42 protein-coding genes (1 of these 42 cut by a window edge) are annotated in these 50,364 nt (G+C 57.0%); 17 read left to right on the forward strand and 25 right to left on the reverse strand.

Going from position 1 to position 50,364, the window contains the following annotated elements:
- The 8 genes from rfbH to B5D32_RS09410 form a co-directional block, all read left to right on the forward strand.
- Nucleotides 1-876: the 3' portion of a lipopolysaccharide biosynthesis protein RfbH gene (gene rfbH, locus B5D32_RS09375; protein WP_078784799.1), read on the forward strand. Its footprint begins 462 nt before the window's first position; only the last 876 of its 1,338 coding nucleotides appear in the window; its start codon lies off the left edge, out of view; the stop codon is at nucleotides 874-876.
- Nucleotides 877-983: 107 nt separating this feature from the next.
- Complete coding sequence (locus B5D32_RS09380) at nucleotides 984-1,424, forward strand: GtrA family protein (RefSeq protein ID WP_078784800.1); 441 nt, start codon at nucleotides 984-986, stop codon at nucleotides 1,422-1,424.
- A 4-nt stretch (nucleotides 1,425-1,428) separates the two neighbouring features.
- The gene (locus B5D32_RS09385) at nucleotides 1,429-2,685 is read left to right on the forward strand and encodes a glycosyltransferase 87 family protein (protein WP_078784801.1); all 1,257 of its coding nucleotides are present in this window, start codon (nucleotides 1,429-1,431) and stop codon (nucleotides 2,683-2,685) included.
- 168 nt (nucleotides 2,686-2,853) lie between these two features.
- Nucleotides 2,854-5,517: a hypothetical protein gene (locus B5D32_RS09390; RefSeq protein WP_078784802.1), complete on the forward strand. Its 2,664-nt coding sequence runs from the start codon at nucleotides 2,854-2,856 to the stop codon at nucleotides 5,515-5,517.
- Between the two features lie 14 nt (nucleotides 5,518-5,531).
- Nucleotides 5,532-7,364, forward strand: a complete 1,833-nt coding sequence (locus B5D32_RS09395) for a thiamine pyrophosphate-binding protein (RefSeq protein WP_078784803.1) — start codon at nucleotides 5,532-5,534, stop codon at nucleotides 7,362-7,364.
- 19 nt (nucleotides 7,365-7,383) lie between these two features.
- Nucleotides 7,384-8,325, forward strand: coding sequence for an NAD-dependent epimerase/dehydratase family protein (locus tag B5D32_RS09400; RefSeq protein ID WP_078784804.1), 942 nt, complete (start codon nucleotides 7,384-7,386; stop codon nucleotides 8,323-8,325).
- Nucleotides 8,322-9,278, forward strand: coding sequence for a glycosyltransferase family 2 protein (locus B5D32_RS09405; RefSeq protein ID WP_078784805.1), 957 nt, complete (start codon nucleotides 8,322-8,324; stop codon nucleotides 9,276-9,278). The genes B5D32_RS09400 and B5D32_RS09405 overlap by 4 nt, the downstream gene beginning before the upstream one ends.
- 5 nt (nucleotides 9,279-9,283) lie before the next feature.
- Nucleotides 9,284-10,918 carry a glucosyltransferase domain-containing protein gene (locus tag B5D32_RS09410; RefSeq protein WP_143402727.1) on the forward strand — a complete coding sequence of 545 codons (1,635 nt, stop codon included), beginning with the start codon at nucleotides 9,284-9,286 and terminating at the stop codon, nucleotides 10,916-10,918.
- A 135-nt stretch (nucleotides 10,919-11,053) separates the two neighbouring features.
- Here B5D32_RS09410 and B5D32_RS09415 read toward each other — a convergent pair whose 3' ends face one another.
- Nucleotides 11,054-11,974, reverse strand: coding sequence for an alpha/beta hydrolase (locus B5D32_RS09415; protein ID WP_078784807.1), 921 nt, complete (start codon nucleotides 11,972-11,974; stop codon nucleotides 11,054-11,056).
- A 193-nt stretch (nucleotides 11,975-12,167) separates the two neighbouring features.
- Here B5D32_RS09415 and B5D32_RS09420 point away from each other — a divergent pair, with 193 nt between their 5' ends.
- The 6 genes from B5D32_RS09420 (at nucleotide 12,168) to B5D32_RS09445 (ending at nucleotide 20,652) form a co-directional block, all read left to right on the forward strand.
- Nucleotides 12,168-13,367 (forward strand): hypothetical protein, encoded by a 1,200-nt coding sequence (locus B5D32_RS09420; protein WP_143402728.1) that lies wholly within the window; start codon nucleotides 12,168-12,170, stop codon nucleotides 13,365-13,367.
- Between the two features lie 455 nt (nucleotides 13,368-13,822).
- Nucleotides 13,823-14,893, forward strand: coding sequence for a branched-chain amino acid aminotransferase (locus tag B5D32_RS09425; protein ID WP_078784809.1), 1,071 nt, complete (start codon nucleotides 13,823-13,825; stop codon nucleotides 14,891-14,893).
- A gap of 717 nt (nucleotides 14,894-15,610) precedes the next feature.
- Nucleotides 15,611-16,453 carry a sulfide/dihydroorotate dehydrogenase-like FAD/NAD-binding protein gene (locus B5D32_RS09430; protein ID WP_078784810.1) on the forward strand — a complete coding sequence of 281 codons (843 nt, stop codon included), beginning with the start codon at nucleotides 15,611-15,613 and terminating at the stop codon, nucleotides 16,451-16,453.
- A 2-nt stretch (nucleotides 16,454-16,455) separates the two neighbouring features.
- Entirely contained in the window at nucleotides 16,456-17,853 is a 1,398-nt protein-coding gene (gltA, locus tag B5D32_RS09435; protein WP_078784811.1) for an NADPH-dependent glutamate synthase, read from the forward strand.
- A gap of 324 nt (nucleotides 17,854-18,177) precedes the next feature.
- Nucleotides 18,178-19,311 carry a metallophosphoesterase gene (locus B5D32_RS09440; RefSeq protein ID WP_078784812.1) on the forward strand — a complete coding sequence of 378 codons (1,134 nt, stop codon included), beginning with the start codon at nucleotides 18,178-18,180 and terminating at the stop codon, nucleotides 19,309-19,311.
- 3 nt (nucleotides 19,312-19,314) lie between these two features.
- Nucleotides 19,315-20,652, forward strand: coding sequence for a sodium-dependent transporter (locus B5D32_RS09445; protein WP_078784813.1), 1,338 nt, complete (start codon nucleotides 19,315-19,317; stop codon nucleotides 20,650-20,652).
- Nucleotides 20,653-20,868: 216 nt separating this feature from the next.
- Here B5D32_RS09445 and B5D32_RS09450 read toward each other — a convergent pair whose 3' ends face one another.
- The 9 genes from B5D32_RS09450 to gnpA all read right to left on the reverse strand — a co-directional run bounded on the left by B5D32_RS09450 (nucleotide 20,869) and on the right by gnpA (nucleotide 33,206).
- Entirely contained in the window at nucleotides 20,869-23,901 is a 3,033-nt protein-coding gene (locus B5D32_RS09450; RefSeq protein ID WP_078784814.1) for an AAA domain-containing protein, read from the reverse strand.
- Between the two features lie 65 nt (nucleotides 23,902-23,966).
- The gene (locus B5D32_RS09455; protein WP_078784815.1) at nucleotides 23,967-24,821 is read right to left on the reverse strand and encodes a helix-turn-helix domain-containing protein; all 855 of its coding nucleotides are present in this window, start codon (nucleotides 24,819-24,821) and stop codon (nucleotides 23,967-23,969) included.
- A gap of 186 nt (nucleotides 24,822-25,007) precedes the next feature.
- A complete protein-coding gene (locus tag B5D32_RS09460; protein ID WP_078784816.1) occupies nucleotides 25,008-25,940 on the reverse strand; it encodes a carbohydrate kinase family protein in 933 nt (310 codons plus the stop codon).
- Nucleotides 25,941-26,091: 151 nt separating this feature from the next.
- Entirely contained in the window at nucleotides 26,092-27,372 is a 1,281-nt protein-coding gene (locus B5D32_RS09465) for a right-handed parallel beta-helix repeat-containing protein (RefSeq protein ID WP_078784817.1), read from the reverse strand.
- Nucleotides 27,332-27,796: a hypothetical protein gene (locus tag B5D32_RS09470; protein ID WP_078784818.1), complete on the reverse strand. Its 465-nt coding sequence runs from the start codon at nucleotides 27,794-27,796 to the stop codon at nucleotides 27,332-27,334. The genes B5D32_RS09465 and B5D32_RS09470 overlap by 41 nt, the downstream gene beginning before the upstream one ends.
- Nucleotides 27,796-28,602 (reverse strand): carbohydrate ABC transporter permease, encoded by an 807-nt coding sequence (locus tag B5D32_RS09475; RefSeq protein ID WP_200805180.1) that lies wholly within the window; start codon nucleotides 28,600-28,602, stop codon nucleotides 27,796-27,798. Before B5D32_RS09475 ends, B5D32_RS09470 begins: the two co-directional genes overlap by 1 nt.
- The gene (locus B5D32_RS09480; protein ID WP_078784819.1) at nucleotides 28,595-29,476 is read right to left on the reverse strand and encodes a carbohydrate ABC transporter permease; all 882 of its coding nucleotides are present in this window, start codon (nucleotides 29,474-29,476) and stop codon (nucleotides 28,595-28,597) included. Before B5D32_RS09480 ends, B5D32_RS09475 begins: the two co-directional genes overlap by 8 nt.
- A 121-nt stretch (nucleotides 29,477-29,597) precedes the next feature.
- Nucleotides 29,598-30,959 carry an ABC transporter substrate-binding protein gene (locus B5D32_RS09485; RefSeq protein ID WP_078784820.1) on the reverse strand — a complete coding sequence of 454 codons (1,362 nt, stop codon included), beginning with the start codon at nucleotides 30,957-30,959 and terminating at the stop codon, nucleotides 29,598-29,600.
- Nucleotides 30,960-31,040: 81 nt separating this feature from the next.
- The gene (gene gnpA / locus B5D32_RS09490) at nucleotides 31,041-33,206 is read right to left on the reverse strand and encodes a 1,3-beta-galactosyl-N-acetylhexosamine phosphorylase (protein WP_200805181.1); all 2,166 of its coding nucleotides are present in this window, start codon (nucleotides 33,204-33,206) and stop codon (nucleotides 31,041-31,043) included.
- Between the two features lie 423 nt (nucleotides 33,207-33,629).
- Here gnpA and B5D32_RS09495 point away from each other — a divergent pair, with 423 nt between their 5' ends.
- Entirely contained in the window at nucleotides 33,630-34,475 is an 846-nt protein-coding gene (locus tag B5D32_RS09495) for a helix-turn-helix domain-containing protein (protein ID WP_078784821.1), read from the forward strand.
- A gap of 342 nt (nucleotides 34,476-34,817) precedes the next feature.
- Here B5D32_RS09495 and B5D32_RS09500 read toward each other — a convergent pair whose 3' ends face one another.
- Genes B5D32_RS09500 through B5D32_RS09510 form a run of 3 tightly spaced genes read right to left on the reverse strand, consistent with a single transcriptional unit; the run spans nucleotide 34,818 to nucleotide 38,028 of the window.
- On the reverse strand, nucleotides 34,818-35,357 hold the full coding sequence (locus B5D32_RS09500; protein ID WP_078784822.1) for a hypothetical protein: 540 nt from the start codon (nucleotides 35,355-35,357) through the stop codon (nucleotides 34,818-34,820).
- Nucleotides 35,358-35,416: 59 nt separating this feature from the next.
- Nucleotides 35,417-35,902: a hypothetical protein gene (locus B5D32_RS09505; RefSeq protein ID WP_078784823.1), complete on the reverse strand. Its 486-nt coding sequence runs from the start codon at nucleotides 35,900-35,902 to the stop codon at nucleotides 35,417-35,419.
- Nucleotides 35,902-38,028 (reverse strand): InlB B-repeat-containing protein, encoded by a 2,127-nt coding sequence (locus B5D32_RS09510; protein WP_159447021.1) that lies wholly within the window; start codon nucleotides 38,026-38,028, stop codon nucleotides 35,902-35,904. The genes B5D32_RS09505 and B5D32_RS09510 overlap by 1 nt, the downstream gene beginning before the upstream one ends.
- A gap of 124 nt (nucleotides 38,029-38,152) precedes the next feature.
- Between B5D32_RS09510 and B5D32_RS09515 the strand changes: the two genes are divergently transcribed.
- Complete coding sequence (locus B5D32_RS09515; protein ID WP_078784825.1) at nucleotides 38,153-38,359, forward strand: MerR family transcriptional regulator; 207 nt, start codon at nucleotides 38,153-38,155, stop codon at nucleotides 38,357-38,359.
- Between the two features lie 82 nt (nucleotides 38,360-38,441).
- Here B5D32_RS09515 and B5D32_RS09520 read toward each other — a convergent pair whose 3' ends face one another.
- The 9 genes from B5D32_RS09520 to B5D32_RS09560 all read right to left on the reverse strand — a co-directional run bounded on the left by B5D32_RS09520 (nucleotide 38,442) and on the right by B5D32_RS09560 (nucleotide 45,659).
- Complete coding sequence (locus B5D32_RS09520; protein WP_000945966.1) at nucleotides 38,442-40,061, reverse strand: recombinase family protein; 1,620 nt, start codon at nucleotides 40,059-40,061, stop codon at nucleotides 38,442-38,444.
- 111 nt (nucleotides 40,062-40,172) lie between these two features.
- Nucleotides 40,173-40,361, reverse strand: coding sequence for a transposon-encoded TnpW family protein (locus B5D32_RS09525; RefSeq protein ID WP_000427739.1), 189 nt, complete (start codon nucleotides 40,359-40,361; stop codon nucleotides 40,173-40,175).
- 14 nt (nucleotides 40,362-40,375) lie between these two features.
- Complete coding sequence (locus B5D32_RS09530; RefSeq protein WP_000200031.1) at nucleotides 40,376-41,215, reverse strand: ATP-binding protein; 840 nt, start codon at nucleotides 41,213-41,215, stop codon at nucleotides 40,376-40,378.
- Nucleotides 41,212-42,006, reverse strand: coding sequence for a replication initiator protein A (locus B5D32_RS09535; protein ID WP_001205019.1), 795 nt, complete (start codon nucleotides 42,004-42,006; stop codon nucleotides 41,212-41,214). The genes B5D32_RS09530 and B5D32_RS09535 overlap by 4 nt, the downstream gene beginning before the upstream one ends.
- A gap of 72 nt (nucleotides 42,007-42,078) precedes the next feature.
- Nucleotides 42,079-42,465 carry a cysteine-rich VLP domain-containing protein gene (locus B5D32_RS09540; protein WP_000998386.1) on the reverse strand — a complete coding sequence of 129 codons (387 nt, stop codon included), beginning with the start codon at nucleotides 42,463-42,465 and terminating at the stop codon, nucleotides 42,079-42,081.
- Nucleotides 42,455-44,122: a relaxase/mobilization nuclease domain-containing protein gene (locus tag B5D32_RS09545; protein WP_009249723.1), complete on the reverse strand. Its 1,668-nt coding sequence runs from the start codon at nucleotides 44,120-44,122 to the stop codon at nucleotides 42,455-42,457. The genes B5D32_RS09540 and B5D32_RS09545 overlap by 11 nt, the downstream gene beginning before the upstream one ends.
- Nucleotides 44,094-44,492, reverse strand: a complete 399-nt coding sequence (locus B5D32_RS09550; RefSeq protein WP_001126628.1) for a plasmid mobilization protein — start codon at nucleotides 44,490-44,492, stop codon at nucleotides 44,094-44,096. The genes B5D32_RS09545 and B5D32_RS09550 overlap by 29 nt, the downstream gene beginning before the upstream one ends.
- A gap of 646 nt (nucleotides 44,493-45,138) precedes the next feature.
- Nucleotides 45,139-45,330: a hypothetical protein gene (locus B5D32_RS15560; protein WP_000841357.1), complete on the reverse strand. Its 192-nt coding sequence runs from the start codon at nucleotides 45,328-45,330 to the stop codon at nucleotides 45,139-45,141.
- A gap of 131 nt (nucleotides 45,331-45,461) precedes the next feature.
- On the reverse strand, nucleotides 45,462-45,659 hold the full coding sequence (locus B5D32_RS09560) for a helix-turn-helix domain-containing protein (protein WP_001909500.1): 198 nt from the start codon (nucleotides 45,657-45,659) through the stop codon (nucleotides 45,462-45,464).
- Nucleotides 45,660-45,741: 82 nt separating this feature from the next.
- Between B5D32_RS09560 and B5D32_RS15800 the strand changes: the two genes are divergently transcribed.
- Nucleotides 45,742-46,203, forward strand: coding sequence for a hypothetical protein (locus B5D32_RS15800; RefSeq protein WP_021659603.1), 462 nt, complete (start codon nucleotides 45,742-45,744; stop codon nucleotides 46,201-46,203).
- Between the two features lie 41 nt (nucleotides 46,204-46,244).
- Here the strand turns inward: B5D32_RS15800 and B5D32_RS09570 are convergent, their stop codons facing one another.
- The 3 genes from B5D32_RS09570 to tet(W) form a co-directional block, all read right to left on the reverse strand.
- Nucleotides 46,245-47,012: a class I SAM-dependent methyltransferase gene (locus tag B5D32_RS09570; protein WP_000456787.1), complete on the reverse strand. Its 768-nt coding sequence runs from the start codon at nucleotides 47,010-47,012 to the stop codon at nucleotides 46,245-46,247.
- A gap of 231 nt (nucleotides 47,013-47,243) precedes the next feature.
- The gene (locus B5D32_RS09575) at nucleotides 47,244-47,699 is read right to left on the reverse strand and encodes an XRE family transcriptional regulator (RefSeq protein WP_001071126.1); all 456 of its coding nucleotides are present in this window, start codon (nucleotides 47,697-47,699) and stop codon (nucleotides 47,244-47,246) included.
- Nucleotides 47,700-47,780: 81 nt separating this feature from the next.
- Nucleotides 47,781-49,700, reverse strand: a complete 1,920-nt coding sequence (tet(W), locus tag B5D32_RS09580; RefSeq protein WP_000691721.1) for a tetracycline resistance ribosomal protection protein Tet(W) — start codon at nucleotides 49,698-49,700, stop codon at nucleotides 47,781-47,783.
- Nucleotides 49,701-50,364 lie beyond the last annotated feature (664 nt).

Genomic DNA, 50,364 nt, shown 5'->3' on the forward strand with positions numbered 1-50,364 from the left:
GCCGCCCTCTCCCCCAAGACGAAGGCTGTCATGATCGCCCACACGCTGGGCAATCCGTTTGACCTGTCCGCAGTCAAGGCGTTCTGTGACGCCCACAACCTGTGGCTGGTCGAGGACAACTGCGACGCGCTGGGCACCCAGTACACCATCAACGGCGAGACCCGCTTTACCGGTACCTGGGGCGATATCGGCACGTCCAGCTTCTACCCGCCGCACCACATGACAATGGGCGAGGGCGGCTGCGTTTACACCAACAACCCGCTGCTGAACCGCCTGATCCTCTCCTTCCGCGACTGGGGCCGCGACTGCATCTGCCCCTCCGGCCAGGATAACTTCTGCGGCCACCGCTTTGACGGTCAGTTCGGCGAGCTGCCCAAGGGCTACGACCACAAGTACGTCTACAGCCACTTTGGCTATAACCTCAAGGTCACCGACATGCAGGCCGCCATCGGCTGCGAGCAGCTGAAGAAGTTCCCCACCTTCATCGAGCGCCGCCGCCACAACTGGGACCGCCTGCGCGCCGCGCTGGAACCCGCCGCCGACAAGCTGATCCTGCCGGAACCGGCTGCCAACAGCCGCCCGTCCTGGTTCGGCTTCCTGATCTCCGTCAAGTCGGAGAGCGGTCTGGACCGCAACGCCGTGACCCGCTATGTGGAGAGCCACAACGTGCAGACCCGTCTGCTGTTCAGCGGCAACCTCATCAAGCACCCCTGCTTTGACCAGATCCGCGGCACCGACGCCTACCGCGTGGCGGGCGAGCTGACCAACACCGACTTTATCATGAACAATACCTTCTGGGTCGGCGTTTACCCCGGCATGACCGATGAGATGATCGACTACATGGCCAAGACGATTATCGAGGCTGTGAATCAGTAAGACGGAAAGGCCGAACCATAGGACAAAAAGCAAAGCCGTGCTGCGCGGAAGCATCAAGGCCGACTTTGCTTTTTGATTGTTTATAAGAAAATAAAAGGAATGGACCCATGCAGAAATTGTTAGCCCTGTTGGGCGCGAAAAGCAAAGAGGAATTTTTGGCGCTGCTTGCCCAGTTTATCAAGTTTGGCCTTGTAGGCGTGAGCAACACGGCGGTATCCATGGCGGTATACTATATCTTTTTGTGGATCGACCCGGGCCTGTACATGGTAGGCAGCATATTGGGCACGATTTTGAGCATTGCCAATGCCTTTTTTTGGAACGATAAGTTTGTGTTTACCGGAAATGCAAACGACTGGCGCAGCAAGCTGAAGCGGTTGGGCAAGACCTATGTCAGCTACGGCGGTACATCGATCCTTTCCAATGTTTTGCTTTGGATAGAGGTTACCTTCTTCGGCGTGAGCAAAACGATTGCACCGATTGTGAATTTACTGGTTACGATTCCGCTGAATTTCATTATCAATAAGCTGTGGACATTTAAGGAGATCTGAATCAATGATATTAGGAAAGAAAAGGCTGGCGGTAAGGTGGTTCAGTATTTGCTTGATTGTTCTTGCAACGGTGGCACTTGCCTATTTGGCAATATCCAATGGGCAGGCAATCCAATACATGACATGGACATACGACACGGCAGGAATTTATCCGGATTTGTTCGAGTCGATCCGTGATGCGGCAGATTTACATCCATATGAGGGAAGATCGATCTATCCACCGCTGACATATCTGATATTGTGGATCTTTTCAAAAATGGTTCCGGGAGATTACAGTGCAGGCTTCGCATTTGGCGAAGCATCTGTAACGCCGAATGGGGTTCTTGTCGGGACGATGTTCTTTCTAGTGTCAACAGGCGTTGTCTGTGCCATGGCAGCAAACAAGTTGTCATTGAAAGGCATTGATGTAGTACTTTACAGTGTGGCCTTTGTATCTTCTCCGGCGTATGTATTTATGCTGGAACGCGGGAATATTGTCATTCTGTCATTACTTTTTCTGATGTTTTTTGTGTTCAATTACAACAGTGAAAATACGGTAATAAGAAATTTGGCATTGCTGTCGCTGGCAATTGCAACAGGTTTGAAGCTATATCCGGTGTTTTTTGGTCTTTTACTTTTGAACAAAAAGCATAAAAAGGATGCAGTAAAGTCTATTGTATACGGTGTGGCACTTTTTATCCTTCCATTTGCAGGTACGGGTGGGATTCAGAACATTGCCAAAATGCTTCAAAATATTACTGATATATCAGCGGATACGATCAATAATGCCAAAGGATTTGGATATGGCTTTAAGGTTAATATTTCCAATATCTGTCAAGCGTTTGGCGAAAAGATGAAAGTACAGTCTTCAACGACGGATTGGATTGCCGGAGTGTTGATGCTGATATTGCTATGCATGGTAATTTTTGTTGTTTTTATATCCCGGCAAGAATGGGAAAAAGCTTATGCACTGTGCATGGTCTTGACGCTTATTCCGACATTTTCTTGGATATATAACGAGATTTATTTATTGATACCCATTACATTACTTCTTTATGAAAGACCGGAACTTAAGAAAAACACGGTTTTGCCGCTTATACTAATGATGCTGATTATGGGGGAATTCCCATACATAAGTCTTTTTAATAGCCTTGAAGGATATCATAAAATCAGTCTTTCAACAATGCTGGGAAATGCATCGATGTGGGTATTGATGATTTATCTCGTTGCAGAAAATTTTGGAAAGTTGAAAATGTGGAGCAAAACCAAGGAAGGAATGTGAAGACCAATGCAGGGAGCTGTGCTGCCAAAAGCGCAGGAAATGCCAGTACCTAAAATAAGTACCATAAAAAATGTACTGTCGATTGGAATCTTCTTGGCGGTGGTATGTTATTCAGCAATTTATGCGAACAATACGTTCCCCATCAGTGAAGGGTGGAACGTTAATTATGTGGAGCTGATCTGGCACGGCAAGGTGCCGTACCGGGACTTCTACTATTATCTGCCCCCGCTGAATCTGCTGGTCGATGCAGTGCTGTGGAAGCTCTCGTTTGGGAGCCTCTTGCTGTATCGCCTCTGGTGGCTGTTGCAGCGCGCTGCCATTTTTACGCTGCTGTTCCGGCTGATCTCGCGCTATATCAATGTGGTCAGCACGTTTGTGGCGTGTCTGTTTTCGGTCATGCTCTGCGCGTCGTCTGTCTATGACCTGCTGGGCGACTATAACCAAACGGTTGCTCTTCTTTCGATTCTGCTTCTGTATTGCGTCATCGGCTTTCAGGAGGCGGACACAAGCAAGCAGAGGTACACCAAAATTTTTGGGGCCGGCTTTATGCTGGGATTGGTTTTTCTGAATAAGCAGACGATTTTTCTGGCGTCGGGCATCGTGTATTTTGCAGCGCTGGCGTTTTACTGCATCCGCAAAAAGGATGCTCGCTTTGGCTGGTACTGCCTTTTTGTAGTCGCGGGTGCGGTGATTCCGCTGGCCGTGGCCGCGGCCTATCTGCTGGCGAACGGTGCATTCTTCCCATTTGTGGAGCAGGTGTTCATGCACACGGGCGGCAAGGGCAGCATCTTTACGATTCTGTTTGGCGGTCTTTCCATGGCCCTGCTCAAGGTGCAGAACTGGCTGATCGCTGTGGCCGCGGTGCTGCTTGCAGTAAATACGGGCGTGTCAGCGTCCCGGGAAAAGGCGCTCCGCGCCCAGTCGCTGCTGTTCCCGCTGCTGTTGCTCCTGCTCTATGTCAATTTTGAGAAGGAGATTTCCTCCTTCCTGGAGCTGCTGGGCAAGAGTCCGGAGATGCAGGCAATTCTGCTGATCGACGCGGTGCTGACGGCGTTGCTGTTATATCTCTGCGTAAAGCGCAAGGTCCACGGCAGCCGCGTGATGCTCCCGGCGGGCAGCATCCTTCTGCTGCTGTTTACGTGGGCGGCGACCTTTGTTTTTTGCGGCGGGGCAAACTCCGGCAACAGTGACTTCCTGCATGATCTCTACCGCGGCACAGACGTTTGGCAGGCGGTACAGGGGAAGTTCTACGTTGTGGTTCTGCTGTTGACAATTTTGCAGTTGGTCCGCTATGGTGCAAGGGTTGGCAGTCAGGGAGAGAACAGTCAGGCAGAGGGAATGTTCTGGCTGTTCTGTGCGGCGCTGGCTACGATGTACTCCGGTATTATGTCGTCCGGCACCAGCAGCATCCCGTACTTCTGCACGATGGTCGCAGTCCCGGCGGTGCTGGCAACGGTGCTTTCCTTCTGCGGTGTGGATGCCTGGATTGAGCTGGCTGTCCGGGGCATTGCCATCGTTGGTTGTATTGTACTGTCGATCACCTGCATGGCGCAGAAGGTTATCTGCTCCTATGCGTGGTGGGGTACTGAAGAAAAACCCCGAAATTACAAGACGTACAGCACGGACATCCCGGCACTGAAGGGCTTCAAATTTTCCAAAGAGGACAAGGAGATGTTTGAAGGCATCACGCAGCTGATCGAGGAAAACACGACGGAGGATTCCGTCATCTTCGGTTACCCCTACGTCAAAATTTTCAATATTTTGACGGACAACTACAATATGAACACATTCGTCCCAGTTCTGTTCTACGACGTGGTGGATGATAAGTACGTGCAGGAGGAAAAGGCGCTGCTGGAGGAAAATCTGCCGGATATTGTGGTCTGGAAGGACATCCCGGACTGCAAGGAGGTCCATGAGCGGGAGTTCCGCGACGGAAAGCCGTTGGAGCAGCGCAAGATCGAGGACATGTTTGCCGAACTGCTGCCGACGCAGTATGAGCAGCTTGGAGAGTTCGACGACGTGACCGTGTATAAGCTGCGGGACAAGGCCAGCCAGATTGAATTTGCATTGGACGGCGAGGGAACCTATGAGAACCCGTATCGCATTGAGAACGCCGCAGACATGCTGCATTTTGCAGAGCTTGTCAGCGATGGCATGACCTTTAAGGGCCAGTACGTCGAGCAGACCGCTGATATTGATCTGGATAGGCAGAATATGCAGCCTATCGGTGATGCGGAGAATGAGCACTGTTTCTATGGCGTGTACAACGGTGCCGGGCATGTCATCCGCAACCTGAATCTGAAGCAGAGTAACGGCGAAAACGTGGGCCTGTTCAGCTGCCTAGGCGGTCAGGTGTACAACTTGGGCCTTGAGGGCGGCACTATCCGCGGCAAATATGCCGGTGTGATTGCGGGCGGCTCTGTGGGCAAGGAGGCAAGGATCGTGAACTGCTACACAGATGTAGCCGTTACGGCCACCCGCGCGGGCGGTATTGCAAACGACTTCGATGGCCGAATCTTCAATTGTGTCAGCGTGGGAACGCTGACGGGCCAGCAGAGTGCTGCGGCCATCAGCGGCAGCGAGAATGCCTGGGAAGAAGAAATCTACCAGCTACAGGGCAGCGGAAAGAGCGCCTTTGAGACGCCGTCCCAGCAGGGGCAGGACATTGCCTACGGTGATGCGGAGGCCATCAACGGTGACTATCTGGTCAGACAGCTTTCCGACAATGCCAAAGAGGAAAACAAAAAAAATCGAGATGAAGATGAAGTGACCCACCTGCTCACATGGCAGAAGGGTAACGATGGGCATCCGGTTTTCAAGAAAACAAAGTAAGAAGGAGCAACCCAATGAAACAGCGTTTAGCGGATTATGTGGCGGATTTTCTGGCGGCACGCGGCGTGACGGATGTTTTCTCCGTCGTGGGCGGCGGCGCTATGCACCTGAACGATGCGCTGGGCCATAACCCCCGGCTGCATGTGACCTACAACCACCATGAGCAGGCCTGCGCCATTGCGGCGGAAGCCTACGCCCGGCTGGAAAATAAGATCGCGGCGGTCTGCGTGACCACCGGCCCCGGCGGCACCAACGCGCTGACCGGCGTCGTGGGCGGCTGGCTGGACTCCATCCCCATGTTCATCGTCTCCGGCCAGGTGCGCTATGACACCACGGCCCGGTACGCCTTGCAGTACACCGGCACGCCGCTGCGCGCCATGGGCGACCAGGAGTACGACATCACCAAGTCCGTCCAGTACATGACGAAGTTCGCCGCCATGCTGGAGGACCCCAAGGACATTCGCTACCTGCTGGAAAAGGCGTGGCATCTGGCTACAACGGGCCGCCCCGGCCCGGTCTGGCTGGACATCCCGGTCAACTTCCAGGGCGGCTACATCGAGACTGACGAGCTGCGCGGCTATGACCCCGCCGAGGATGACGCCCAGCTGCCCCCGTCGGTGGACGACGCCACGATCCGGACGATTCTGGAAAAAATCAAGAACGCCAAACGGCCAGTGTTCCACGCGGGCTATGGCATCCGCCTGTCCGGCGGGTATGCGGCGTTCCGCTCCGTGGCGGAAAAGCTCAACATCCCCATCGTCACCTACTGGAACGCCGTGGACCTCATCGAGGATGACAATCCGCTGTACTGCGGGCGCGCCGGCAACATGGGTGACCGCCCGGGCAACTGGGCTATCCAAAACGCAGACTTGATTCTGGCCGTAGGCACGCGCATTTCTATTCGCCAGGTCGGCTACAACTGGAAGACCTGGGCCCGCGCGGCAGAGGTCATCATGGTGGACATTGACCAGGCCGAGCTGAAAAAGCCGACCCTGCACGTCGAAATGCCGGTCTGGGCCGACGCGAAGGACTTTTTGACCAAGCTGGATAAGGCTGCCGCGGCCCCCGTGAACGCGGGCGGCGAGTGGCTGGCCACCTGCCAGCGCTGGAAACGCGACTACCCCGCCGTGTTGCCCCGCCAGTGGGAGGAAAACGGCGAGACTGCCAACGTCTACGCCTTTGTGCGCTATTTAAGCAGTCGCCTGCCGGAGAACAGCCTGACCGCGGTCTCCAACGGTGCGTGCTGTGTCGTCGGTAACCAGGCGTATGTCATCCAGAAGGGCAGCCGGATGGCAAACAACAGCGCCATTGCCAGCATGGGCTACGGTCTGCCCGCAGCCATTGGCACCTGCATCGGCGGCGGACGCCGCCAGACGATCTGCCTCGAGGGCGACGGCTCCATCATGATGAACCTGCAGGAACTGCAGACCATTCTGACGAACAAGCTGCCTATCAAAATCTTCCTCATCAACAACAACGGTTACCACTCTATCCGCCTGACGCAGAACAACCTTTTCAAGGAGCACTGCAAGGTCGGCATCGGCCCCGAGAGCGGCGACCTGTCCTTCCCGAAGTTTGAAAAGCTCGCAAAGGCGTTTGGCTACCCCTACTACAGCGCCCACAGCAACGCCGAGATGAAGCGGGCCGTGGACACGGTGCTGGCACTGGACGGCCCGGCTTTCTGCGAGATTTTCACCGACACGAAACAGGTCTGGGAGCCCAAGAGCAGCACCAAGCGCCTGCCCGACGGCACGCTGGTCAGCCCCCCGTTGGAGGACCTGGCCCCCTTCCTGCCGCGTGAGGAGCTGGAAAAGCAGATGTTCATCCCGCTGATGCCGGAAGTGTAAGGGAGTGCGTGATTCAAAAATGGCAAGCATTCAAAGACAAATCCGAACCGCTATCATCACCGGTCCTACGGGGGCAATCGGGATGGCACTGTGTGCAAAGCTGCTGGCGGAGGGCGTGACGGTCTACGCGGTCACCCACCCGGGCAGTGCGCGGGCGGCGCTGCTGCCGCAGGACGCGCGGCTGCATGTGGTGCCCTGTGATGCGGCGGAGTTGGCCGCGCTGCCGGAGCTGATCCCGGAAAAGGCCGATGCGTTCTTCCACTTTGCGTGGGCGCATACGATCGGCCCGGGCCGCAATGACATGCCGGCGCAGATCGAGAACATCCGCTACACCATTGCGGCCTGCCGCGCCGCGGCGCAGCTGGGATGCCAGGTCTTTATCGGGGCTGGCAGCCAGGCCGAGTATGGCCGTGTGGAGGGTGTGCTGACCGCGCAGACCCCCTGCTTCCCGGAGAACGGCTACGGCATGGCCAAGCTGTGCGCCGGCCAGATGAGCCGCGTCGAGTGCCAGACGCTGGGCATGGCCCACATCTGGACGCGCATTTTGAGCGTCTACGGCCCGCACGACGGTCCGGCCACGATGATCAGCGGAACCATCCGTAAGCTGCTGCACGGCGAGAAGCCCGCTCTGACCGCAGGCATCCAGCAGTGGGACTACCTGTACGCCGCCGACGCGGCAGCTGCCTTCTACGCGCTGGCCGTCAGCGGACAGGACGGCAGGGTCTACCCGCTGGGCAGCGGCACGGCCCGCCCGCTGAAGGACTATATCGAGGCGCTGCGCGACGCCATCGACCCGGCGCTGCCGCTGGGCTTGGGGGAGGTCCCCTACGGCCCGCTGCAGGTCATGCACCTGCAGGCGGACACGTCGGCCTTACAGGAGGACACCGGCTGGCGGCCCGCGACCCCGTTTGAAGAAGGAATCCGCGAAACCATTGAGTGGGTAAGGAAAGAGACAAAATGAGTGAGAAAAAGACGATTTCGGTAATGATCCCCTGCTACAACGAGGAGCAGAACGCCCGCCCCATCTATGAGGCTGTGCGTGATGAGCTGGTCAAGAGCTGCCCGAACTACGACTATGAGATTTTGTTCATCGACAATAAGAGCGAGGACGGAACCCGTGCCATCATCCGGCAGATCTGCGCCGAGGACAAGCACGTCAAGGCCATCTTCAACGTCAAGAACTTCGGCCAGTTCAACAGCCCGTACTACGGCATGATCCACACCTCCGGCGATTGCACGATCACGATGTGCGCCGACTTCCAGGACCCTGTGGAGATGATCCCCAGGTTTGTGGCCGAGTGGGAAAAGGGCTACAAAATCGTCATTGGCCGCAAGACCCAGAGCAAGGAAAACCCGGTCATGTACTGGCTGCGCGGCTGCTACTACAAGCTCATCAAGAAGATGAGCAGCTGCGAGCAGATCGAGCAGTTCACCGGCTTTGGCCTGTACGACAAGAGCTTTATCCAGACGCTGCGCAACCTGAAGGACCCGACGCCCTTCATCCGCGGCATTGTGGCCGAGCTGGGCCCCGAGCGCAAGGAAATCGAGTACACCCAGCCCCAGCGCCGCGCGGGCAAGACCCACAACAACTGGTACAGCCTGTACGACGCCGCCATGCTGAGCTTTACCAGCTACACCAAGGCCGGTATGCGCATTGCGACGTTCGCGGGCTTCCTGGTGGCGGGGCTGAGCTTTCTGGTCGGCCTGTTCTATCTGATCGCCAAGCTGCTGTTCTGGCAGAGCTTCCGCGCCGGATACGCGCCGACGATGATCGCCATCTTCTTTATGGGCGGTATTCAGCTGGCGTTCCTGGGCTTTTTGGGTGAGTACGTTATGGCTATGAACACCCGCATCATGAACCGCCCGCTCGTTGTGGAGGAAGAACGCCTCAACTTTGGTCCGGACGACCAGTGACCGGCATGAAGCAGGAGTTTGGTTATTTCCTGAAAAACGCGAAATTCCGCGCGGCGCTGGGGCTGACCCTGCTGCTCAGCTACGGCTATGCCATCGCCACGACACGGGTCAGCATTGACTCGCTGGAAGGGGACCGCTACATCGGCACGGGCGGCGTCATGCTGTCCACCGGACGGTTCGGCATGAACCTCTGGGCCGCGGTGCTGGGCTACGGCAGGGCCGAGCCGAGCTATGCCTTTGGCATTGACCTGCTGGCGGCGCTGCTGCTGGCGCTGGCGGCGGTGAGCTTCTGCGCGCTGCTGCGCAAGGCCGCGCAGGACCGCATCAGCATGTTCGGCTATGGGCTGTTTGCCTGCCTGTTTGTCTCCTACCCGCTGATGAACGAAATTTGGGAGTACAGCGGCGCGAATGTCTGCGTCTGCGGCGGCTATTTGCTGGACGCCGCTGCGCTGAATCTGCTGTGGGACGCGCGCCAGCCCGGCGTGCCGTGGCGCGGCAGGGCTCTGCGCATGGGCGCGGCGGCGCTCTGCCTGCTGGTGGTCTGCTCGTCCTATGAGTCACTGGCGGCGGTGTTTGTGCTGGCTGTCTTTGCGCTTTTAACGCTGGAGCAGCTGCTGGCCGCCGAGCGCCCGCGGCTTGTGGCAGTCCTGACCGAGGGACTGTGGTACGCGGCGGCACTGGTCGGCGGGCTCTGCCTGCGCGTGCTGGTGACGTCGGGCATCCATCTTGTGCTGCCGCAGGCTGCGGCCAACGGCGCCACCGAAATTTTGTGGGCGTTCTACCCATTTGTCTATCTTGCAAAGCTGCTTGTCAAGAGCATTCTGATTAACTACGCACTGCGCGGCTGTTTCTACCTGCCCATTGCTGAATTGGCGGTGGCGGCGCTTGTATTTATCGTACTGGTTATCGCGCTTGCTGTGCGCAAAAAGCGGCCTTTGCTGCTGCTCACCGGTGCGGGAATGCTGCTCTCACTGGTGCTGCTGTCGTTTGTGCAAGGGAAGTGCTCGCCCTACCGCACCTGTCAGGTGTTTGCGCTGTTTGTGGCACTGGCGGTGCTGGCCGTGTATGAGCTGCTGCGCCGCGCTGCGGCCCGGCGGGCTGTGCTGCTGGGCGGCGTGCAGCTGCTGGCTGTGCTGCTCTGTCTGCACCAGGCCATGTACCTGAACCATCTGCTGGCCGTCGATTACCAGCGTTCCGAGCAGGAGGCCGCTGTGGTGCGCACTCTGGGCACCGAGCTTGTGCGCGACTACGGCACCGACAAGCCCGTGGTGCTGGTGGGCCGTTACACGCTGGGGGAGAATATTACCCGGTACACGACGGCTGACCCGATGCAGCACCCGCTGTACCGCTTCTTCCGTGAGCACACGAGCTGGGAGAGCGGCGACACCGTCAAGTACGTCGAGACCAACTGCAACTCGGTGCTGAACTGGTCGGTCACGGCCTTCTCCGAGGTGGACGACGTCTACGGCCGGGCAGCGGAGCACCTGTTCCGCTACTATGGCTTTGCTTTGGACATGACCCACAGCGCTGCCCTGCATGAGCAGGCGCAGACCTACGCCGACGCCCACGACCTGCCGGGATACCCCCGGGCGGGGGCGATTGTCGATTGCGGGGACTATGTGCTGGTAAATCTGCAATAAGAATACCGCGGAAAAGTTTGCGCTTCTCCGCGGTTTTTGCTTTCTTTCTGTATTTTGCCGATGTTTTCAGCCGGTCACGGTCTCAAAGGGCTTCGTCAGATGCCCGTCCCTGTCGGCCTCGCAGGCGCGGCGGGCCTACTTCAAATACTCCACCAAAAACGCCACTGTCGTCTCCCGCAGCGCTTTGTCCAGCGCGGCGGCGGTGGCGGCGTCCTCGGATAGATAGTTGTGGTTCCCCTCGGCAAACGGCTCCAGCACGACCCTGCCGTCGGGCAGGCTCTCGACGGCGGCTATCGTCTCGGCCTGGGTCGTGTCGCTCAAAATGCCCTCATGGCCGGTGTAGGTCAAAAGTGTCGGCAGGGCGCTCTCCCGCAGGGCGGCGTTCGGGTCGGAATCGCGCATTTCGGTGAACAGCGTTCCGCTGACATCGACGCCCCAGGTGCTGATGCTGCCGCTCGCCTCGGCCTCAGCGGCCAGCGCTTCCACGGCGGAAAAGTCGTCGATGTTCAAAAACTCCATGCCGCGCAGGCCCGCGCCGTTGGCGGGGCTCCACAGCGCCAGCGCCGTGATGCCGCCCCTGCACTGCGGGTAGAGGCTGGCCAGCCGTCCGCCCATGCTGTGCCCCACCAGCGCTGTACAGCCCGTGCCGTAGGTCTGCTGCATGTAGGTGATGGCGCTCTCGACGTCGTCGGTCATGTTGGACAGCGTGTAGGCCGTGAACGGCTCGATGCTGTTGCCGCAGCCGGGAAAATCCAGCCGCACCGTTGCAATGCCCTGGGCGGCCAGATCGGCGGCCAGCGGCGCAAAGTGGCCGTCGCCGCTGCGGCTGCCGGTAAAGCCGTGGCAGAGCACGACGAGCGGCAGCTCCTCCCCGCGGGCCAGCTTGCCGGGCAGCTGTACCGTGGCGTAAATGTCCCCGCGCGTGCCGGGTATGGTGACGTCCTGCGCTTTCGGTGCGGGCGTCAGCAGAAAGAGCGATGCCGCCACGCAGAGCGCCAGCGCGGCAATGCAGCCTGCAAGGGTATAAAAAGCGCGTTTATGCGTTTGTTTGTGCATAGAATTACCTCCGTAATGCCTCTATTAAAACCTATGCGGGGCAAAAAGTCAAGACGCACAGAATACACACAAAAAAACAGGTGACAAACCCGGGGCGGATGTGGTATACTAAAGATTACAAATTGGTTAAAAAGTCAGACCCGGGGCGCAGGCGCAGCCTTGCCCCGGCTTTGTCCTGTTTTACCGGAGGTGCTTGACTACGAATTCTATAGCGAACCGTATGCCCCGCCTGCTGGCTATGCTGTTTGTGCTGCTGGGGCTGTTCTGCGCGGCGGCACTGCCCGCCCATGCGGAGGACTACGACACGGTGCTGGACCGCCTGTCCCGCCTGCAGGCGCTGGCGCGGGAGTACTCGGCCAGTCAGGCCGACACGCCCGACCCGATCGAGCTGACGCTGGCCTACACCCGCACGGGGGAGTACAACACCACGATCTGGCAGCTGACCGCCGGTGTGCGCGACGCCGGGTTTGAGAGCTGCGTCAACAGCAGTGACCCCGAGCTGGCGTCGCTGCAGAATATGGGCATCGTTGTCCTGCCCAACGGAGAGAGCATCGACTTTGGGCACCTGCTGGCGTCGATGAACCTTGTCTACAACGGCATACCCATCACGGGCAGCTGGGGCGGTGACTGTGAGGAGCTGGCCAGGCAGTATTACGGCCAGGCCGGCGATGCTGCGGGCTACGCCGAGGCGATGCGCGCTTCCTTTAATAAAGACGATGACGGCACGCTGAGCCGCTTCAGCAACGGGGACCTGCGGGCGGACCTCGACTCCGTCGTCGTCGGCTCCAAGGTGACAAAGGACACCGACCTGGCCGAGGCGCTGCGCAGCTACTACGCGAATCTGACCGAGTATGACCGCGTCAAGGAGTTCATCTCGCTGAGCTTCGGCACGGTGGATACCTCGAGCACGGCCTTTGCGGACGCCGTGTACAGCGCTCTGCTGGAGGATTCCGGTATGCAGCTGCTGTTCTACATGAACGGTATGTGGACCGTCAAGGGCTGGCAGATCAAGGACGACTACGCCCCCGCCGTGCGCGGCGCAACAGACCTGTTTGCCGAGTACCTGGCCAACGCGGTCAATCACGAGAAGATCAAGAGCGAGACGAATGACCGTCTGGTTGCCATGGGCGGGCAGGCACTGGCCGACGCGCTGGAGGCGTTGGGCGACACCGACGCCGCCCAGGCCGCACTGACCGCCGCCGAGGAGATAGCCAATAACGCCCAATCGACGGTTTCCTCCGGCTCGGATGTGGTCTCCGCCGCGCGGGAGAATTTGCAGACAAATTTTAACGTGAAGGTCTTCCAGCTGATCTTGCTGATTGCGGCAGGGCTGGCGGCGTTTATGCTGGTGTTCAGTATGGTGATGTTTGTAGTGCACCGAAAAGAAAATTGAGTTTGGACTGCGTGCCGCTCTCTTGTGGGAAAGAGAGCGGCACGCTTTTTTGGTTGGGCGCGGGGCAGGCGGGCAGGCCGCTTTTTCTGTTAACACCCCGTTCACATTCCGTATATTCACCCCGAGTTATCCACGGCGTATAACGGTTATCCACCGTGGAAATGTTGAAAACCCCGTGGAAAGCGTGGAAAACTCTGCCGCCCGGACCCGTTCAAAAGCGGAAAATCGGGAAAATCTACGTAGAAAAAACGTTTATTTTCCACATTTTCCACAGCGGCGCTGTTGAAAACTGTGAAAAGCCGGGGAAAACGCGAATTGCGCTTTTCGCAACACAAAATACACATTTTGTAAATAAGGGCTTGCACTCGCCGCGCGACAGCGCTATAATAAACCTAATCATCACCCGCACTGCTGTGCGGCGGTGCGCTTGAATATAAAAGGGAGAGTGTGAAATTATGTTGGACATTAAAGTCACCAAAACGACCCATCCGAAGGAAAAGCCGCAGGACGAGTCGAAGCTCGGCTTCGGCAAGCAGTTCAGCGACCACATGTTCCTGATGGACTATACCGCGGGCGAGGGCTGGCATGACGCCCGCATCGTCCCCTATGGCCCGTGGGAGATGGACCCGGCTACCACTGTGTTCCACTACGCACAGGAAATTTTTGAGGGCATGAAGGCCTACCGCACCGCGGACGGCAAGATCCAGCTGTTCCGCCCCGACTGCAACGCGAACCGTTTTAACGATTCCGCGGACCGTCTCGGCATGCCCCCCATCCCGCCGGAGGACTTTGTGCAGGCGGTCAAGGCGCTGGTCGATGTGGACCGCGACTGGGTGCCCCACTCCGACGGCGCGTCCCTGTACATCCGTCCGTTCTGCATCGCTACCGATGTGGGCCTGGGCGTTCACGCCGCCAAGCATTACCGCTTTGCCATCATCTGCGCACCCTCCGGTGCCTACTACGCCGAGGGCCTCGACCCCGTCCGCATCTATGTTGAGGATGAGTACATCCGTGCCGCCCCGGGCCTGACCGGCTTTACGAAGTGCGGCGGCAACTACGCCGCGTCCATCAAGGCCGGCGAGCTGGCCGAGGAGCGCGGCTTCTCCCAGGTGCTGTGGCTGGACGGCGTTGAGAAGAAGTACGTCGAGGAAGTCGGCTCCATGAACATCATGTTCAAGATCGACGGCGAGATCTACACGGCCCCCTGCGTGGGCACCGTTCTGCCCGGCGTCACCCGCCGCTCCATCATCGAGCTGCTGAAGGACTGGGGCTACAAGGTGCATGAGGAGCGTGTTGCCATTGCCGACATCATGAAGGCTGCCGACGAGGGCAAGCTGGAGGAAGTCTTTGGCACCGGCACGGCTGCCGTTGTCTCCCCTGTCAAGGAGCTGGATTGGGAGGGCAAGGTTGCCCACATCAGCGGCGGCCACATCGGCGAGCTGACCCAGAAGCTGTATGACACGCTGACCGGCATCCAGTGGGGCAAGCTGCCCGACACCAAGGGCTGGATCGTTCCTGTGGAATAAGCGGAGAAATCCCACTTTTCCGGTCTGAAAACAGCATATTTCTTGCGCCCGGGGCTTTGAACGCTCCGGGCGCTATTTGTATGAATTATCCGTGAACGATTGTGCAAACTATACAAAACAAGGTAGGGTAAATGTAGCATGTTGTACAAGTACGCATCTTGCAAATTCGACAAAAATAGTGTACTATAAGTACATCGAAAGCGAGAGCTTCCGAGCGACAGCTAAAGAGGAAGAATACCAGAGCGCCCTGCCGAATCCGTAGGGAGGGTATCACTTGTAGAGGGGTGGTTCCGTTCGCATTCAGGCGCCGGCGAGACGTTCTGTTTTTCTCCTTCTTTTTAAGAAAAAACGAGACGGGGCAGTGGCCGTCTCGTTTTTTTGTTTTTGTGGGGCTGAACGGGAGAGGCAGCCACCCACGCGCCCCTTTCGCCCGCAACTCATTCACGCCACCCCGTAGGGGCCGGGCATGCCCGGCCCGCAGCCTTGCCATTGTATCCCCTTTATCTTTTGCATCGTAGGGAGGGGTCTTGACCCCTCCGGGGGCGTCGGGGACGCCGCCCCCTACATCCTTGGCCGCGAACTTTCCGCCAACCGTAGGGGGATTCATCTCTCCCGTGTCCCTGTCCTCATTTCCTTAACTTTCTTCTTTACATTCCCCGCAAAATACGCTACAATATAAATGTATATTTATAAAAACAAAGAGAAGGAGAGATCGCTTTGTTTACTATCATCAAACGGCGGGAGCTGAACCCCACCGTAACCGAACTTTGCATCCATGCGCCGCTCATTGCCAAGAAGGCAAAGGCCGGCCAGTTTATCATTGTCCGCGCAAAGGAGGACTCCGAGCGCATCCCCCTGACCATCGCCGGGTTTGACCGCGAAGCCGGCACTGTTTCTATCATTTTCCAGGTTGTCGGCGCAGGTACCATGCAGCTCAACTCCCTCAAAGAGGGCGAGGCCGTGCATGACTTTGTGGGACCCTTGGGCAAGGCCACCGAGATCGAGGGCCTGAAAAACGTCTGCGTCGTCGGCGGCGGCGTGGGCTGCGCCATTGCGCTGCCCATTGCCCAGGCACTGCACGAGCAGGGCACCAAGGTCACCGGCATTGTCGGTTTCCGCAATAAGGATCTGGTCATTCTGGAGGACGAGTTCCGCGCCTGCTGCGATGAGTTTATCATTATGACCGACGACGGCTCCTACGGCGAAAAGGGCGTTGTCACCGCGCCGCTGGAGAAGAAAATCGTCGAGGGTGCGAACTTTGATGAGGTCATCACGATTGGACCCCTGATCATGATGAAATTTGTCGTCAAGACGACCAAGCCCCACAATGTCAAGACTGTTGTGTCGATGAACCCCATTATGGTGGACGGCACCGGTATGTGCGGCGGTTGCCGCCTGACCGTGGGCGGGCAGACCAAGTTTGCCTGCGTGGACGGTCCCGACTTTGACGGCTTTGAGGTCGATTTTGACGAGGCTATGCACCGCGGCACGATGTACAAGCCCTTTGAGGCACACGCCCGCGAGGCCGAGTGCAATTTGCTGAAGCAGGAGGTGCAGTAATTATGCCGAACATGGACCCGAAAAAGTGCCCCATGCCCAGCCAGGAGCCGAACGTCCGCAACAAAAACTTTAAAGAGGTCGCCCTCGGCTACACCGAGGAGATGGCCGTGAACGAGGCCAAGCGCTGCCTGCAGTGCAAGAACCACCCCTGCCGCAGCGGCTGCCCCGTTGAAATTGATATTCCCGGCTTCATCAAGCACGTCGCCGAGGGCGACTTTGAGGCCGCCTACAACGTGATTGCGCAGTCCAGCGCGCTGCCCGCCGTCTGTGGCCGTGTCTGCCCGCAGGAGCACCAGTGCGAGGGCAAGTGCGTCCGCGGCATCAAGGGCGAGACCGTCGGCATTGGCCGCTTGGAGCGCTTTGTCGCCGACTGGTACCGCAACAACGTACATACCAAGCCCACCGCCCCCGCGCCCAACGGCCACAAGGTCGCTGTCATCGGCGCTGGCCCCTCCGGCCTGACCGTCGCGGGCGATCTGGCCAAGCTGGGCTACAAGGTCACCGTCTACGAAGCCCTGCACGTTGCGGGCGGCGTGTTGATGTACGGCATCCCCGAGTTCCGTCTGCCCAAGGACATCGTCCAGCACGAGGTCGAGGGCCTGAAGGAGCTGGGTGTGGACATCGAGACGAACATGGTCATCGGTAAAGTCCTGACCATCGACGAGCTGATGAACGACTACGGCTTCGAGGCCGTCTATGTCGCGTCCGGTGCCGGTCTGCCCCGCTTTATGGGCATCCCCGGCGAGAGCCTGAACGGCGTCTACTCCGCCAACGAGTACCTGACCCGCGTCAATTTGATGAAGGCGTACAAGGAGGATTCCCGCACGCCCATCATGAAGAGCAAGTCCGTTGCCGTTGTCGGCGGCGGCAATGTGGCCATGGACGCTGCCCGCTGCGCCAAGCGTCTGGGTGCCGAGAATGTCTATATCGTCTACCGCCGCGGCATGGCCGAGCTGCCTGCCCGTAAGGAGGAGGTCGAGCACGCCGAGGAGGAGGGCATCGTCTTTAAGACGCTGACGAACCCCACCGAGGTGCTGGGCGACGAGAACGGCTGGGTCAAGGGTATGACCTGCGTTGAGATGGAACTGGGCGAGCCGGATGCCTCCGGACGCCGCCGCCCCATCGTCAAGGAGGGCAGCGAGTTCGTTCTGAACGTTGATACGATGATCATGGCGCTGGGCACCAGCCCCAACCCGCTGATTCGCTCCACCACGCCGGGTCTGGACGCCGACAAGCACGGTTGCCTGATCACGAACGGCCCCGACGGCCTGACGAGCCGCCCGATGGTCTACGCCGGCGGCGACGCCGTTACGGGCGCTGCCACCGTCATTCTGGCCATGGGTGCCGGTAAAGAGGCTGCAAGAGCGATTGATGCGGCCATCAAGGCGAAGGAACAGTAAAACAGTTTTTCGGCCCTGCACCGAATTTGGTGCAGGGCTGTTTTTTCAAATAAAAAATAATAAATAAGAAATAATAAAGAAGGAACGCCGCCCGCGGCGGCGTGATCAAAAAATAGTGGTGATACGGTGAGAAACGGCTTGCTGTGCGTTATGCCGTAGGGGCGGATTCCATATCTGCCCGGGACGCTGGCGTTGGCCGCAAAGCCTGCGGGTCGATGCAAGCATCGACCCCTGCAGGGCATTTCGTTTTCGCCCAAGGGCGAAAACTCCACCATATTTATTATTTATTATTTTTTATCTATTATTTAATTAAAGGCGTCAACCATGTATCATCCTTTCTTCCAATTCGTTCTTCCGCGCCTCGGGCAGGTGGCGCTGGATGCTTTGCTGTACCTGAACTTTTTGCAACTGCCGCCCTTACAGCTGGTGGCCCGGTGGCCGGTGCTGTATTACGGACTGCCGCTTGTGCTGATGGGTGTGCTGGCGTATATCAGCCGCGACCCGCTCGGGCTGGGCATCGTGTTTGCCGGACATCTTGTGACATTCTACTGCATCGGTACCGCCATCGGGCTGGCGCTGCGGCGCATCGGCGGCACACCGCTGGCCGTTTGGCATATTATCTGGCTGGACGGCATAACGCCGTGGCTGTTGACGGGCCTTATCATGTGGTGGGGGCGGCGGCGTGCGCTGCGGCTCTGTACGACAAAATACAGCTTGACAACGCGGAAAAATCTGCCGAACGGCAGGCTGACCATCGTGCAGGTCAGTGATGTCCACCCGCGCGCCTGTGCGGCGATGGATCACACCCGCATCCCGGAGCTGAAAGCAAAAATCGAGGCGTGCCGTCCCGACCTGCTTGTGCTGACCGGCGATATTTTCGACGAGTTCACCGAGCCGGAGGAGCTGGACGCCTTCTGCAAGCTGTTTGGCGAGCTGGACGCGCCGCTGGGCAAGTATTACGTCCTCGGCAACCACGACCTGTTCCACCACTGGCGGGAGCCGAGCTTTGGCCGCGCGGATCTGGAGCGCGGGTTCGCCGCCGCGGGCGTGCGCATCCTGGAGGATACGTCCGTCCTGCTGCCCTGCGGTGTGCGCGTCGTGGGCCGCAAGGATTATCTGTACACGAACGGCAGCCGCTTCACGGCGGCACAGCTTATGCCCGGCGGCCCCGACGACCACTACACGGTCTGGCTCGACCATGAGCCGCGGGACTTTAAGAACGCCGCCGCGGCGGGGGCAGACCTGATTTTGAGCGGCCACACCCACGGTGGGCAGGTCTGGCCTGCGGGTGCGGTGGGCATGGTTGCCAAAAATGAGCGCAACTACGGCAAAAAGCACATTGCAGACCATTGCGATGCCATCGTCAGCGGTGGCACGGGCACCTGGGGCTACAAGTTCCGCACCCAGGGCCGCACGGAAATTGTCTGCGCGGAAATTACTACCGAAAGGGAAAACTGATTTATGAACGAACGCGAGCGCCTGAGCAGCCGCTTGGGCTTTATCATGCTGTCGGCGGGGTGCGCCATCGGCTGCGGCAACGTCTGGAAATTCCCCTGGATGTGCGGCCAGAACGGCGGCGGCAGCTTTATGCTGCTCTACATCCTCTGCCTGCTGGTGCTGGGCCTGCCCGTCATGATCATGGAGTTTGCCGTGGGCCGCGCCGCCCAGGCCAGCCCCGTTACGATGTACCAGCGCCTGGAAAAGCCCGGCCATAAGTGGGGCGTATTCGGCGTCGTCAGCCTCATCGGCAACATTGCCATCATGGCGTTCTACACGGTGGTCACGGGCTGGATCTTGTACTATTTTGTCAAGTTCCTGACCGGGCAGCATGCGGATTTCGGCTTTGCGCAGATGATCGCCGACCCCGGGCTGAACGTGACCTATCTGCTTGTGGTCGTTATAGCGGCGTTTGTGCTGCTGAGCTTTAATTTGCAGGGCGGGCTGGAGCGCGTGACCAAATACATGATGAGCGCGCTGCTGGTGCTGATGCTGGTGCTGGCCGTGCACAGCCTGACGTTTGCCGGTGCGGCGGAGGGGCTGCGGTTCTACCTTGTGCCGGATTTCTCTGCCATTGACGGCGGGGTCATCGTGGCGGCCATGAACCAGGCGTTTTTCTCGCTGTCCGTCGGCATGGGCGGCATGGCGATCTTCGGCAGCTACATCGGCAAGGATCACGCGCTCATGGGCGAGTCGCTGCGGGTCATTTTTCTCGACACGTTCGTGGCCGTGCTGGCTGGCATCGTCATCTTCCCGGCGTGCTTCACCTACGGGCTGGAGGTCACGGCAGGCCCCAGTCTGCTGTTTGACACGATGGCGGGGGTGTTCGGCAATATGGCCGGGGGCCGCTGGTGGGGCGCGCTGTTCTTCCTGTTCATGGTGTTTGCGGCGCTGTCCACCGTGCTGGGCGTCTGCGAGAATATCCTTGCCATGGTGCGTGAGCTGACCGGGTGGAGCCGCCCGAAGGGCTGCGTGGTCTGCGGCGTCGGCATCTTTCTGCTGGCGCTGACGACGGCGCTGGGCTACAGCGTGCTGCACTTCCAGCCGTTTGCGCCGGGCAGCGCGTGGCTGGACTTCTGGGACTTCATCGTCAGCAACAATGTGCTGCCGCTGGGGTCGCTGGTGCTGGCGCTGTTCTGCTGCAACCGCTTTGGCTGGGGCTGGGACAATTTTGTGGCCGAAGCCAACACCGGCAGGGGCCTGAAGGTCCGCCCCTGGATGAAGCCGATTTTTAAGTATTTTGTGCCGGGTGCGATTTTGTTTATTTATATTTACGGCATGGTTACGTTTCACTGGCGGTAAAAAGGAAAAAGTCCTGTCTCCGGGAAAGGGAGGCAGGACTTTTCGGTTTTACGCTGGGATGCGCGGGCAAAGCCCCTCCGGCCTCGTTCCACTCGGCCACCTCCCCACTTCGTGAGGAGGCTTTCTCGCGGGCTCTGCCCGCGCAAAGAGCCTCCCCTTACAGGGGAGGTGGGCAAGCGCAGCGATGCCCGGAGGGGCTCTGCCCGTTTGCGGGTGCTACGACACCTTGCGGAAGTAATTTATCAAAATACTCTTGATATAATTATACCGCCGCGCGTAGCTGTTCTCGACGCGGATCAGCTCAAAGCCGTGCTCGCGGCAGATCTGGTCCTTCTTGCGGTCACGGCGCTGGACGGCGGGGTCGTCGCGGTGCTCGCGGCCATCCAGCTCGATGGCTAAAATCGGCATCAGGCGGCGGCCCTCCCGCTGGTAGACGACGAAGTCGAACCGCCCGGTGTAGAAAAGGTCGGCGCAGCCGGGGTTATCCTCAAACACCTGGGCGATGGGTACCTCCTTGCGGACCGTGCAGCGGCTGCCGTCGAGGAAGGCGTTGTCCAGCGCGTGGTTCAGATTTTCCAAAAAAGCATCCTCGGTCTTGGTGCTGTAGGGCTTGATGCCCAGCGCACGGCTGGCGGCGGGCTTCTCGGTCACCTCGGACTGGCCGTTTTTGCGCACGTACTGCACCAGCTCGTAAATATCGTCGTCGGTGCTGTCGGCGTGCAGGCGGTCCAGCGCGGCCTGATTCGAGAGGATGACCAGCTGCTCCCGCGCGCGGGAGGTCGCCACGTTGATGAGCTCCTTGTTCGTTTTCAGCCAGTCGTAGGTGCGCGGGCGGGTCTGGTCGGTCAGCGCCAGGGAGAAGATGACCACGTCTTTCTCGTCGCCCTGAAAGGCGTGCACCGTGCCGCAGGCGGCGTTCTCAAAGTGCTTCGCGCGCAGCATGGCCTCGATGGCGGCGCGCTGCTTCGCAAACGGCGTGATGATGCCCACCTGCTTGTCCGGGTGCGCGGTCAGGTATGCCTCGATGCGGCGCACCTCCTGCGGGGCGGTGTTTTTCTCGTCGGTGGTGTCGTTGGGCACGTCCACATAGACGAGCGGCGTGGGGTCGGTCTCGCGGCTGGCAATGTGCAGCTTGTGGTTGTAGTATTTGCGATTGTTGAACTCGATGATCTTGGGGCTGCACCGGTAGTGGTAGCTCAACAGCGTCTCGTCGCTGACGGCGTCGCAGGCCAGAAAGCATTTGTAGATCGAGTTTTCGATGTAATCGTACTCCTGCGTGACACCGTAGCGGCGGCGCAGCGTGCGGTTGTCGGCGGGGTCCAGCAGAATGACAGGCGAGAGCTGCTGCGGGTCGCCCACAAGCATCAGCGACGCCCCGCGCAGGATGGGCACAAGAGACATGGCCGTGCTGCACTGGCTTGCCTCGTCCATGATGACCATGTCAAAGCTCGGCTCCGGGTCGCCCAGGCGGTGGGCGGAGATGCAGGTCGTGGCCACAATGGGAAAGACGCGCAGCAGCTTTTTCAGGTTCTCCGGCTCCGAGATGTACTTGTTGAACTGCGTGACCCGTTCCTTGTCGGTGTCGGGACTGTGGACGATGCTCATTAAATCGTTGTATTTCGGCTCCTCCAACCGGCGGATGCAGCGGGCCGAGGTGTAGTAGAGGTAGCGCAGCAGCTCGTCCTCGTTGCGGTCCAGCAGAGCCAGCGCGTCGGCAGAGTCGATGCTGCCGTAGGCGGCCAGCTCACGGTCCACCTGCGGCAGCTGCCCGGCCTGCAGCTCGTACTGGAAGTTCATCTGGCCGCGGGCGTCCAGCAGGCGCCGGATGGTCTCCCGCCGCTCCCGCAAATCAAGGATGCGCTCATACCGTTCCAGCAGGGCGGTCAGCTGTTTGGCGCGGGCCGTGCGGTCCGCGTGGTTTTTGTCCAGCAGCCGCTCCGGTACGGGGATTTTTTTGCACTGCTCAAACAGCTGGCCGATGGTGCGCAGGGCCTCGGCGGTTTTCTCGTTGTTGCCAAGGCGCAGGATCGGGAACGGCACGGTCTGGCCGTGGTAGGTGACGGCCTGCAGCTTTTCCACAACGCCGTCGATGGGATGGTTGTTGTAGCTGGAAAAAAGCACCGTGCGCTCGTTGAAAAACGCCGTCGTCAGCGTGTTGACGATGGTGTTGGTCTTGCCGGTGCCCGGCGGGCCCTGCACGTAGGCCAGTGGGTAGCGCATGGCGTTGTTGATGGCCAGCAGCTGGTCCAGATTGACCTTGTTGTTCAGCAGCGCCAGCGGGTAGGACTTGCGGCGGCGCGGCTTGGCGGTCATCTCGCCGAAGAAGGCCCGCAGCGGGGCGGTGGCCGTCTCGCCGGAGGGGTCCTCGAACATAGTAAGGATGCCGCGGTACTCATGCTCCAAGTCCACGGGGCAGTCGCGGCTGATGGCGACGAGGTAGGGCAGGTCATCGACCCGCACCCGCGGGTTGCTGCGGGTGATGCGGTCCTTGATGGTCTCGGCGTGCTTCGTGAACTCGTCCAGCAGCGTATAGTCGTCGGCATCCAGAAATTGATGGATGCTCAGCTTGCTGCCGTTGACGGTGAACTCCCGGCAGATGACTGGCTCTGGCTCGGCCCGCAGGGCGCGCTTTTTCACGTCGAGCCGCAGCGGGCGGTAGGCCAGCACGTACAGCCCCTGCCGGGTGTCGATACTGATAAGGTTCAGCCCCAGCGTGGGCAGGCTGGGGCGGGCGGCGTTCTGGCGGCGGTCCTCGACCCGGCGCTGGAACCGGCCCACCAGCTCACGGAACTGGTCGTCGGTCAGCTCCAGCGTGTCCTCCTTATAATCGGCAAAGCAGTCGGCGTCAATTTGATGGATAAGGCTGTAGTTGGACTGGTAGGGCGTGGCGTCCAGCCGGTTGCAGGCGGCCAGATAGTCCAGCACCCGCAGGTTGGCGGCGTTGTCAAACAGCGCCGCGTACCGCCCGGGGTTGTCGCGGATGTCGTCGATGAGCGTCTGGTTGACGGGGCACCACGAGCCGTCGACGACCTCGGCGGTCTGGATGCGGTCAATGCTGATATGGTCGAGCGCCTGCACGCTTAATTTGCCCAGATGCAGCCCGTCAACGTTCAGGGTGCGGGTCCTGGGGTTCAGCCCGCGGATAGCGACCCAGTATTTGGTCTGCTGGGTCTGTTGGTTTTTGTATTCAATGCTCAACCACCGCCCCTCATGAATGGCACGGAAAATCGAGCGCGTGATGTTGTTCAATTTTCCGCTCCTTTCGGGTCGTGGCTTTCTTGCCTCCCTCTGCGAGGGAGGTGGCCAAGGGCATTTTACTTCGACAAGCGCCGGTATTCCAGCGGGGTCAGGCGGAACTGGTCGTAGAACGCCTGGGCAAAGCGGCCCTGGCTCTCGTAGCCGACCCGGGCGGCGATGTCCTGCACCCGCTGGGGGGTCGTGCGCAGCAGCTCGGCGGCTCTTTCGAGCCGGCGGCGGCGGAAGTAGGCAAGATACCCCTCGCCCAGCACGTTCTGGCAGTACAGCTTGAAGCCGCTCTCGCTCAAACCAAAATGGTCGGCCAGCTCCCGGGCCGGGCGGCGGACCGAGAGGTCCTGCAGAACCAGCGTCTCGGCCTCGCGCACGCATTCGACCTGCCGCGCGGGGCAGCGGGCCGTGTCGGCCTCGTCGGGCAGGCGCAGCAGCTCATACAGCAGCCGCACGGCGGCATAGCGCAGCTCGCCGGGAGCGGCGTAGGCGGCGTCGTCCCAGACCTCGTCCACAATGGCCGTGATGGCGTCGCTCATCGGGCAGCAGTGAACGCCGCCGCGGCAGAAATAATCCGCGATGCCGCCTATTTCCAGCCCCATCAGCGTCAAAAAGCTGTCTGCCTGCACGGCGTCGGGGTCAATGAAAAGCTGCAGCGCCTCGTACTGGCTGCCGGGCAGGTAGAAGTCCGCACCGGGCACAGCAAAGCTGACGGCGGCATGACCCTCCGTCACGATGGCATATTGTGCGCCGTCCGGGATGGCGCGTCGTCCGCTGCGGCAGAAATCAAAGACGAGCAGCCGCGGCCAGTCCAGCGGGGGCGGGCAGAGCGGCGCGTCCAGCCGGGTGAAGCAGAGCTGCACGCCGGGTGCAAGCTCCCGCCGGTCAAGCGGGGCTGCGGGGATGAGGTTGTCTGTTTTCATGTTTGGTTATACGGTAACTAATTTTTTTGAATTTTCGAAAAACTGTGCGTAAAATTCCGATACTGAAATGCACTGAAACTGTCATACAAGCCGAAAATGTGCGGATGGAAAACTGCTAAAAAGGCAAAATGTGCGAAATCGAAAAAATGGCAAAATAAGGGAAATGCTTGCCAAAAACCGAAAAAATCAGTCTGTGACCGGCACATCGAGCCCGAACTCCTGCGGGCGGAACCGCGGGCAGACATTCTCCGAGATGCAGATGACCGACGCGGCCAGGCGGCTGCCGATCTCGCAGGCCTCGGCCAGCGTCTTGCCGTAGGTCAGGCCGATGACCGTCCCGGCGAAGAAAGCATCCCCCGCGCCGGTGGTGTCGATGACATCGACCTTCTTGGCGGGCACCATGCCGCTCTCGCCGTCGGTGCGGGCGTAGACGGCGCCCTGCTCACCCATCGTCACGACCATGCAGGGAATGTTGGCGCTGCGCACGTTGGCGGCCAGCGTGGCGCGCATCTCGTCCGGCGTCAGGTGGCCGTAATCGTCGGAGAACATCAGCCCGGCCTCCTGCTGGTTGCAGACAAAGCAGTCGACCTCCTGCAGGAGGCTGCGGCGCTCCATGGCAATGCTCATGTTGGAGACCGCGGCGTAGACCTTTTTGCGGTACTTTTTGGCGTAGTGCAAAATCTGCTTGACGGTGTCCTTCTCCAGATCAAACTCGATGGCGATGCCGTCGCAGTCGGCAAAGATTTCGTCGCCCTTTTCCTTTAATAATGCGGTCAGCGGCGTCGTGTCGGGCCGCTTCGAGATGGCGGCGCAGACATCGCCGTCGTTGTTGAACACGGCCAGCCAGGTGCCCATGCCGTCCGGCATGCGCTGGATGTAGCGGGTGTTGACCTTGTGTCGGGCCAGCTTGTCAATGACGTCCTGGCCGGAGCCGGTGTCGTCCACCAGACTGACGAAGGTGGGGCGCAGCTCGACATTGGCAATGTCCTCCGCCACGTTGCGGCAGACGCCGCCGTGTACCTGCTCGACCCGGCCCGCGTTGCGCCCGCCCGGGATATAGGTGGACAGCGGATACCCCTTGATGTCCACAAAAACCGCACCGATGACTACAATGCCCATAAGATGACCCCCAAAAAGCTGATTTTACCTGTATTTTACCATACATTCGACATTTGCGCAAACCCCGCCCGAACGGGCAAAATGCGTACAAAAATCCGCCCCGGATGCTGAAAGATTCGACATCCGGGGCGGTGGGGTGTTTTTGTGCTTTTCAGGGCAGCGGGAGGATCGTATCATCCTTCTCGGTGTAGTTGCCTCCGCCCATGCGGGCGCGCACGAAGGGCACGCCGTCACGCAGATAGAACGTGTTGTGCTCCAGCAGGGCGTCCGGGTTCTGGGAAGGGCTGATCGTGCCGCCGAGGTCGTCGTAGCTGACGTTGCCGCGGAACGTGTTGTGGATGGCTTCTTCCAGGCAGAACATCACGCAGCCGCCCTCGTTCATGCGGCTGTAGTTGTGCTCGTACACCGTGCCGTCGCCGGAGTCGGCATCGTAGGCCATGCCGTCCTGATTGAGCCGCGTGTCAACGGCTTCGTTGCAGCGCAGCAGCGCATCCTTGCATTTCCACGGCCAGATGGCGGCAGCCACCTTGCCCATGCGATTGCCAGGCTCCCGATAAACACGGTCGTTCATCTCGCAGGCGACGGAGTCCGCCGTGTTGTGCTCGACCAGCGGGCGCAGGGCGTACATGACCGTCAGGCCGTCTCCGCCCGCCGCTTTCACGTAGTTATCACGGAGAACGACATTCTCGTGACCGTACTGCAGAAAGGCATTTTCTGCCAGCTCGGCCCCCCGGAACTGCGCATGGGCGTAGGTATACCCCACCGCGATCCCCCAGCGGCTGACGCGGGCCACATAGCAGCCCTCGACCAGCACATCGGCAAAGCGTGCCGCGCCGGTAGCGGTCTCATCTGCGGGCTGCAAAGCGGTCATGTAAATGCCGCCGTTGTTCATGTGCTTGTCGTACACGTTGCCGTGTACATCATGGATCAGCAGGTTTTGCAGTGTGATGCCGCAGCGCGTGCCCCTGTCCTTCGCAACCACAGCCACGCCGGTGCGCTCCAGCTTATCCGGCTGGGAATATTGCTCGCCGATGACAGCGTCGGCACGGTTCGTCAGTTCCAGATCACGCACCGTGACATAGGCTGCATCATACAGCAGCACGGCGGAGGAAACATACCCGCGGTACACATGGGTGGGTGAATCCAGTGCGCAGCCATAGTCCTGATACCAAAGCCCCTGCCCGTCGGCGTCAATGCGCGGCGCGGGCCCCTCGCCATAGGCGGCAATCGTGATGGGGCTGTCTTTTTTGCCGCAGCAGCGCAGGTGCAGGAACTGCTTTTCAAACACGCTGCCGCATTTCAGCAGCACCGTGTCACCGGGGGCCAGGGCCAGCCGATTGACGGCAAACAGTGTGGCCAGCGGTTTTTCCGGCGTCAGGCCGTTGTTGGTGTCACGGCCTGTCTGCGGGTCCACGTAATAGGTCTTGCACAAGGCTGTCGTACACCTCCTCCCGCATCCGCTTTTCGATGATTTGCTTTACTTCCTCATAGGGGAAGCTGTCGCCGGCGTACCGCGTGAACAGATCCGGATTCGCGTCATACCAGGCGCGGGTCTGTGCATCGGTAAAATCCGGGCAGATACCCAGCGCACGGATCTTTTCGCACGGCTCCGCGAAATCCAGCTTGAAGCGGGTCAGCTCATATTGCAGGTAGGCAGGGGCAGAGAAGCGCCGCGTGCCGTACACGGGCTTGCCGTCCTGCTCCGCTCTTTCCGCCTGCGCGTTTTTGGCTGCCCGGCGGCGTTCCAGCGCCTCGGGGCTGTCGTCGCCGATCAGCCCCCAGCGCTTTGCCAGCGTCAGGCAGGCTTTTGCGTGACGCCACTGCTCCGGCGTCAGGCAGTAGGTTCGTTCGTCCATCACTTGACTGCACCCGTGATGCCGTTGGCAAAGCTCTTCTGCAGGCAGAGGAAGATGATCGCGGTGGGCAGCGTGCAGATCAGAACGCCCAGCATCAGCATACCGTAGTCCACACTGTAGCCGCTCTTGAGGTTTGCGACCAGCATCGGCATTGTGATGGATGCGTTGCTTTGGAATACGACCTTCGGCCAGAGGTAGCTGTTCCATGCGTTCATAAACGTGACAGTCATCGCCGCGCCGTAGGTAGAGCGCATGATGGGGACAAACATCCGAAAGAAGATGCCGATCTCGCTCAAACCGTCGAGACGCGCCGCTTCAATAATGTCATTGGGGAAGGAACGCGATGCCTGCCGGAACAGCATGATCATAAACGGTGTCGAGATGGACGGCAGCACGAACGCCGCCCAGCTGTTGACAAGCCCCCAGTGGGACATCATCTTGAACAGGGGGATCATAATGGCCACGAACGGCAGCATCATCGCCAGCAGCAGAACGCTCATCAGGGCGTCCTTCGCCTTATCGTGGTAAATTTCAAAGCCGTAGCCCGCGATGGAGCAGACCAGCAGCGTGATGAGTGTCATCAGGATGGCGTTGCGGAAGGAGTTTGCCATGGCCAGCCCCAGATTCTGGTTGGCAACCAACGACTTGAAGTTTTCTACCAGATAGGTGCCGGGGATCAGCTTGCCGCGCACAACATCAATGCTGGTGTTCGTCGCGCCGCACAGCATATAGTACAGCGGGAACACAGACAGGAAGCTGGCCAAAATCAGCACAGCGTGCGCCAGAATCTTTTTACCCTTAGTCACGCTTATCACCTACTTTCATTTGGATGGCAGACAGCACTGCCACGACCACAAGGATAAACACCGACAGCGCCGCCGCATAGTTGAACTTGGGCGTCTCGACAAACGAGATGTTATAAATATAGTGGGTCAGTGTCATGGTCGCCTTGCCGGGACCGCCCGCCGTCAGGTTGACGGACTCATCAAACAGCTGCAGCGTGCCGGAGGTGGACATGATGGCAGTCAGCAGGATGGTGGGCTTCAGCAGGGGGATCGTCAGGTGAACAAACTGCTGGAGCGGGGAAGCGCCGTCGATGCGGGCCGCTTCGTAGATCGAGTAGTCGATGTTTTGCAAACCGGCAAGATAAAAGACCATGTTGTAGCCGGTCCAGCGCCAGACCAGCGCAATAACGATGACCCAGCGTGCCGCCCATGCGTTCTGGAACCAATCCACTGTGGGGATGCCCACGGTGGACAGCACCCGGTTGACCAGACCATCGTTGGCAAACAGGGATTTGAAAATCATCGAGTAGGAGACAAGCGATGTGGCGCAGGGCAGGAAAATCATCGTGCGGTAGATGCCCTTGCCCTTGATGTCCGGGCTGTTGAGCAGCTGCGCCAGGATCAATGCCAGGATCAGCATAATGGGCACCTGGATCACAAAATAGAAAATCGTGTTAAACAGGCACTGCTGGAACGTGGCATCCTTTAAAATGCGCACGTAGTTGGCAAAGCCCGCAGGCTGTACAGCGCTGCCGGTGCCTTTCTGGAACGAAAGGATCAGCGCCTGCACCATGGGGTAAAAGCAGAATACAAATATCAGGAGTGCTGCCGGCAGCAGGAAGGCCCAACCCGTCAGGCTGCGCTTCTGCTCCATATTCAGTCCTTTTTTCTTCATCGTAGTGTCTCCTATTTTGCCACAAAAGCAAGGGCGCGGCTTGCAGCGGACGTATCAGATGCAAACCGTGCCCTTGGCAAATTCTCAGTTGTAACCGGACACAGTGTGTGTCATGTTTTGCTTAGCCAGCGATGTTGAACTCCACGGTATCCTGGGCGTTCTGCATCTCGCTGTCAATGTCGGCGTTGTTCTGGACGATGTTGGTGACGGCATCGGTCAGGGCGCTGCGCACGTCAGAGTAGTAAGCGCCGCAGTCGAATGCGGGGACCTTGCCTGCAAACTCAACGATGTCCTTGTAAACGGTCTGGCCGCCGTAGAACTCGGAAGGCTGGTTGTAGACGTCGCTCTCGGCAGCGGGCAGGTAGCTGGAGATCGCACCGGCGTTGGGCAGCAGATCGTCATACAGCTCGACGCTGGAACCGAAGGTGCTCTTCAGGAAGTCGAAGGCCAGCTCGGTGTTCTTGCAGTTGGAGGAAACGGCCCAGCTTGCGCCGCCGCAGTTTGCGTAGTTGGTGGCACCGTCGATACCGTCCAGCTTGGGCATATTCACGATAGCCCACTTGCCGGACTGATCCGCGGCAGCCTGCACGCTGGACATGATCCAGCAGCCGTTGATGACGCCGGCAGCCTTGCCGTCATTCATGGAAGCAATGTACTGGTCCCAGTCGGTGTACTCGGCCAGAATGCCCTTGTCGACCATGTCTTTGTAGACGGTCAGGGACTCTTTCAGCGCGGCATTGTCGGCGATCTTGACCTCGCCGTCCACCACGGGGGAGGCACCGGCAGACTGCATCATCTCGATGATCAGCTCGGAACCGCCGGAGGAGGTCAGCATCGGCACGCCGTTGGCGTCCACGACCTTCTGCGCCTTCTCCTCGAACTCGCTCCAGGTCAGATCCTTGAAGTCGTCGACGGTCAGACCGGCATTCTCGATCATATCGGAACGAACCGCCATGACGGAAGCGCCGTTGTCGAAGGGCAGACCGTAGTGGTGGCCATCGACGGTAGAATCAGCCAGCTTGCCGCCGGAGAACTTGTCCCAATCCAAGCCGGAATCGGTCAGGTCGGTGTAGATACCGGGGAAGTTGGCGACCATCTTGTGGTAGGAATAGTCCTGCATCAGGAAAAGATCAGGCAGGGTGCTGTAATCCTCGCTGGTGGCAGCGGTGATGAGCTTGGTCTCGATGTCGCTGTAGACGTTTTCTTCAATGTTCAGCTTGAAGTTGGGGTGATCCTTCTGGTAGATGGCCTCCGCCTGCTTCAGGGCGTAGATGTTGAAGTTGGGGTCCCATGCCCATACGGTCAGGGTCTCGTCGCCGTCAGCGGCAGTGGACTCTGCGGTGGATTCCACTTTGGACTCGGCAGGGGTGCTCTCGGCGGTAGAGGTGGCTGCGCTGCTGGAAGCGGCACCGCCGCCGCAGCCGACCAGCAGGGATGCTGCCATAGCTGCCGCCATAAGGGCTGCTGCATTCTTCTTTTTCATGGGGGTTTCCTCCTTAAAAATGTTTCTCCATTCTTTGGCTGTATAACGTATGTCCCACGGCGGGGCATAAATTATCGGGTGTTATTCGGCATCGTCTACCCAGCGCATCTCGCGCGGGGCCAGCGTCAGGCTGTCGATCAGATGCCCCTTGATGTACAGGTCTGTCTTTTCCTCGGCATCTGCGTTATTGATGACCGCGATGCGCTTCGTTTCGGGGAATACCGTGACCTCGGTATCGACGTTGGTCACGTAGTAGTGCTTCATCTCCTCCGGCATACCGGCGGCGTAGTAGATGGCGCGCAGCAAAATGCGGCAGTTCTGCGGGGAGTAGGGCAGCCCGGCAAAGTAGACGCTGTGGCCCTTGCCGTACTCGTTGACGACCAACTGGCTGTACTCGCCGTCCTGCGCCAGGATCTGATAGTGCTTGCCCTGCGCGTAGATGCGGCTCGTGCCCTCGCCGAAATCAACGGCGGTGTCAATATCCTCCAGGATAAAGTGGTGCGGGTCGCAGGTGTTGTATTTGTCGGTGCTTAACGAGAAGCCCATCTCGCGGTCCACGCCCATCACGTCGGACAGCTGGAAGTACCGCCCCTGATGCTGGCAGGCGGTGGGCTCGCCCACACCGATGAAGCCGCCGCCCTCGTCCACAAATTTGCGGATGGCGGTCACGACCTTTTCGTCGATCCAGTTCTCGGCACCGCTGAAGGCTGTGTACGCATCGCCGACGTTGATGATGACGCCGATGTCCTTGGGGATGCCGTTGCGGATGTCATCGAAGTCGATGAACTCCACGTCAAACGGCATGCCGCTCAGGCATTCGAGAACACCCTCGGCGGAGTAGGTCTCCCGGTGGTAAATGGAGTGATGCACCTGATTGCTCATCCACTTGCGCAGGCCGCCCCAGCAGTTGAGGATGGCCACCTTGAACGGGGCAACGTAGGACTTTGTGCCCTGCATATTTTCGTGGATCTGGCGGAACTCGCCGACCACATTCTGGATCTCGTCAATAAAGCCGGGCCAGTTGCTGGCAAGCTTGAGGTAGCCGCCGTAGCCGATGCGGTCCAGCGGGCTGCGCAAAATCGCGCGGCGGGCCTTCATCCAGTTGGTGCGGGCCTCACCGATGGGGTCGCCGCCCTCGGTGAACACATCGGGGAAGAAGTAGGGCAGCAGACGGCCTTCGGTGTACTTGACGCCCTTGATGTCGGAGATCATCCGCAGCGTAACGCCGCTGCCGACCGAGCCGACCACGGCGTCCAGCCCGATGGAGGCGAAATACTTGCCGTAGGGCTCGGTGCCGATCCAGTGATCGCCGAGGAACATCATCGCTTCCTTGCCGTAGGAGTGGACGATGTCGACCATCTCTTTGGCAAGAGCGCAGACCTCCTGCTGCTGGAACTCGATGAAATCGCGGAACTCCTTGCTGGGCACGCGGAACATCGTGTTGTGGTAGCCCTGATCCACAATGAACTCGGGGCGGAACTTGTACCCTGCCCACTTTTCAAATTTTTCCAGAATGTAGGGGCTGACGCTGGCGCTGTAGCCGAACCATTCGACGAATTTCTCGCGCTTCTGGTCGTCAAAGGTCAGCGTGAACTGGTGAAAGAAGGTCGTGAACCGCACCACATCAATGTGGGGGTTGGCCTCGCACCAGCGGCGCAGCTTTTCTTTTACATAGGCCTGCGTCTTGGGCTGGCGCACATCGTAGGTCAGCTGGTGCGGCGTATCCTTCCAGTCGTTCGTCAGGAAGTTGTACATGTGTACGGGGTCCCAGATCAGGAACGCCAGAAAGCTGACGGTGTACTCGTGATAGGGGACGGTTTCGATCTCGACCTCGCCCGTCGGCTCATCGAAGAACCACTTGTCGGTGGGGACGACCTCGCCCGTCGTGCGGTCAATGACCTCCCACCAGCGCTTGGGGTCGTCCAGCGTGTTGACCTTGAGCTGCTGGGTGTGGAAGCCGTCCATCAGATGAATGCGCAGCTTCGTGCCGCGCGCCGTATGGCGGTCACTGATAAGATACTCCTGCTGGACCTCGTCGGGGTTTGCCTCCGCCCAGGCGTTGTCCTTGCGGGTCGTATAATAGGTAGCGTACTTTTTGGCGGGGTCCGTCAGCAGCTCCTTCGGCATTTCGGTGCCGTCGCAGTCACGCAGGGCATCCGCGCCCAACAGATTCTTCAGCCGCAGGGTCTCCGCAACCACATCTGCGTCTGTGGGAAGTGTCAATCTTCCGGTCTGCTCCATCTTCATAATCCCTTCTCTGTCCGTTTTGTCTGCCACGGCAGGCATCGTTTCATTGACACCATCATACTTGTTTCTGCCCTCTTTGAACAGTAGGTATATTGTTGCGCATTTGTACTATCTTGCTTTATTTTCGAATGTCGGCGGCAACATCAGAAAATAAAGAAAAAGCTGCACAAAAAGTAAGACTTTTCTTTGTGCAGCTTGCCAACTTTGGGCCTGCTTGCAGCGAAACGTGCTGATATTCTGTTTTGCATCGCGATTTTTTATGGAAAGCTCTTGCCATGCGCCCCAAATGCGTATATAATAAGGACGGAACCGGAAATGGCCCACGACTTTTTACTTTTCCGTTCTTGCTTAATTATGTAACGATATTGCTCCACATACTTTGGATTATTTGTAAATATTTTGTCATTCGGAGGCGCGCCGCCTATGAACACACGGTATGAATTCAATATGGACGTTCCCCCGCGGGAGGCCATCCGCCTGATGTACGTGAGCAAGAGCCGCTTCGGCGGAGACTGGAACTCGGTGCCGCATACCCACTCCTGCACCGAAGTGTTCTACTGCGTGGATGGACGCGGTCAGTTCAACGTCGAAGGCAAAATGCTGGACGTTGCCCCGGACGACATGGTCATTGTGAACCCCCGCACCCTGCATACCGAGTTGAGCTACCAGGCAAACCCGCTGGAATATATTGTGCTGGGCATCGAGGGCATTGAAATTTTGTTTGACCAGAAGGACCACGGCTACACGATGCTGAAATGCAGCCCCCAGCGGGAGGAGCTGCTGAGCCTGATGCAGCTGCTGCTGCGGGAAATCGACGCGCGGGAGGACGGCTGCGAGATGGTCTGCCAGGACCTGACCGAGGTGCTGCTAGTCAAAATCGTGCGCATGGCATCGGTTTCGCTGCGCCTCACTGCGCCGCCCGCCGAGAGCAAGGAATGTGCCACCGCAAAACGATATATCGATGAAAATTACAGTGAAAGCATTACCCTGGACAAGCTGGCGGAGATTGCCCACGTAAACAAGTATTACCTGTCCCACTCGTTCAAGAACGAGTATAAGGTCTCCCCCATCGACTACCTGATGAAGCGCCGCATTACCGAGGCCAAAGCGCTGCTTACCAGCACCGATTTCAGCCTGACCCAGATCGCCGAGCAGATCGGCTTCGGCTCTTTGGCTTATTTTTCCAAATGCTTCCGTAAGATCGAAGGCACCAGACCCAATGAGTACCGCAAAAGTGCCCGGCAGAAATCCGCACAGGGGACCCGCTGAGCCTATCCGGCCTATATTAAATAGGTAGGGGCAGCCATTGGCTGCCCCTGGACTGTCGAGAAAGATGTGCTCACCCCTTGGCCCCCTCTGCGAGGGGGCTCCGCCCGCAGGCGGTGGGGGAGAGAACTGTACGGCTGCCCGAAATATTTCGGACTATGGCAAGGTTCTCTCCCTCCGCCCCTTCGGGGCACCTCCCTCGCAGAGGGAGGTTTTTGACATGCAGAAGGGATGCCGCGAATGCGGCATCCCTTTTTGCGTTTTGAAAGAGTGCATTGTAGGGGCGAGCATTGCTCGCCCCTGCCCGTTTGTTTTGCAAGAAAACTGTCCCGGGAAATGCGTTGCTCAGTTCAGCGTCACGGTGATGGTGCCGATTTTGGTGTTGTCGGCGGTGGTGCTGCCCAATGCGCCGTTCAGAGACAGTGAGGTCGTGGCCTTGGGGGCTGCCTCTACAGCCGTGCCGACGGCGGTTTCCAGATTGAGCGAAGCGTTGTCGAAGGTGCCGGTGATGCCCTCAAAGCCAGTGTCTGCCGCATAGCTGAACGCTGCCGTAACGCCCGTGTTGGAGTGGTTGGTCACGGTGATCGTGTTGCCGCCTTCCTTGTCTACCGTCCAGACACCGCCTTCGGCGTCGGTGGTTTTGTGGGTGGCAGGGTCCCAAATACCGGCTTCCGCCGTATAGGTAAACGCCATATCGCCCCAGGTGATGTCCACGCTGTACACCGTGCCGCCCGCGCCGCCGGACGAATCTGCCCTATAGGTTGCCGTTACATCGTGGCTGGCTGTGCCGCCGCCTGTGGTGATCATGTCCGCGTAGGCAGACAGGGGTGCCAGAGAGAACACCATGGCAAGGGTAAGTACCAGAGCTGTTTTTTTCTTCCTCATTGTTTTTCATCCTTCCTGAAAAATTATACGGGCATTGCCCTATGTCGTCCGTGCGGGGGTCAGCCCGTTACGGTGACGGTTACGGGAATTTCGGCGTCCAGCATAGCCTTGGCGCCGGTTTGCGGGTGGTAGAACGATACCTTCAGCGTGCCGCTGCAGCTGCCTGCCGTCAGGTCTTTTTCGACGCCGTCCAAAAGTGCCAGCTGGGTGACCTGCTCGCCGGGGGCCAGCAGGTCGGATCGTGCCGCCTCACACTCCCCGACGACCAGGCAAACCGATGCGTCCCAGCCGGACTTTTCGGGGTTGGCAAACAGCAGCGTGACCTGCCCGGCGGTTAAGTCGATGCCTGCCGCATCGGAATAGGTCAGCGACACCGTGCCGCCGCCGGCGGGCGTCGATACCGATGACTCCGGCGCGGGGGCGGTGTCCGTCGCCTGCGGCTTTTTGCGGCAGAAAAGCACGCCAAGCAGCAGAAGAAGCAACAGCAGCAGAAGAAGCACGAGCAGCAGCCACCGCTTTTTGCGGTTCTTGTCTGTGTTTTCCATCAATAGCCCCCTTCCAGTCGGACCGTTACCGACCCGATTTCGGCGTTGTTCAGTGCCTTGCCGGGGCGGCCTGTCAGGCACAGCAGCACGGTTTTTGTCCTGTTTACCGGCAGGTCAATCGGACTGTAGATGTAGTCTCCGTCGCTGTTGGCAAAGTTGCCGCCGATTGCCGTGTCGGCTTTTGTGTATTGGAATCTCACGCGCACCTCGTTTGCGCCCTCATTCTGCACGGTGATGACATCGCCGTTTTTGCGGTTCGGTGCCCAGCCGCCGCCGATGTCATAATCGTGTGTGGCGGGGTTCCACGCCCCGTCGGTGTAGGTGTAAGCCAGCTCGCCCCATGTGATGGTGACGGTGTTGGTGCGTACATCCTCCTCGCCGCAGACTGCACAGGTGCGCCTTCCGGCGCTCCATGCGCCGAATTTGTGGCTGCAGGTCACGCTGACATACGCCGTGGTTTCGGCCGTTTCGTAGTTTTGGGTGTCGTCCGGCTGAAAAACAACAGCATATCGTCCGCCGTTGCGGGGCGGCTTGACCGTATCGTCCTTCCAGACAAAACGGCCCGCCACGTTGGTTGAAGGTCTGGCGTTGTTGTTTTTGGCCGTGCCGCCGGTCAGGGTGCTGTAAGCCAGGGTGTTGCCCACAGCCAGGTCCAGCGCGGCAGCCGTTGGCGGCTCGGTGATTTTCGGCGTGGCTTTTGTCACCGTTACACAGACTACATTGCTTTTTGTGCTGGCTTGCAGGCCGTTGTCCTTGCGTGTGGCCGTGACCAGCACGTAATAGTAATGCACCCCTGCGGTGGGGGTTGTGGGGTAGGTGGGGTCTCCGTTTTCGTCGGTGATAGGAATTCCGTTGTCGCCGTTTTCATCACAGGCATACCAGGTTGTTTCCTTGGTGTGATTGTCGTATGAACTGTAACCCACATGGTGATAAATGCGCTTGCCATAGACGCCGGTCTCATCCATCTCCAATTTGACATTGTAGGGGGCCAGGGCCGGGGTCAAATGCCAATGCGCGTACAGGGTATGGTTGGCGGCGGTGGTAACTGTGGTGTTTTCGTCCACCTTGGTGCCGCCGGTTTTTTGGGTATACCAGCCGTCAAAGCTGTACCCCTCGCGTGTGGGGGCGGGCAGGGCAGGGTATTCGCTGCCATAGGTTGCCGTTCTGCTTTTCATGCCGACCGTGCCGCCGTTGGCATCAAAGGTTACCGTATAGGTTTTGCCTTTCCAGTGGGCATACAGTGTGGTAGGTGGGTCTGTGCCGACGGAAGTGTTTGCGGTTACTTTTGTGCCGCTGCTTTCCCGTGTATACCAGCCGTCAAAGTCGTAGCCTGTGCGGGTGGGCGTGGGCAGTGTGCCGTAGGTGCTGCCGCAGGTCACCACCTTGCTTGCCGGGCTGACCTTGCCGCCGTTGGCGTTAAGCCGCACGGTTTTGGTCGTGGTGCAGCTTTTTTTCGAGAGGGTAAAGGTGGTTTCCAGCTGGTGGTGGTAGGACTCCAGCAACGAATTGGACTTACTGTTGCCCACAAAAATGGCGTACTCGCGGGTCATGCTTTTTTGTGCGGAGCCGTTCAGGTTGTCAAAGGTAAGCTCCACCGTGCCGCTGCCGGTGCAGGCACTTTTTGCGCTGCTGTGAAGCCGGCAGATCCCGCCGCTTGCGTCGGCGTTATTGGCAGAATAGGTTCGTTTGTAGGCGGCACCGTCGGTGTTGTCGGTCCATTCCATCACATACCAGCTTTCGCCGTTGGCGTTGCGCTGCAGCTTGATATCGTAAGAGAGTGTAACCTTATAGCAGGTGTACGCCGGAACCTTTACGGTCATCGTAAAGGGCAGCAGAAGATAGTAGGCGTTTTTGAAGTTTTTCCGCTCTTTCAAGTGTATGGTTGAGGAAGTGCCGTTGTTGGTGACCTCGACTGTACCGCTTTCATAGCTGCCCCGATCCTTGTCCGCATTTTGGGGGTTGAAGGTGCTGATGTTATTGCCGCCGTAGGAACGACAGTTTGCGGCAGAGGCAAGCTTCAGCGAAAAGCTGAAACTCTCGCTTGCCGCCGAAGCGCCCACCGCCGCAATGCCGCACAGTACGCACAGGCACAGCATAACACACAAAATCCGCATCCACCGCGTCAAGGTATTGAACCTCCACTTCCTTGCGCCGCGCAGGGTCTTGACAACGGCGCTGTATCTCGTATAATGACAGTATAACCCGTCCACCCCTGAACGAAGCAAGTGCTTTTTTAAGGAGATTTGCGCCATGCCGGAAGATATGAAAAAACTTTTTCAAATTACCGAGGCCGCCCGCGCCTGCAGCCTGTCCCGCAGCACGCTGCTGCGCTTAGAGGAAAAGGGTCTGCTGACGCCCGCCTACACTGCGCCGGACAGCGGACGCCGCTATTACGACAACCACAACGTGGCCCGCATTATACAGATTGAAAAGCTGAAAGCCATGGGCCTTTGCTAATGTGCGATAAAGAAGTAATAGAAGTGTAAAAAATTTTGCCGTTCCTATCCGGCACTTAGGGCTGTGTCGGATAGGTCAGGCGTTAGGCTTCCGGCAAGTCTATCTTGCCGACAAAGCTGTAATAAATCTCAATGTCCTGCCTGCGGGTGCCGTTCTCGTCATAGCTGCACTCATGCACGACGATTTTCTCAATCATTTCCCGCAAGAGGGTGGGGGTCAATTCTTCAAAAGCAAGGTGCTTTCTCACAATCCCCATGAATTTCTCGGCGTTGACGGTGGCGGCCTGCGACTTGGAAAGTTCCTCCTGCAAAGCGGCAGCCCGGTCTTTCAGTTCCCGCTGCTCCTGCTCATAGTCCGCCGACAGCTCCATGAAACGCTCGTCGCTGATTTTGCCGCTTACATTGTCCTCATACAGCCGCTTGATAATGCGGTTCACTTCGGCAATGCGTGTCTGGGCCTGTTCAAGCTGCTTCGTGGCTGCGGCGGTCTTTCTCTTGCCGCCGATTTCGTTCTGCTGGATGAGCAGCTTTACAAAGCGGCTCTCATGCCTGGCGGCGTATTCCGTCACTTGCCGGAGATTGGAAAGCACGCCCGCCGTCAAAAGGTCGGTGCGGATAAAGTGTGCCGTACAGTCACGGGTACGCTTCTTGTAGCTGCCGCAGATATAACAGTCCTGCTTGCGGTTCTTGTTCTGATACCGCTGCTGATACAGCACATGGCCGCAGTCGGCGCAGAACAGCATACCAGAGAACAGCCCCACTTCATCATAGCGGTTCGGGCGTTTTCGCTGCTTGCGTAACTCCTGCACACGCTCCCATGTTTCCGTGTCGATAATCGGCTCATGGTGATTTGGGAAGATAGCCTGCTTCTCGATGGGGTTCTCAACGCTGTGCTTGACCTTGTAAGAGGGCTTCTCCGTCTTGAAGTTTACCAGACAGCCAGTGTACTCCCGGTTTTCCAGCAGATGGACGACGGTGTTTGTCGCCCACTTGCACTCATAGCCGGGGTGGTAGCGTCGGGTGCTGCCCGTCCTGCGGTATTCCAGCGTCCCCGGCGTGGGGATTTGCTGCTCCGTCAGCATACGGGCAATCTTGGTCGGGCCATTTCCCGCAAGGCAAAGCTGGTAAATCTGCCGGACAACCGGGGCGGCTTCCTCGTCAACGATATAGTTCTCGTCCTTGTCCATGAGATAGCCATAGACTGGCTTGCTGGTTACAGGCTTGCCGCTCATGCCTTTTGCTTTCTTTACTGCCTTGATTTTCTTGCTCGTATCTCTCACCAGCCATTCGTTAAATAAGTTCCGCAGAGGGGTAAAATCATTGTCCATGCCGCCGTTTGCGCTGTCCACGTTGTCATTGACAGCGATAAAACGCACGCCCTTTTGAGGGAACAGCATTTCCGTGTAAAATCCCACCTGCAAGTAATTACGCCCCAGCCTGCTCATGTCCTTGACTATGACGGTGCCGACTTTCCCGGCTTCAATGTCTGCAAGCATGGCTTGAAATCCGGGCCGCTGGAAGTTCGCACCTGAGTAGCCGTCGTCGGTGTACCAGCGCAGATTGGTAAAGCCGTTCTGCTTGGCGTAGGCTTCCAAAATCCGTTTCTGGTTGGAAATGGAATTGCTCTCGCCTTGCAATTCGTCCTCATGGGACAATCTCGGATAAAGGGCGGTAATGAGGTTTTGGGTGGCTTGTCTTAACATAAAATCCTCCGTTTCCGACAGCCAGCCCCACTATTCCGTGGTTTCATTGTACCACGGAACAGGGGCGGCTGTACAGCGGTAAAAGTGATAAATCTGCTTCTTTACAGCTTGTCAAATCGCCTTTTTTTGTGTAGCAGCGGCTTCCGCTTCCAGTACCCTCGCCATCTTGTCGGCGGCGGTGCTGGTGGTGTCTTTCTTGAAAAAGCCGGACACGACAAGAACGGTATTCCCCATGCGGATTTCCGTCACGCAGTCGGGGCGGCGGGTGGTACGGTGGTCGTGCTGCTTGATATTCTCCATAGGCAATACTCCTTTCATTCAGCCAGCAGTTTCTTCATGGTTTCCATTTTCCGCTTTGCGGTTTCCTGCCGGAAGTTGACGCCAGTAAAGCGTATCGGGACGCACATGGACAGCAGTCGGTCATAAATCCGGGAATGGGCCGTGTCTGTCGGCTTTTTCAACTCGTCCAGCGGGCGGTTGGTGGTGGCGATCAGCGGCTTGTTGCTGCGGTATCGGGTATCAATCACATGGAATACCTGTTCCAGTCCATAGTCGGTGCCACGCTCCATGCCGAAGTCGTCAATGATAAGCAGCGGATAGCGGCAAAGGCGGGAAATATACTCATTCCGGCCTGTAAAGCCGGGAGAGAGGTCGCCCAGGATAACGGCGAAGTTCGTCATATATACGGGGACTTCTTTCTCCATGAGGGCGTTTGCGATACAGCCCGCAAGGTAGCTTTTCCCGTTGCCGACGTTCCCCCAGAACAGGCAGCCGATGTTTTCGGCCTGCATTTCTTCCCAATGCTCCGCATACCGCCGGGCAATCCCGGTCTGCGGGTTTCTGCCGTTGTCGTTCTCGAATGTCCATTGCTGCATGGCTGAGTCGGCAAAAGCCCTCTGTTTCAGATTTTCCACGGCTTCCACATGGCGGCGGTGTTCCTCGGCGGCCTGCCGCTGCTCACGGGCGGCTCTCTGGCAGTCGCACTCTGCCGGGTGGCGGTCACGGCCAAACAGCTCCTTACCCTCCGGGAAGTAGGCTTCTTTCGGCGTATGGCACTTTCCGCAGTAAAGCAGTCCGTCCTCGCCGATATAGTCCTCCATCTCCGGGGCGGCGGTTGTCATGTTCTCCAAAATATCTTTGATTTCACTTGTCATAAGCTTTCTCCCTCCATACAGGTATAGTCGGGGATGCCCTGTTTTACGGCTCCCTTTTTGTCATTGGCCGCCCATCTGTGCAAGGCGGCGGCATAATTCTGGTAGGCTTTCCCGCTGGCGGCAAGGTAATGGCTCATTTCCTCAATCAGCCGTTCCAGCCTGTCCGGGTATTCTGCCTGTAACTCGTCATATTCGTCCTTTGACAGAAAAATATTCTCATATCGGCCATAAGCTGTGGGCGGCTCCCCACTCGCTCTCATTGTTTGGTTCTCTATTAAGTTGTTTATATTAGTTTTGTTAGGGGTCGGTTTTCCGACCATCATAGGGTCGGTTTTCCGACCGTCATAAGGTCGCTTTTCCGACTGTATGAGGGTCGCTTTTCCGGCCATCAGTTGGTCGGAAAACCGTACCACTGGGACAGGCGGCACTTTCACATAAAGCCGATTGGGTGCGGAGAAGCCCCGCCGTTCCCGTTCTAAAAGCCCGGCTGCGTCCAGTTCTTTCAAGGCTCCCTTGATGGCGGTACAACCCTTGTCCAGCATTTCCGCTATCTCCGCAACGGGGTAGACAATGAATATCCTGCCCTCGCCGTCCTGCCAGCCGTTCTTCTGTGACAGGGTGGAGCGGTCTAATAAAAGCGCATACAGCAGCTTGGCGGTCTGTGAAATCTCCATTTTCAGCAGGAAACGGGGGTATGGAAGATAGGCGGGCAGCGTGGTGTCTGCCCTGATATAATCAGCGATAGTATCACCTCCCTCTGTGTTGTGTCGTTTTTGGGCTTTGTCACGCATTAGGACGGCATTTCCGGGGGGAAAGGATAAATGTATCGCATACCCTTTGACACCCACGAAAAAAGCCTTGATTTATGCGGGTTTGAAAGGCTCTAAAGCGTGACATTTCTGCCTTTGTTTCCGCTTTCTCTCGGCGGCTTTGCGTTTCTTCATGCACCCGGCGCAGCCGGGGCAGTATTTCCCCCGGTTGGATTTGGGGACAAAGGCCGCCCCGCAGACCGCGCAGCGTTTCCGGCTCCCCCGGTACAAGAGGGCTGCGGCCAGCTCCCCGTCAAGGGGCAGGACAGCCACACGGAACCAGCGGCACATGAGGGAATAGGAAATGCTCTGGACGCACACGCAAGGCTCCCCGTCGTCTAACAGCAGGCAGTTCCCCTCGTCGTAGTTACAGCACTCATGCACAAGGCGGCGGGCTGCCTGGTGCTGGCGGTAGTCCATGCGGGACGGCTTATCGTTCATGGCTCTGCTCCTTTCTGCGGTGCGGCTCTTCCCGGCGCAAAATCTGGTCGATGTTCCGCTTGACGGTCTGCAACTCCCTGAACCGCTGCTTCTGTTCGTGATAGGTGTTGTACAGGCCGTCTTTCTCGGAGATAAGCTGCTCGATCTCGGCCTGCAACGCTTTTCGGCCGGGCAGCTTGGTAAGCCCCTGTGCCTTGAAATACCGGGCGGCGGCTTCGGCTATGATAAAATCGCTCTCGTTTGCCTGGCGGTATGCGGCGCGGGCTTTCTCGGATTTCTGCGCTTTCAGCCCCTCGCGGATGGGCTTGGTCTTGGCATAGGCAAGTACCTGTTGCCGCAACTCCCTTTTCCCTTGCAGCTTCGTTTCCAGTGCTTTCAGTTCGCCGCTGGTCTGGCGCATTTCCTGATAGGCGGTAGCAACGGCGGCTTCAAGCTGTTCCGGGGAAGAAAAGCCGTACTGTTGGTAGATGGTCAGGGTCTTGGCGGCCTGTTTCAGATTGTGTATCTTCGCCCATCGTTCATAGCCTTTGCCCTTGCCCTCGGCCATCTTCTGCTCAATGTCCACAAGCCGCTGCACACTGTCCTGTCTGGGGTCGATTTTCCCTGTCTTTTCGCCCTGTAAGCGGCCTTTCCCGGCGTGTAGGTATTCGGGTATGGCTGCGGTCTGTTCGGCGGCTCTGGCGGCTTGGTGCTGCGGGGTGTAGCGAACCGTTACGCCCCTCTGGGCGTTCTGCTCCAAAACGGCAAGGACGGCGGTGCGGTCAAAGTCGCCGCCCAGCTTCCGGGCGGTGATAGGCTTCGTCCTGTCTGGCGTGAGGTAGGACAGCCGCCCCCGGCTCTCCTTGACGGTCACACCCTCCCGCAACAGCAGAGAGGAAAACTCGTCAAAGCTGGCAGCGGTGGCAAGGGCTTTCCGTAGGGTCTGCCGCAGCTTCTCCTTGTTCGTTTCAAACTTGGTCTGCCGGGGCGTGATACCGCCTGCAATCATGGGGGCGTTCTGCTTGTCCAGTGCGGCCTGTCCCTTTTTCTGCGCCCAATATTCCCGGTCTGTGACACGGTTCTTGCTGCCGTTCAAGAGGTCGATTTGGTAAAGTCCTTCCCGGTGGCACATCTCCATGACCTCGGACTTGAAGTAGCGTAGGGCTGCGTCGGTGCAGCGGTGCTTGCACCCGGCTTTCGTGTCCGCTGGCCTGTCCATGTAGGGCAGGAACGGCACTTCCTCTATCCGCAGGCTGTTAATGACGATATGCACATGGATGTTGCCGCTGTGGTTATGCCCGTCCGGGTGGGTGCAGACAAGGGCCTGATGGCCGGGGAAATGCTCTTTACAGAATTGCTCCCCCAACGCCTGCGCCCGGTCTACGGTCAGGCCGTTGTCCGGCCCGTCCCGTGGGTCAAAGCTGATGATATAGTGGTGGCTTTTCACATCCTCCCGCCGCTGATTTTTCTCATAGCGGAGATTGGAGCGCATACACGCAACGGCAAAATCCTCGCCGCCGCAGTTCAGCGTGGACAAGCGATAATCCTCACGGGGGATAAGCCTGCCGTTTTCATCAAGGACGGGCTTCATAGTAAATTCGTCATGCTCAAAGAGCAGGTATTGTTCGGCGGCTCCGTAGTCGGCGTTCTTAGAGCCTAAATGCTTGAGTGTTGCCAACGGCGTCACCTACTTTCTTTAGGACTTCATACTTGAGGGCGGCAAGGTCGGCGGCCGCTTCCCGCAATTCCTTTGCCATAGCCGGGTAGGGGCTATGCCACTCGTTGAGGGTGCGGGCAATCTGGTTGAGATTGCCGCCAATCCTGCCGTACTCGGCTGTGAGCTTCCCGACAGCGGAGAGCAGCTCGTCATTGACTGACGACACATGGAGTACGGGGCGTATGGTAGTGCGCCGGATGGCCTGCCGGAGAAATTCGGACTGACTGATACCATAGGGCGCAAGCCGTTCTGTGAAGTCGGCGTATTCTTCATCGGTCAGCCGGGTTTTCACAACATGGCTGCGGTGGGGGGTGTTGTATCGCTTCGGCATGGGCTGTAAACCTCCTTTCACTTATCACAAAAAATGGGCTGGTCTGTTAGCTATTTTCGGGGCATTTCCTGTCTGCCGGACAGAAATATTTTTGCGGCGTAAGCCGCATAGCAGGGTTTGGGGAAGGCACTCCCCAACAAGTTTCCCGCGAGGGGCAAAACCGCAGAATTGCGGATTTTGGCACCGTGGTAGAAACTTGCTCTAAGTAAGCCGTAGATTTCCCCTTGCACTTACTACTCGTATAGCTGCCGCCTGTTTTGGCCGGATTTCTGCAAAAATCTTACGGCGTGGGGCGATTTTTACCCGCAGTTCTTTCTTTCCGCTAAAGATACATTTCAAAGGCCGCCAGCTACCCGCTTGCCGGGAATTTTCTCAAATTTTCCTTTGCCTTAGAAATACAGAAAATGCAGATTTGGCTACCGCCGCAGAAAATTTTTTGTTTCCGGCTTCACCTACCTACTACGGATGACTTTGCGATTTTGCCAAACGGATAAAGAAAAAAGCAGCAAATCTTTTTCAGACTTACTGCTTTCGCTGGCCGCCGATGGGCGGTGGATATTCAGTTTTGAAAGTTCAGGTCAGGTTGGCCCGATGATGGATAGCACAATAAATTCCTGTTTTCCCTTTAAGGCATTGTGCATTTTTTCTATTTCTCTTGATGATTATTTTTTTCATAATCAATCAATGTACCTATAACAATTCCAATCAACATTCCGATACCTGCACAAATAGAAATAGCAAAAAGATTTTGCAAAAACGCCCATGCCAACACACCTATGCAACCACCGACAATAAATCCTGTTAATAAGCCAATAGTTAAGTATTTATTACTTTTCATATTGCTATATCTCCCCTAAAAGTATATTTGTCGTTGGTTCTATTATACTATGACCTGCTTCCTTTAGGAATAGATGAATTGTAAACTGGCTGGAGTGAAACCGCTAATGACAGCCAGTGTTTGTTCTTTGTTTATCGGTCAAAGCGAAATTTGAACAGGGCGGCAATGAGCTGTTGCTTTATATGTTCCTCAACTTCGGCGTTGACTTTCCCGTGTACTTTGGAACAGTAGCGGATATATCCGGCATAGTGGGAAAGAATGGTGTCGATTGCGTCCGGGTCGCCCTCATGGGCTTTGACGATTGTTTCATAGGGGAGAAGTTTACTCATAGTCATTTCCCTCCATGAGCCGCCTTAACCGCTGCAAGGCAAGCCGGATATGCCGCCCCGCTGTGCTGCGTGTCCGGCCAATATGTACGCCGATCACTCGCTGCGGCTGGCGCAGGAAATAGTAACGAAAAATTTCTTCCTGCGTCTGCTCCGGCAAAAGGGCAAGGGCGGCGGCAAGCTCCGCATGATACAGAACGGCGGTCTGGCCGCAGGCGGTAAAAAGATATTCTTCAAGCTACTCCGGCTCGGCAAGCTGGACAAACTTTTCACTCATCAGATAATCAAGGGAAACTTCCCGTTCCCACCTCCGGCGCAGCTTCAAGATTTTATCTATGGCTGCGTGACGAATGACTACCTTGCAAAAGGCATTGAATGTGTACTGGATATGCACCTTGTAGGCTTCATCTTCGGTCATGGAAATTCCCCCTCTCTGAATAATAGTGCGGGGCGGCAGTACTCCTTGCTGTCGCCCCTTGATTGCCTACCAGCAAAGACGGGCGGGGCTGTCAACGACGGCGCGAAGCGGCGTTCATTTTATCGTTGACTGGCTCGGCTGGGTTTGCTATTTACCCGACAAACTTGAATTTATTTTAAGCTATCACGTTTTACCTTCTTAAGCCTTACTATCATTACCATAGGAATTTCTTTGTTGGTTTTGAAACATTCTTCATAAAATCCATCAATGACAAATCCAGCTCTAAAACAAAGGTTAAAAATATCTTGTATGGAACGATGATAATAAATCTGCTCTTTCGGTTGCCCTTCAATCGCTATATCATAGTAACTGTGCGGTGTCATATATTTTTCAGTCAACGTGACAAAACAAGGGTGTTGCGTTGCAAAGACAAAAATTCCGCTTTCCTGCAACAGTTCATAAACAGCCATAAGAAGTGGTTCAATGTCCGTAATATCCATAATTGCCATATTAGAAACTGCTTTCGTAAAGGCTCGATTTCTTTTTAATTCTAATATACTTTTTCTATCGGTCGCATCCGCCACACAAAATTCAATTTGTTTTGCATATTGTGATTGCCGTCTTTTAGCCAATTCTATCATTTTTTTGCTGTAATCAAAAGCGACAACCGAAGCACCTCTTTGTGCAAGATACGAAGAATAATTTCCATTGCCACACGCAATATCCAAAATGTAATCCGCAGGATTAGGAGATAGAAGTTCCGTTACTTTGGGGCGCACTACCTCTCTGTGAAATTCATTAGATTCGTCACCCATTGCATTATCCCAAAATTGTGCGTTCTCCTCCCAGATTTTTTTACTTTCCTCTGTTCCCATGTTCTCTCCCACTCCCAAAATTTGCTTTTTTGCTTCCATTAAATCTTCCTTACTATATTCCATTGTTACCCTCCATAACTTCTGATTGTTGTCGTCTTGACTATTATGTATCTTTTCTTTCCAAAATGGTATAGGCTTTTATTTTTGTAATGCTGCAAAACTTTTCTTCTGTAAGGTATTCAAAGGATATTTCCCTTTGCCGCCGCTTGCATTAAGCCGCCGCTATTGGAAAGCCAAAAGCAGCGGCTTTTTTTACTCGGTATTACCGAAAAGTATAGAAAGCAGGATATGTCATCATTTGTCATTTCTTCTCAATGTAATAACTGCATGGCATATCAAGCCAAATACAAGAGAAAAACAGCCACCGCCAAATAGTGATGCTCCCCACCCTGCACCTGACATTGTCATAAAACCGCCAACAAAGAAAATACCAATGCCAAGAAATATACCAACACCATAAAAAAGTCCAATTGCCATATCGTACTTATTAAATTGTCGTTTCTCCTTTTTTTCATATGTTTCCATCTTTGTTATTACCTCCTTCGCAAAATCGTCCATGTTGACTCCAAAAAGAAAGCAAATTTTTTTCAACATATTTAAATCGGGTTCATTAACATCTCTCTCCCAATTCGATAGTGCCTGCCGGGTAACATTCAATTCCCCGGCTAGTTCTTCCTGTGTCATTCCCAATTGTGTTCGCAGATGACGTATTTGCTTTCCTGTTGTAATATTCGTCTGTTCCTGGTTCAAAATAGTTTCTCCTCTCTGATACTGATTTTATCAATGATATTTCGCAATAGCCAGCAATGAACGCTTGCATTGCGCAAGACGTTACATTATCTTCTGAAACATATAGCGCACCTTGTCCAGGCGGCTGTTTGGACGGCGGGGCTGGATGACTGGCTTGCCGACAGCGGCCTGATACCCTTTCAGTTCTGTAAGGCATACGCTCTGCCCGTTGGTGTAAAAGGCCAGATCAGTACGGTATGCCTGTATACAGCGGGCGGGAATCTCGCCAGTAAAGACAACTTCATCCTTTTTTACCTGGACCGTTTCGATGGTGGCACAGTATTTCGGTGCATCATGATAAGCCCTGGAAAGATATTCCCGGGGCGCATAGAGGGTGAAGGAGAGATAAGGTTCCAGCAGTTGCGTCCCTGATTCCTTCAATGCCTGTTCCAATACAATCGGGGCCAATGAGCGGAAGTCCGCCGGCGTGCTGACCGGACTGTAATAAAGCCCGTATTCAAAGCAAATCTTACAGTCCGTTACGTTCCAGCCGAACAAGCCCTGCTCCAGCCCGTAACGGATACCATCCCTGACAGCGTTTTGAAAACTCTGGTTCAAGTATCCCAGCGAAACCCGGCTCTCGTATTGTACACCGGAGCCAAGCGGGAGTGGTGTAACAGACAGTCCGATGGATGCCCAAAACGGGTTGGGCGGCACCTCGATATGGATGGTGTGGCTGGCTGCTTTGAGCGGCCGCTCCATATAAATGACGGTGGGTTCCTTTACCACTGTTTCAAGCTTGTATTTTTCCGACAGCAAAGCGGAAACAACCTCCAACTGCACCCGGCCCAAAAAAGAAAGAATGATCTCATGGGTGATGGAATCCACCTCGCAGCGCAAAAGCGGGTCAGTATCCGCAAGTTGCGTAAGAGCGTCCAGCAGCCGTTCTCTTTGCGCTGCCGTTTTCGGCGCAATCGACGTCCGCAGCATGGGGAGGGGGTCCTCACGCCACCTTTTACGAGGGAGCCGGGTTGGGTCCCCTAATACATCGTTTAACCTCACGCTGTCGCTGGGAAGGATAACAATTTCACCCGGATAAGCGGTGTCTGTCCGAACAATTTCCCCTTTGGATGGAATACGCATCTCTGTGATTTTCAGCTTTTCTCTCCCGGCCAGGGCCACCGTATCCCGCAGGCGCAGCGTTCCGCTGTATAGCCGTAGATAGACACGCCGCTGGCCGCAATCTGTATACTCCACCTTGAAAACGCTGCCGCATAGGGCGGCGCTCCCCTGTTCCCCAATCGGTTGGAACAGCCCTGTCACCGCATCCATCAACGGTTGAATGCCAAGGCCCTTTTTGGCGCTGCCATAATAGACCGGGAACAGGGAGGCGTCTTGAACCCGCCGCTGTTCCTCCCGCACAAGTTTTTCCCGGCTGATTGGTTCTCCTGCGATATACTTTTCCAATAATTTATCGTTATTTTCGATGACCGCATCCCATGCTTCTATGTCGGTATTTTCCTCCAGGACTATTTCCGGGGACAGCGACACCGTCTGCTTGATGATAATATCGGCGGAGAGCTTATCCCGAACAGACTGAACCACGCTCTGCAAATCAACGCCAGCCTGGTCGATCTTGTTGATAAAGATAACGGTGGGAATGTTCATTTTCCGCAGGGCATGGAACAGAATACGGGTCTGGGCCTGCACGCCATCTTTAGCGGAGATCACCAAGATGGCCCCATCTAAAACAGCCAAAGAGCGGTACACCTCCGCCAAAAAATCCATGTGGCCGGGCGTATCCACAATGTTGACTTTACATCTGTGCCACTGGAAGGAAGTGACTGCCGCTTGAATGGTAATCCCACGCTGCCGCTCCAAAAACATGGTGTCCGTCCTCGTTGTCCCTTTTTCGACGCTCCCCGGTTCTGAAATGGCTCCGCTGGCATATAGCAGGCTCTCCGTCAAGGTCGTCTTTCCAGCGTCTACATGGGCAAGAATTCCAATATTGATTATTTTCATGTGATTGTCCTCCCTTTACTGCCCCGAAGGGCATAAAAATCCCCAGCAGTAAAATACTTTTACCACTGGGGATGATAATTTGCGGACATACACATATACAGCATACACCTGTTTGTGAGTGCTGTTTTTGGGGATATGTCAAAATTGATAAGGCAAAAGTATTCTTAAATTGGGTACAAAAAACTAAGCCCCTACAAAAGGGACTATCATAATCCTTTGTTCCCACTATTTGATTATAGTTTTATTTAAGAATACCTTGCCGCATATTTTTTACTCCTTTTCTGGAATTGAATTATTATATCACATCAGTTTTAGGAAAACAAGTATCTAAAAGAAATTTTTCTTCCCCTTATATGTAACAATCATACCGGCTTCCTAACGTTCAGAATGGTTTCTACTGTCTGCTGCGGTGTTTGGTTGGAATTGTCCAGCCAAAAGCCGATCCGTGGTGTTGTCTGCATTTTACTAAATACAAATTCAATGTATACAGAAAGAAATATATAAGGAGTGGGAGGGATTCCGCCGTAGTCGGCATTGTAGGAAAATCCAAAAGTTTAGATTTTCTCAAAATGCTTATCTTTTGGTCTTTGGTTCGGAATAGTGTAGTGCTGGCGGTCTATCTATTGTTTTCGGTTGCTTGCTTCTTTACCGTACATGAGCATTG

Origin of the sequence: Gemmiger formicilis (assembly GCF_900167555.1) — a bacterium.
In the GTDB taxonomy this organism is placed as follows: domain Bacteria; phylum Bacillota; class Clostridia; order Oscillospirales; family Ruminococcaceae; genus Gemmiger; species Gemmiger formicilis.

Bases quoted from the DNA above. Each gene is read 5' to 3' on its own strand.
- gnpA (WP_200805181.1), bottom strand. From the start codon at position 33,206: ATGAAGATGGAGCAGACCGGAAGATTGACACTTCCCACAGACGCAGAT.
- B5D32_RS09460 (WP_078784816.1), bottom strand. From the start codon at position 25,940: ATGGGCATTGTAGTCATCGGTGCGGTTTTTGTGGACATCAAGGGGTAT.
- B5D32_RS09525 (WP_000427739.1), bottom strand. From the start codon at position 40,361: ATGGAGAATATCAAGCAGCACGACCACCGTACCACCCGCCGCCCCGAC.
- B5D32_RS15560 (WP_000841357.1), bottom strand. From the start codon at position 45,330: ATGAAAAGTAATAAATACTTAACTATTGGCTTATTAACAGGATTTATT.
- B5D32_RS09515 (WP_078784825.1), top strand. From the start codon at position 38,153: ATGCCGGAAGATATGAAAAAACTTTTTCAAATTACCGAGGCCGCCCGC.
- B5D32_RS09405 (WP_078784805.1), top strand. From the start codon at position 8,322: ATGAGTGAGAAAAAGACGATTTCGGTAATGATCCCCTGCTACAACGAG.
- B5D32_RS09505 (WP_078784823.1), bottom strand. From the start codon at position 35,902: ATGGAAAACACAGACAAGAACCGCAAAAAGCGGTGGCTGCTGCTCGTG.
- gltA (WP_078784811.1), top strand. From the start codon at position 16,456: ATGCCGAACATGGACCCGAAAAAGTGCCCCATGCCCAGCCAGGAGCCG.
- B5D32_RS09440 (WP_078784812.1), top strand. From the start codon at position 18,178: ATGTATCATCCTTTCTTCCAATTCGTTCTTCCGCGCCTCGGGCAGGTG.
- B5D32_RS09455 (WP_078784815.1), bottom strand. From the start codon at position 24,821: ATGAAAACAGACAACCTCATCCCCGCAGCCCCGCTTGACCGGCGGGAG.
- B5D32_RS09470 (WP_078784818.1), bottom strand. From the start codon at position 27,796: ATGGACGAACGAACCTACTGCCTGACGCCGGAGCAGTGGCGTCACGCA.
- B5D32_RS09550 (WP_001126628.1), bottom strand. From the start codon at position 44,492: ATGCCGAAGCGATACAACACCCCCCACCGCAGCCATGTTGTGAAAACC.
- B5D32_RS15800 (WP_021659603.1), top strand. From the start codon at position 45,742: ATGTACGCCGATCACTCGCTGCGGCTGGCGCAGGAAATAGTAACGAAA.
- B5D32_RS09445 (WP_078784813.1), top strand. From the start codon at position 19,315: ATGAACGAACGCGAGCGCCTGAGCAGCCGCTTGGGCTTTATCATGCTG.
- B5D32_RS09415 (WP_078784807.1), bottom strand. From the start codon at position 11,974: ATGCACAAACAAACGCATAAACGCGCTTTTTATACCCTTGCAGGCTGC.
- B5D32_RS09495 (WP_078784821.1), top strand. From the start codon at position 33,630: ATGAACACACGGTATGAATTCAATATGGACGTTCCCCCGCGGGAGGCC.
- B5D32_RS09425 (WP_078784809.1), top strand. From the start codon at position 13,823: ATGTTGGACATTAAAGTCACCAAAACGACCCATCCGAAGGAAAAGCCG.
- B5D32_RS09480 (WP_078784819.1), bottom strand. From the start codon at position 29,476: ATGAAGAAAAAAGGACTGAATATGGAGCAGAAGCGCAGCCTGACGGGT.
- B5D32_RS09500 (WP_078784822.1), bottom strand. From the start codon at position 35,357: ATGAGGAAGAAAAAAACAGCTCTGGTACTTACCCTTGCCATGGTGTTC.
- B5D32_RS09400 (WP_078784804.1), top strand. From the start codon at position 7,384: ATGGCAAGCATTCAAAGACAAATCCGAACCGCTATCATCACCGGTCCT.
- B5D32_RS09485 (WP_078784820.1), bottom strand. From the start codon at position 30,959: ATGAAAAAGAAGAATGCAGCAGCCCTTATGGCGGCAGCTATGGCAGCA.
- B5D32_RS09380 (WP_078784800.1), top strand. From the start codon at position 984: ATGCAGAAATTGTTAGCCCTGTTGGGCGCGAAAAGCAAAGAGGAATTT.
- B5D32_RS09530 (WP_000200031.1), bottom strand. From the start codon at position 41,215: ATGACAAGTGAAATCAAAGATATTTTGGAGAACATGACAACCGCCGCC.
- B5D32_RS09570 (WP_000456787.1), bottom strand. From the start codon at position 47,012: ATGGAATATAGTAAGGAAGATTTAATGGAAGCAAAAAAGCAAATTTTG.
- B5D32_RS09560 (WP_001909500.1), bottom strand. From the start codon at position 45,659: ATGAGTAAACTTCTCCCCTATGAAACAATCGTCAAAGCCCATGAGGGC.
- B5D32_RS09520 (WP_000945966.1), bottom strand. From the start codon at position 40,061: ATGTTAAGACAAGCCACCCAAAACCTCATTACCGCCCTTTATCCGAGA.
- B5D32_RS09535 (WP_001205019.1), bottom strand. From the start codon at position 42,006: ATGCGTGACAAAGCCCAAAAACGACACAACACAGAGGGAGGTGATACT.
- B5D32_RS09385 (WP_078784801.1), top strand. From the start codon at position 1,429: ATGATATTAGGAAAGAAAAGGCTGGCGGTAAGGTGGTTCAGTATTTGC.
- B5D32_RS09395 (WP_078784803.1), top strand. From the start codon at position 5,532: ATGAAACAGCGTTTAGCGGATTATGTGGCGGATTTTCTGGCGGCACGC.
- B5D32_RS09540 (WP_000998386.1), bottom strand. From the start codon at position 42,465: ATGAACGATAAGCCGTCCCGCATGGACTACCGCCAGCACCAGGCAGCC.
- B5D32_RS09410 (WP_143402727.1), top strand. From the start codon at position 9,284: ATGAAGCAGGAGTTTGGTTATTTCCTGAAAAACGCGAAATTCCGCGCG.